Annotated in this window: 55 protein-coding genes, 1 tRNA gene and 1 other annotated feature (2 of these 57 cut by a window edge); of the genes, 33 read left to right on the forward strand and 23 right to left on the reverse strand. The window is 46.0% G+C overall.

From position 1 onward, the window contains the following. From add to dtpA, 9 genes are all read left to right on the forward strand, one after another. Window positions 1–84, forward strand: the 3' end of a protein-coding gene (gene add / locus HH682_RS01720; RefSeq protein ID WP_214235650.1) for an adenosine deaminase. The gene continues 918 nt to the left of window position 1, outside the view; the window shows 84 of its 1,002 coding nt (coding positions 919–1,002); its start codon lies off the left edge, out of view; its stop codon occupies window positions 82–84. 131 nt (window positions 85–215) lie between these two features. Next, a complete protein-coding gene (rsxA, locus tag HH682_RS01725) occupies window positions 216–797 on the forward strand; it encodes an electron transport complex subunit RsxA (RefSeq protein WP_214235652.1) in 582 nt (193 codons plus the stop codon). Continuing rightward, complete coding sequence (gene rsxB / locus HH682_RS01730; RefSeq protein WP_214236029.1) at window positions 797–1,375, forward strand: electron transport complex subunit RsxB; 579 nt, start codon at window positions 797–799, stop codon at window positions 1,373–1,375. Before rsxA ends, rsxB begins: the two co-directional genes overlap by 1 nt. Then, on the forward strand, window positions 1,368–3,659 hold the full coding sequence (gene rsxC, locus HH682_RS01735) for an electron transport complex subunit RsxC (RefSeq protein WP_214235654.1): 2,292 nt from the start codon (window positions 1,368–1,370) through the stop codon (window positions 3,657–3,659). Before rsxB ends, rsxC begins: the two co-directional genes overlap by 8 nt. After that, window positions 3,660–4,718, forward strand: a complete 1,059-nt coding sequence (gene rsxD, locus HH682_RS01740; protein WP_214235656.1) for an electron transport complex subunit RsxD — start codon at window positions 3,660–3,662, stop codon at window positions 4,716–4,718. A 3-nt stretch (window positions 4,719–4,721) separates the two neighbouring features. After that, a complete protein-coding gene (gene rsxG, locus HH682_RS01745) occupies window positions 4,722–5,354 on the forward strand; it encodes an electron transport complex subunit RsxG (RefSeq protein ID WP_214235658.1) in 633 nt (210 codons plus the stop codon). Then, complete coding sequence (locus tag HH682_RS01750) at window positions 5,351–6,055, forward strand: electron transport complex subunit E (RefSeq protein WP_214235659.1); 705 nt, start codon at window positions 5,351–5,353, stop codon at window positions 6,053–6,055. Before rsxG ends, HH682_RS01750 begins: the two co-directional genes overlap by 4 nt. After that, window positions 6,052–6,684, forward strand: a complete 633-nt coding sequence (gene nth / locus HH682_RS01755) for an endonuclease III (RefSeq protein ID WP_214235661.1) — start codon at window positions 6,052–6,054, stop codon at window positions 6,682–6,684. Before HH682_RS01750 ends, nth begins: the two co-directional genes overlap by 4 nt. 238 nt (window positions 6,685–6,922) lie before the next feature. Continuing rightward, window positions 6,923–8,404 (forward strand): dipeptide/tripeptide permease DtpA, encoded by a 1,482-nt coding sequence (gene dtpA, locus HH682_RS01760; protein ID WP_214235663.1) that lies wholly within the window; start codon window positions 6,923–6,925, stop codon window positions 8,402–8,404. Between the two features lie 35 nt (window positions 8,405–8,439). On the opposite strand, the gene uhpT is transcribed toward dtpA, so the two are convergent. From uhpT to anmK, 5 genes are all read right to left on the reverse strand, one after another. Beyond that, on the reverse strand, window positions 8,440–9,825 hold the full coding sequence (gene uhpT, locus HH682_RS01765; protein WP_214235665.1) for a hexose-6-phosphate:phosphate antiporter: 1,386 nt from the start codon (window positions 9,823–9,825) through the stop codon (window positions 8,440–8,442). A 125-nt stretch (window positions 9,826–9,950) separates the two neighbouring features. Then, window positions 9,951–10,820: a pyridoxal kinase PdxY gene (gene pdxY, locus HH682_RS01770; protein ID WP_214235667.1), complete on the reverse strand. Its 870-nt coding sequence runs from the start codon at window positions 10,818–10,820 to the stop codon at window positions 9,951–9,953. Window positions 10,821–10,869: 49 nt separating this feature from the next. After that, window positions 10,870–12,144: a tyrosine--tRNA ligase gene (gene tyrS, locus HH682_RS01775; protein WP_214235669.1), complete on the reverse strand. Its 1,275-nt coding sequence runs from the start codon at window positions 12,142–12,144 to the stop codon at window positions 10,870–10,872. A gap of 129 nt (window positions 12,145–12,273) precedes the next feature. Then, window positions 12,274–12,933 carry a pyridoxamine 5'-phosphate oxidase gene (pdxH, locus tag HH682_RS01780; protein WP_214235671.1) on the reverse strand — a complete coding sequence of 220 codons (660 nt, stop codon included), beginning with the start codon at window positions 12,931–12,933 and terminating at the stop codon, window positions 12,274–12,276. 34 nt (window positions 12,934–12,967) lie between these two features. After that, complete coding sequence (anmK, locus tag HH682_RS01785) at window positions 12,968–14,089, reverse strand: anhydro-N-acetylmuramic acid kinase (protein WP_214235672.1); 1,122 nt, start codon at window positions 14,087–14,089, stop codon at window positions 12,968–12,970. Window positions 14,090–14,300: 211 nt separating this feature from the next. Here anmK and HH682_RS01790 point away from each other — a divergent pair, with 211 nt between their 5' ends. Next, on the forward strand, window positions 14,301–14,780 hold the full coding sequence (locus tag HH682_RS01790; RefSeq protein WP_214235674.1) for an outer membrane lipoprotein: 480 nt from the start codon (window positions 14,301–14,303) through the stop codon (window positions 14,778–14,780). A 119-nt stretch (window positions 14,781–14,899) separates the two neighbouring features. On the opposite strand, the gene slyA is transcribed toward HH682_RS01790, so the two are convergent. Then, on the reverse strand, window positions 14,900–15,343 hold the full coding sequence (gene slyA, locus HH682_RS01795) for a transcriptional regulator SlyA (RefSeq protein ID WP_214235676.1): 444 nt from the start codon (window positions 15,341–15,343) through the stop codon (window positions 14,900–14,902). A 139-nt stretch (window positions 15,344–15,482) separates the two neighbouring features. On the opposite strand from slyA, the gene HH682_RS01800 reads away from it, so the two are divergent. Genes HH682_RS01800 through HH682_RS01810 form a run of 3 tightly spaced genes read left to right on the forward strand, consistent with a single transcriptional unit; the run spans window position 15,483 to window position 18,612 of the window. Next, window positions 15,483–15,713 carry a DUF1656 domain-containing protein gene (locus HH682_RS01800; RefSeq protein WP_214235678.1) on the forward strand — a complete coding sequence of 77 codons (231 nt, stop codon included), beginning with the start codon at window positions 15,483–15,485 and terminating at the stop codon, window positions 15,711–15,713. 17 nt (window positions 15,714–15,730) lie between these two features. After that, the gene (locus tag HH682_RS01805) at window positions 15,731–16,597 is read left to right on the forward strand and encodes an efflux RND transporter periplasmic adaptor subunit (protein ID WP_214235680.1); all 867 of its coding nucleotides are present in this window, start codon (window positions 15,731–15,733) and stop codon (window positions 16,595–16,597) included. Continuing rightward, the gene (locus tag HH682_RS01810) at window positions 16,597–18,612 is read left to right on the forward strand and encodes an FUSC family protein (protein ID WP_214235682.1); all 2,016 of its coding nucleotides are present in this window, start codon (window positions 16,597–16,599) and stop codon (window positions 18,610–18,612) included. The genes HH682_RS01805 and HH682_RS01810 overlap by 1 nt, the downstream gene beginning before the upstream one ends. On the opposite strand, the gene HH682_RS01815 is transcribed toward HH682_RS01810, so the two are convergent. Next, window positions 18,604–18,843 (reverse strand): DUF1289 domain-containing protein, encoded by a 240-nt coding sequence (locus HH682_RS01815; protein ID WP_214235683.1) that lies wholly within the window; start codon window positions 18,841–18,843, stop codon window positions 18,604–18,606. The two genes, HH682_RS01810 and HH682_RS01815, sit on opposite strands and share 9 nt — an antisense overlap. A 132-nt stretch (window positions 18,844–18,975) precedes the next feature. On the opposite strand from HH682_RS01815, the gene nemA reads away from it, so the two are divergent. The 3 genes from nemA to rnt all read left to right on the forward strand — a co-directional run bounded on the left by nemA (window position 18,976) and on the right by rnt (window position 21,297). Next, window positions 18,976–20,088 (forward strand): N-ethylmaleimide reductase, encoded by a 1,113-nt coding sequence (gene nemA, locus HH682_RS01820; protein ID WP_214235685.1) that lies wholly within the window; start codon window positions 18,976–18,978, stop codon window positions 20,086–20,088. Between the two features lie 39 nt (window positions 20,089–20,127). Beyond that, window positions 20,128–20,538: a lactoylglutathione lyase gene (gloA, locus tag HH682_RS01825; RefSeq protein WP_214235687.1), complete on the forward strand. Its 411-nt coding sequence runs from the start codon at window positions 20,128–20,130 to the stop codon at window positions 20,536–20,538. 75 nt (window positions 20,539–20,613) lie between these two features. Then, on the forward strand, window positions 20,614–21,297 hold the full coding sequence (gene rnt / locus HH682_RS01830) for a ribonuclease T (protein WP_214235689.1): 684 nt from the start codon (window positions 20,614–20,616) through the stop codon (window positions 21,295–21,297). A 10-nt stretch (window positions 21,298–21,307) separates the two neighbouring features. Here rnt and HH682_RS01835 read toward each other — a convergent pair whose 3' ends face one another. After that, a complete protein-coding gene (locus tag HH682_RS01835; protein WP_214235691.1) occupies window positions 21,308–21,640 on the reverse strand; it encodes a Grx4 family monothiol glutaredoxin in 333 nt (110 codons plus the stop codon). 348 nt (window positions 21,641–21,988) lie between these two features. Here HH682_RS01835 and HH682_RS01840 point away from each other — a divergent pair, with 348 nt between their 5' ends. Further along, window positions 21,989–22,774, forward strand: coding sequence for a C40 family peptidase (locus HH682_RS01840; protein ID WP_214235693.1), 786 nt, complete (start codon window positions 21,989–21,991; stop codon window positions 22,772–22,774). A 202-nt stretch (window positions 22,775–22,976) separates the two neighbouring features. After that, window positions 22,977–24,002, forward strand: a complete 1,026-nt coding sequence (purR, locus tag HH682_RS01845) for an HTH-type transcriptional repressor PurR (RefSeq protein WP_214235695.1) — start codon at window positions 22,977–22,979, stop codon at window positions 24,000–24,002. Here the strand turns inward: purR and punR are convergent. Then, a complete protein-coding gene (gene punR / locus HH682_RS01850; protein ID WP_214235697.1) occupies window positions 23,999–24,901 on the reverse strand; it encodes a DNA-binding transcriptional activator PunR in 903 nt (300 codons plus the stop codon). The genes purR and punR overlap by 4 nt on opposite strands. A 101-nt stretch (window positions 24,902–25,002) precedes the next feature. On the opposite strand from punR, the gene punC reads away from it, so the two are divergent. Then, window positions 25,003–26,172: a purine nucleoside transporter PunC gene (gene punC, locus HH682_RS01855; RefSeq protein ID WP_214235699.1), complete on the forward strand. Its 1,170-nt coding sequence runs from the start codon at window positions 25,003–25,005 to the stop codon at window positions 26,170–26,172. Between the two features lie 211 nt (window positions 26,173–26,383). Continuing rightward, window positions 26,384–27,532, forward strand: coding sequence for a cyclopropane fatty acyl phospholipid synthase (gene cfa, locus HH682_RS01860; RefSeq protein WP_214235701.1), 1,149 nt, complete (start codon window positions 26,384–26,386; stop codon window positions 27,530–27,532). A 40-nt stretch (window positions 27,533–27,572) separates the two neighbouring features. Here the strand turns inward: cfa and HH682_RS01865 are convergent, their stop codons facing one another. Continuing rightward, a complete protein-coding gene (locus HH682_RS01865; RefSeq protein WP_214236031.1) occupies window positions 27,573–28,181 on the reverse strand; it encodes a riboflavin synthase subunit alpha in 609 nt (202 codons plus the stop codon). A 160-nt stretch (window positions 28,182–28,341) separates the two neighbouring features. Here HH682_RS01865 and HH682_RS01870 point away from each other — a divergent pair, with 160 nt between their 5' ends. The 8 genes from HH682_RS01870 to HH682_RS01905 all read left to right on the forward strand — a co-directional run bounded on the left by HH682_RS01870 (window position 28,342) and on the right by HH682_RS01905 (window position 37,950). Continuing rightward, a complete protein-coding gene (locus HH682_RS01870) occupies window positions 28,342–29,715 on the forward strand; it encodes an MATE family efflux transporter (protein ID WP_214235703.1) in 1,374 nt (457 codons plus the stop codon). A 132-nt stretch (window positions 29,716–29,847) separates the two neighbouring features. Then, window positions 29,848–29,924: transfer RNA gene (locus HH682_RS01875), tRNA-Val, on the forward strand. 351 nt (window positions 29,925–30,275) lie between these two features. After that, window positions 30,276–31,700, forward strand: coding sequence for a PTS trehalose transporter subunit IIBC (gene treB / locus HH682_RS01880; RefSeq protein WP_214235705.1), 1,425 nt, complete (start codon window positions 30,276–30,278; stop codon window positions 31,698–31,700). Between the two features lie 42 nt (window positions 31,701–31,742). Further along, window positions 31,743–33,407: an alpha,alpha-phosphotrehalase gene (locus tag HH682_RS01885; RefSeq protein WP_214235707.1), complete on the forward strand. Its 1,665-nt coding sequence runs from the start codon at window positions 31,743–31,745 to the stop codon at window positions 33,405–33,407. Window positions 33,408–33,513: 106 nt separating this feature from the next. Continuing rightward, window positions 33,514–34,800: a maltoporin gene (locus HH682_RS01890; RefSeq protein ID WP_214235709.1), complete on the forward strand. Its 1,287-nt coding sequence runs from the start codon at window positions 33,514–33,516 to the stop codon at window positions 34,798–34,800. A gap of 434 nt (window positions 34,801–35,234) precedes the next feature. Then, the gene (pykF, locus tag HH682_RS01895) at window positions 35,235–36,647 is read left to right on the forward strand and encodes a pyruvate kinase PykF (RefSeq protein WP_214235711.1); all 1,413 of its coding nucleotides are present in this window, start codon (window positions 35,235–35,237) and stop codon (window positions 36,645–36,647) included. A gap of 525 nt (window positions 36,648–37,172) precedes the next feature. Further along, the gene (locus tag HH682_RS01900; RefSeq protein WP_048912082.1) at window positions 37,173–37,409 is read left to right on the forward strand and encodes a major outer membrane lipoprotein; all 237 of its coding nucleotides are present in this window, start codon (window positions 37,173–37,175) and stop codon (window positions 37,407–37,409) included. Between the two features lie 127 nt (window positions 37,410–37,536). Beyond that, complete coding sequence (locus HH682_RS01905) at window positions 37,537–37,950, forward strand: hypothetical protein (protein ID WP_214235713.1); 414 nt, start codon at window positions 37,537–37,539, stop codon at window positions 37,948–37,950. A gap of 7 nt (window positions 37,951–37,957) precedes the next feature. Here HH682_RS01905 and ydiJ read toward each other — a convergent pair whose 3' ends face one another. Then, window positions 37,958–41,011 carry a D-2-hydroxyglutarate dehydrogenase YdiJ gene (gene ydiJ / locus HH682_RS01910; RefSeq protein WP_214235715.1) on the reverse strand — a complete coding sequence of 1,018 codons (3,054 nt, stop codon included), beginning with the start codon at window positions 41,009–41,011 and terminating at the stop codon, window positions 37,958–37,960. 176 nt (window positions 41,012–41,187) lie between these two features. Between ydiJ and ydiK the strand changes: the two genes are divergently transcribed. Continuing rightward, the gene (gene ydiK, locus HH682_RS01915; RefSeq protein ID WP_214235717.1) at window positions 41,188–42,339 is read left to right on the forward strand and encodes an AI-2E family transporter YdiK; all 1,152 of its coding nucleotides are present in this window, start codon (window positions 41,188–41,190) and stop codon (window positions 42,337–42,339) included. 229 nt (window positions 42,340–42,568) lie between these two features. Continuing rightward, window positions 42,569–43,624 carry a 3-deoxy-7-phosphoheptulonate synthase gene (locus tag HH682_RS01920; RefSeq protein WP_214235718.1) on the forward strand — a complete coding sequence of 352 codons (1,056 nt, stop codon included), beginning with the start codon at window positions 42,569–42,571 and terminating at the stop codon, window positions 43,622–43,624. A gap of 1 nt (window position 43,625) precedes the next feature. Here HH682_RS01920 and HH682_RS01925 read toward each other — a convergent pair whose 3' ends face one another. The 9 genes from HH682_RS01925 to thrS form a co-directional block, all read right to left on the reverse strand. Further along, window positions 43,626–45,068 (reverse strand): protein adenylyltransferase SelO, encoded by a 1,443-nt coding sequence (locus HH682_RS01925; RefSeq protein ID WP_420826172.1) that lies wholly within the window; start codon window positions 45,066–45,068, stop codon window positions 43,626–43,628. Window positions 45,069–45,083: 15 nt separating this feature from the next. Next, window positions 45,084–45,569 (reverse strand): C40 family peptidase, encoded by a 486-nt coding sequence (locus tag HH682_RS01930; protein WP_250318503.1) that lies wholly within the window; start codon window positions 45,567–45,569, stop codon window positions 45,084–45,086. Between the two features lie 94 nt (window positions 45,570–45,663). After that, window positions 45,664–45,963 (reverse strand): integration host factor subunit alpha, encoded by a 300-nt coding sequence (ihfA, locus tag HH682_RS01935; RefSeq protein ID WP_214235722.1) that lies wholly within the window; start codon window positions 45,961–45,963, stop codon window positions 45,664–45,666. Between the two features lie 4 nt (window positions 45,964–45,967). Continuing rightward, window positions 45,968–48,355, reverse strand: a complete 2,388-nt coding sequence (gene pheT, locus HH682_RS01940; RefSeq protein WP_214235724.1) for a phenylalanine--tRNA ligase subunit beta — start codon at window positions 48,353–48,355, stop codon at window positions 45,968–45,970. Between the two features lie 14 nt (window positions 48,356–48,369). Then, complete coding sequence (gene pheS / locus HH682_RS01945) at window positions 48,370–49,353, reverse strand: phenylalanine--tRNA ligase subunit alpha (RefSeq protein ID WP_214235726.1); 984 nt, start codon at window positions 49,351–49,353, stop codon at window positions 48,370–48,372. Window positions 49,354–49,424: 71 nt separating this feature from the next. Then, window positions 49,425–49,550 (reverse strand) — a sequence feature (Phe leader region). Between the two features lie 58 nt (window positions 49,551–49,608). Then, the gene (gene rplT, locus HH682_RS01950; protein ID WP_092673952.1) at window positions 49,609–49,965 is read right to left on the reverse strand and encodes a 50S ribosomal protein L20; all 357 of its coding nucleotides are present in this window, start codon (window positions 49,963–49,965) and stop codon (window positions 49,609–49,611) included. 42 nt (window positions 49,966–50,007) lie between these two features. Then, window positions 50,008–50,205, reverse strand: a complete 198-nt coding sequence (gene rpmI / locus HH682_RS01955; protein ID WP_004157374.1) for a 50S ribosomal protein L35 — start codon at window positions 50,203–50,205, stop codon at window positions 50,008–50,010. Window positions 50,206–50,295: 90 nt separating this feature from the next. Beyond that, window positions 50,296–50,838 carry a translation initiation factor IF-3 gene (infC, locus tag HH682_RS01960; protein ID WP_092673954.1) on the reverse strand — a complete coding sequence of 181 codons (543 nt, stop codon included), beginning with the start codon at window positions 50,836–50,838 and terminating at the stop codon, window positions 50,296–50,298. A 3-nt stretch (window positions 50,839–50,841) separates the two neighbouring features. Then, a complete protein-coding gene (thrS, locus tag HH682_RS01965) occupies window positions 50,842–52,770 on the reverse strand; it encodes a threonine--tRNA ligase (protein ID WP_214235728.1) in 1,929 nt (642 codons plus the stop codon). A 538-nt stretch (window positions 52,771–53,308) separates the two neighbouring features. Here thrS and hmpA point away from each other — a divergent pair. After that, on the forward strand, window positions 53,309–54,535 hold the full coding sequence (hmpA, locus tag HH682_RS01970) for an NO-inducible flavohemoprotein (protein WP_214235730.1): 1,227 nt from the start codon (window positions 53,309–53,311) through the stop codon (window positions 54,533–54,535). Between the two features lie 41 nt (window positions 54,536–54,576). Here the strand turns inward: hmpA and HH682_RS01975 are convergent, their stop codons facing one another. From HH682_RS01975 to HH682_RS01985, 3 genes are all read right to left on the reverse strand, one after another. Beyond that, window positions 54,577–55,095 carry a hypothetical protein gene (locus HH682_RS01975; protein ID WP_214235732.1) on the reverse strand — a complete coding sequence of 173 codons (519 nt, stop codon included), beginning with the start codon at window positions 55,093–55,095 and terminating at the stop codon, window positions 54,577–54,579. A 117-nt stretch (window positions 55,096–55,212) separates the two neighbouring features. Further along, window positions 55,213–55,974, reverse strand: a complete 762-nt coding sequence (locus HH682_RS01980) for a DUF481 domain-containing protein (RefSeq protein ID WP_214235734.1) — start codon at window positions 55,972–55,974, stop codon at window positions 55,213–55,215. A gap of 243 nt (window positions 55,975–56,217) precedes the next feature. Then, window positions 56,218–56,751: a YniB family protein gene (locus HH682_RS01985; protein ID WP_214235736.1), complete on the reverse strand. Its 534-nt coding sequence runs from the start codon at window positions 56,749–56,751 to the stop codon at window positions 56,218–56,220. A gap of 110 nt (window positions 56,752–56,861) precedes the next feature. On the opposite strand from HH682_RS01985, the gene hxpB reads away from it, so the two are divergent. Further along, on the forward strand, window positions 56,862–57,533 hold the full coding sequence (gene hxpB, locus HH682_RS01990) for a hexitol phosphatase HxpB (RefSeq protein ID WP_214235738.1): 672 nt from the start codon (window positions 56,862–56,864) through the stop codon (window positions 57,531–57,533). Between the two features lie 89 nt (window positions 57,534–57,622). Continuing rightward, window positions 57,623–57,671: the 5' end (the start) of a metal-dependent hydrolase gene (locus HH682_RS01995; protein ID WP_214235739.1), read on the forward strand. It continues 536 nt past the right edge of the window; 49 of the gene's 585 nt are visible here — the first part of the coding sequence; its start codon is at window positions 57,623–57,625; its stop codon lies beyond the right edge, outside the window.

The following is a 57,671-nucleotide window of genomic DNA, read 5'->3' on the forward strand; positions in this document are numbered from 1 at the left end:
CAAGCGCAAGAAAATGGATTATATATGGCTTTCCTCTCTGATGATGAGAAACGTGCGTTAAAGGAAAAAGTTGCGCAAAGCTGAGCATGAATTGATTAAATTTTCACCATAAATTTATTACTCAGTGCTTATCCGCAGCTATATTCGCGTTACGACGTTGAGATACTCCCGATATTTTCAGATAATATCGGGAGATTTTATTTAATGGCATACACATGACTGATTATCTTCTCCTCTTTATTGGCACAGTGTTAGTAAATAACTTTGTGTTAGTGAAATTTTTAGGGCTCTGTCCGTTTATGGGCGTGTCTAAAAAACTCGAAACTGCAATCGGTATGGGTATGGCGACCACTTTTGTGATTACGCTTGCGTCAATTTGTGCATGGCTGGTTAATCACCTAATTTTGGTCCCGCTTGATCTCGTCTACCTGCGGACATTGGCTTACATTTTGGTCATTGCGGTAACGGTACAATTTACTGAGATGGTGGTGTGTAAAACCAGTCCTTCTCTTTATCGTTTATTGGGGATTTTTTTACCCTTAATCACGACTAATTGTGCTGTACTCGGAGTACCTTTACTGAGCGTCAATTTGCACCATAGCTTTTTACAAGCGGCAGTCTACGGTTTCAGTGCATCACTTGGCTTTTCATTGGTCATGGTGCTGTTTGCAGGTATTCGTGAACGTCTGGTGTTAGCCAATGTACCTGCGCCGTTTAAAGGCTCGTCCATTGCCTTAGTGACTGCGGGCTTGATGGCACTGGCATTTATGGGCTTTACAGGATTGGTGAAGTTTTGATTACCGCTATTTGTATCGCAATTGTTGCTATTAGTGTATTAGGGTTAAGCTTCGGAGGACTTCTTGGCTATGCCTCTCGGCGGTTTAAAGTTGAAGAAGATCCTATCGTTGAACAAATCGACGAATTACTTCCCCAAAGCCAGTGTGGCCAATGTGGTTATCCTGGCTGTAAACCTTATGCAGAAGCTGTAGGGAACCAGGGGGAGCTAATTAATAAGTGCGCACCTGGCGGTGAGCAGACTATGCTGCGTATTGCTGAGTTATTGAACGTTGATCCTCAGCCCATCGAAGGGGACGCTGTACTCAAGCAACCGGAGAAACAGATCGCTTGGATAGACGAAAGTAACTGTATCGGTTGTACCAAATGTATTCAGGCCTGCCCAGTGGATGCTATCGTCGGGGCAACCCGAGCCATGCATACTGTCATCACCGATTTATGTACAGGTTGCGATCTCTGTGTAGCGCCTTGCCCTACCGATTGTATTGAAATGCGCCCTGTCCCTACTACTCAGGATAATTGGAAGTGGGATCTTAATACTATCCCCGTCCGTGTTATACCGGTTGATCATCATGTTTAATTTTTTCTCACGTTCACGCCCCGAGCCTATTTGGGACTTTAAGGGTGGGATTCATCCGCCTGAAATGAAGTCTCAGTCTTCAGGTACTCCATTGACTGAAGTCCCGCTACCGCAACAGTTTATCTTGCCACTTAAGCAACATATCGGCCATGAAGGGGAAATTTTAGTCTCCGTTGGTGATTACGTCTTGCGGGGTCAGCCCTTGACCTTTGGTAAGGGTAAGATGTTGCCAATTCATGCCCCGAGCTCCGGCACGGTGACAGCTATTGCGCCCCATATCACTGCGCACCCTTCGGGTCTATCCGAGATCGCGGTATTTATCCAGCCTGATGGCCTCGATCAATGGCAGAAAATGCCGATTATCCCTGATTATCAAGCCTGTGAACGCCAAAGTATTATTGAGCGTATCCATCAAGCCGGTGTCGCGGGATTAGGGGGGGCAGGGTTCCCTACCGCGACGAAAGTGTATGGTGGCTTACAGGGTGTTAATACGCTGATTATAAACGCTGCAGAATGTGAACCTTACATCACTGCAGATGATCGTCTGATGCAAGATTATGCGCTAGAGGTTTTAGAGGGGTCACGTATTTTGGGCTGGTTGCTCCGGTCTGAGAAAATTATTATCGGAATTGAAGACAATAAACCCGCAGCGATTCGTGCCTTGACCCAAGCGCTTGGCGATGCCAAGGATATTATCATCCGGGTTATCCCAACTAAATATCCCTCTGGTGGTGCGAAACAGTTAACTAAAATTTTAACTGGTCGGGAAGTCCCTAAGGGCGGACGATCGTCTGACATCGGTGTGCTAATGCAGAACGTGGGTACCGCCTTTGCCGTGAAACGCGCGGTCATTGATGGTGAGCCCTTAACTGAACGCGTCGTGACGCTGACCGGTGAAACCCTGAGCCAGCCGCGTAATGTCTGGGGCCGGTTAGGGACACCGGTTGAACATCTGCTGCACTTTGCGGGTTTTCAACCTCAACCTGATCAGATGGTGATCATGGGGGGGCCACTAATGGGCTTCACCCTTCCTGCGTTAACTGTTCCCATTATTAAGATCTCCAACTGCCTACTCGCCCCTTCACGGCGAGAGATGGGTCAACCCGAAGAGGAACAGAATTGTATTCGCTGTAGTGCCTGTGCGGATGCTTGTCCTGCTGGACTTTTACCTCAGCAGCTCTATTGGTATTGTCAAGGGGGCGATCACGATAAAGCGCGCGCCTACAACCTCAATGACTGTATCGAATGTGGAGCCTGTGCTTATGTCTGCCCAAGTAATATTCCATTGGTTCAGTACTATCGCCAAGAGAAAGCAGAACTATTGGCTATCGATATTGAAACGCAACGGACACAAGAAGCTAAAGCCCGCTTCGAAGCTCGCCAAGCGCGTTTAGAGAAAGAGAAGTTAGCGCGTGAGGCTCGCCACGCTGCCGCAAAAGCGCGTGTAACAAATACCGAGAAAGATCAGGTTAATGCTGCACTAGCTCGTGTTAAAGCCCGACAGGAAACGGCTACCGAATCCGTTACCTCAACTTCTGGCGCAGTGCCTGATAATAGCGCGGTGACCGCTCAACGCGCTGCACGTAAAGCGAAAGCTCGTGCTTATCAAGCAGAACAGCAGGCTGCACATTCTGAGGAAGACTCACGACACGCTGCGGTGGCCGCGGCAGTCGCTCGAGCTAAAGCGAAAAAAGCGCAAAGTCAATCAGATCAAGAAGAAGCCCTAGTCACTGCCGATGATTATGATAGCCAGCTTAACGCTCATCTCGTTGGCATTGAAGCCGTCACAGAACAACCCGGTGCTAGCGAAGATCCTCGTAAAGCGGCGGTCGCCGCAGCCGTTGCGCGCGCCAAAGCAAAGCGTGCGGCACAGGTACAGGCAACAGTTACCGAACCTGAAACGACGTCCGCTGAAACCGACCCGCGTAAAGCGGCGGTCGCCGCGGCCGTTGCGCGGGCTAAAGCGAAGCGTGCGGCACAGGCAGCAGAAACAATTACCGAACCTGAAACGGCTTCCGCTGAAACCGACCCGCGTAAAGCGGCTGTCGCCGCAGCCGTTGCGCGCGCCAAAGCGAAACTTGCGGCACAGGCAGCAGAAACAATTACCGAACCTGAAGCCGCTTCCGCTGAAACCGACCCGCGTAAAGCAGCGGTGGCCGCGGCTATTGCGCGCGCCAAAGCGAAGCGTGCGGCACAGGCAGCAGAAACAATGACCGAACCTGAAGCGGCTTCCGCCCAACGTTCTCACCAGACATCACAGCCTTCATCGGTATCAGAGGATTAAATGGCTTTTCGCATCGCTAGCTCTCCCTACACACATAACCGTCGTAGTACTAATCGTATAATGACGTTGGTCTTGCTTGCAGCCATTCCTGGACTCTTTGCGCAGTGGTATTACTTTGGTTGGGGAAATTTAATCCAAATAGCCATTGCTGCACTGGTTGCCTGGGGGTGTGAAGCGGCAGTTTTGCGTCTTCGTAAAAAACCAGTCCTCTCCACGCTGGCCGACAACTCCGCCCTACTCACTGCGTTGTTGCTTGGGGTGAGTATTCCCTCCTTAGCGCCTTGGTGGGTGATTGTTATCGGCACCGCATTCTGTATGATTTTCGCCAAGCAGCTTTACGGGGGGCTCGGACAAAACCCCTTCAACCCTGCCATGGTAGGTTATGTTGTATTACTGATTTCATTCCCAGTTCAGATGACTGGCTGGTTACCCCCTGAAGCGCTGCAGCATACGCCGTTAACCCTAGCTGAAACCTGGCAGATGATATTTACAGGGCATAATGCATCGGGCTTGACGTTACAGCAGCTTCAAATGGGTGTCGATGGGATTAGCCAAGCCACACCACTGGATAATTTTAAAACAGGTTTGCGAGCCGGGCACTCTGCGCAGGATCTTCTCGCCCAGCCGATCTACCATGGCATCATTGCGGGTCAAGGATGGCAGTGGATTAACATCGGTTTCCTACTCGGAGGCCTTTACTTATTAGCGTCAAAAACTATTCGCTGGCATATACCGGTGAGTTTTCTACTCTCCCTTGCGGTCTGCGCAACCTTAGGATGGGTCTTTTCTCCTAACAGCTTGGTTTCGCCAGTCATACACCTCTTTTCAGGGGCCACAATGTTAGGGGCGTTTTTTATTGCTACGGATCCTATCTCGGCCTCCACCACTGACCGTGGCCGTCTTCTTTACGGTGCTTTAATTGGTGTACTGGTCTGGTTAATCCGCAGCTTTGGTGGCTATCCCGATGGCGTAGCTTTCGCGGTATTGTTAGCCAATATCTGCGTCCCGCTTATTGATTATTACACGCAGCCTGCCGTCTATGGCCATAATAAGGAATAGGAAATGATAGACTCTATCCGTAAAAATGGTGTGATCTTGGCTATCTTTGCTGCGGTAACAACCGGTGTAACAGCATTGGTCAATGAGGTAACGAAACCTACCGTAGCAAAACAGATGGCCATACAAGAGAAAACATTACTCGACCAAGTTGTACCGCCTCATCTTTATAATAACGATTTACAAAAAGAGTGCTATTGGGTGACCAATCCAATATTGGGTGATAATCAACAACATCCGTTTTATATCGCGCGTAAGGACGGCCAACCGGTAGCCGCGGCTATTGAAACTGTCGCACCGGATGGCTACTCTGGTGCGATTAGAATGCTGGTTGGGGCTAATTTCTCAGGGACAGTTCTTGGGGTACGCGTAACGGAGCACCATGAAACGCCAGGTTTAGGCGATAAAATTGAATTGCGGATATCAGATTGGATCACGCACTTTGCGGGAGTTAACATTCATGGTCCGCAAGACAGCCATTTTGCGGTAAAAAAAGATGGGGGTGATTTTGACCAATTCACCGGTGCGACCATTACGCCACGTGCGGTAGTTAATGAGACAAAACGTACCACACTTTTAATTGCTGAATTACGGCAGAAAATTAACACGCTAGAAAAATGTGGGGATAAAGCACCATGAGTGAAGCGAAAGAACTGCTAATTGGCGGGCTGTGGAAGAATAACTCATCCTTAGTACAACTATTGGGTCTTTGCCCGTTACTGGCCGTCACCTCGACTGCTACCAATGCCTTGGGGCTTGGATTAGCCACGACTTTGGTACTGACACTGACTAATAGTGCCATTTCTCTTTCACGTCGTTGGATGCCTTCTGAGATTCGTATTCCAATCTACGTAATGATTATCGCCTCCGTCGTCAGCTGTGTTCAGCAATTGATTAACGCTTATGCCCACGGATTATATCAATCTCTTGGGATCTTCATCCCATTGATCGTCACCAACTGTATTGTCGTTGGCCGTGCTGAAGCTGTCGCCTCGCGCGCAAATGTTGGGCTTTCTGCCTTAGACGGTTTTGCTATTGGTATGGGTGCTACCTGCGCCATGGTAACCTTAGGCTCTATTCGCGAAATTATTGGCAATGGCACCATTTTTAATGGGGCTGACCAGCTATTAGGGTCTTGGGCAAAAGTACTACGTGTTGAAGTATTCCATTTTGATTCACCAATGTTATTAGCGATGTTGCCACCGGGTGCCTTTATTGGGTTAGGTATGCTACTCGCGGTTAAATATTTGATTGACCAACGGACTAAACAAGCCAGTGCGCGCAAAGCTGCACAACAAGCTCACATCGCAGAGAATAACTCAATAGGGCATGCAGGATGAATAAGCTTAAACGTCGGGAAATTTTAACTCGTCTGCGAGACAACGATCCAAACCCGACCACTGAGCTAGTGTTTAATTCTCCTTTCGAACTCTTGATCGCGGTATTATTATCCGCGCAAGCGACAGATGTCAGTGTAAATAAGGCCACTGTGGGCCTTTTTGCTCAAGCCTCTACCCCACAAGAGATGGTGGATTTAGGTGTGGAGGGGGTTAAGCGCCATATCAAGACCATAGGATTATTTAATACCAAAGCCACTAATGTGATAAAAACCTGCCAGATATTGGTTGAACAGCATCAGGGAGTGGTCCCGGAAAACCGTGAAGCCCTGGAAGCACTGCCTGGTGTGGGGCGAAAAACAGCAAATGTTGTGTTAAATACCGCCTTTGGCTGGCCAACCATTGCCGTAGACACTCATATTTTCCGCGTCGCCAATCGCACTAACTTCGCACCGGGGAAGAATGTGGATCTTGTCGAACAGCATCTTCTAAAAGTGGTTCCCGCTGAGTTTAAGGTTGATTGTCATCACTGGTTCATCTTGCATGGGCGCTATACCTGTATCGCTCGTAAACCTCGCTGCGGTTCATGTTTAATCGAAGACCTTTGCGAATACCGCGACAAAACCGACTAAAATATTTTCTGCTAGTGAATTTTATTAAAGCCTATTTACTATCGTGTGTAAGCTTTATCACATTTCTTATCACTATCAGATTACTATTTAACCATATAAGAAAAATCTCTTGCTCTGACCGTAATAATCGGACACATTACCGACTTGTCACTTTTTTACATCAATAATCTTCGTGGTTTACCCCGCGGATCACAGCAATTCCTAGCATTGTTTTAGGATTGGCAATACCGAGGTTTATGTGTCTACTGCAAACAAACAACATCATAATAACGAAGAGGTGAGTTTGAATGTTTTCAAACAGCCTAAAGCTTTCTATCTCATTTTTTCAATTGAACTCTGGGAACGTTTTGGATTCTATGGCCTACAAGCCATTATGGCGGTTTATCTCGTTAAACAGCTGGGAATGTCGGAAGCAGACTCCATCACCCTATTCTCATCCTTCAGTGCTTTGGTTTACGGTATGGTTGCCATTGGTGGCTGGTTAGGCGACAAAGTTCTTGGTACGAAACGCGTCTTAACGCTGGGTGTTATCGTATTAGCCTTAGGCTATAGTCTGATTGCCTTTTCCGGCCATCAAATTGCGCTGGTTTATATTGGGATGGCCACTATCGCCGTCGGAAGTGGTTTATTCAAAGCGAACCCTTCTTCCCTACTGTCGACCTGCTATGAGAAAGACGATCCCCGTATTGATGGTGCCTTCACCATGTTTTACATGTCGATCAATATCGGTTCCCTTGTTTCCATGATGTTGACCCCAGTACTGGCAGCGAACTATGGCTGGAGTGCCGCCTTCTCGCTCTCTGTTGTCGGCTTAATCATCACCTTATTAAATTTCCTCTTCTGCCAAGGTATGGTGAAAAATTACGGCTCCAAGCCGGACTTCGCTCCTTTACAGTGGGGCAAACTCTTTATGACCTTAGTCGGTGTGGTTATTTTAATCGCTCTTGCCACGTGGTTATTGCACCATCAAGATATCGCGCGTATGGCACTGGGTGTTATCGCCATTGGAATCGTGCTGGTATTCTTAAAAGAGACCATGCAGCTGAAAGGGGCTGACCGCCGTAAAATGATTGTTGCTTTCATTATGATGGTAGAAGCGATTGTCTTTTTCGTGCTCTATATGCAGATGCCTACGTCGCTTAACTTCTTTGCTATCCATAACGTTGAGCACCAGATTCTAGGCTTTACTTTCCAACCTGAGCAGTTCCAAGCATTAAATCCTTTCTGGATTATGCTCGCTAGTCCGTTATTAGCCATTATCTATAACAAGTTGGGCGACCGCTTACCGATGCCTTACAAGTTTTCCATCGGGATGTTCTTATGTTCTGCCGCCTTCCTCGTCTTACCCCTCGGCGCAAAAATGGCCTCGGAACAAGGTATCGTTTCAGTTAACTGGCTAATTCTCAGCTATGCCCTACAAAGTATTGGTGAGTTGATGATTTCAGGTTTAGGCTTGGCGATGGTCGCACAGCTGGTTCCACAACGCCTAATGGGCTTTATCATGGGGTCGTGGTTCTTGACTACCGCAGGTGCAGCAATGATTGCGGGTAAAGTCGCTAACCGTATGGCTGTTCCCGACAACGTTGTCGATCCACTGCAATCCCTGCAGGTATACAGCAATGTCTTTATGCAAATAGGACAATTTACGCTGGGTATCGCCATAGTGATGCTATTAGTCTCTCCGTTGTTAAAACGTATGACTCGCAACGAAAACGTCTAATGGTTAAACCCGTCCTCGGACGGGTTTTTTCTTTTCTAGCGCTGCATCCCTCTCTTCGCAATACTCCGTATTTTCTTCTCTTCGAGAATCGCCACTACCGCCATAATAATAATACAACCCATTGCCGCGGCATCCAGCGCAGCGAATGTACCCGCCCATCCTGTCATACCAAAAATAGAATGACCGTCGGCAATCATGCCTAGCCCCAATTTAGCAAAACTATCACCCACTAAGTAGGCAAAGGTCCCTTTGATCCCATCTGCTGCACTGATTGCTTTTTTGGGGACGAAGCCGACCGCTGCGACACCGATCAAAAGTTGCGGGCCAAAAACCATAAAGCCTAAGCAGAATAACGAGGTAAGGTAGACCCACTCTTCCGTGGCGTGTTGATAGACACTTAACGTAATGGTGATAAATACGAGCGCAATACAGGCCACCAACGCCCTGCGCCCGCGGGCAAGATCTGAGAGGAATCCCCAGAGTAAGGTCCCCACTAAGGCCCCCGCTTCAAATAGCGTAAATCCTTGTATGGCAACTTCCTTGGACAGTTTTAGCTCATTATAGGCGTAGACAGTTGACCATTGGTCTATTCCAATTCGCACAACGTAGAGGAAAATATTGGCAAAACAGAGTAGCCAAATGACCTTATTTTTCAGCACATAGGTCACAAAAATTTGCCACTTAGTTAGAGTTTCATCATCAGCCTCTTCGTCCTCTTCGCTTTTTGGCTCATCGAATAAGGCTTCAGTGTTCCCCAAGCCATAAGCTTCAGGGGAATCATTACCAAAGCGTAACGCGATTAACCCCACCACCAAAGCGATGATCGATGGAAAAATGAACATTCCTATTACGTGACCATTAAAGAAAAAGTGTGCCCCGAATAAGGCAACACCTGCTGCACCTGCCCCACCAAGATTATGAGAAATATTCCACAATCCTAGGTAGGTGCCGCGTTTTCCCCTTGGCGTCCATTTGGTTATCGTTGAGTAACTACAGGATCCGCCGGTACTTTGGAAAAATCCACTGAGTGAATAGCAGGCAACCATTAGCCACAATGCCACCGATCCAGAACCCATGCTTGCACTAAATCCCAACATACAGAGTGCAGAAAGTATCAGCATTAAAGGGAGGAACTGTTTAGTATTTTTCCCGTCAGCGTAGTAAGAGAGTAAGGTTTTTCCTACACCGTAGGTAATGGAGAACCCCAGCCCTATTAGCCCGAGCTGCGTTAAGCTAAGACCATAAGTAGTGACCATGTCATTTTGCGCAATATTAAAATTCTTGCGGATCAGATACATCGTCATATAACAAATAAAAACAACTAGATAAGATTGTATGAAAGGCTTAAACCACATTTTACGTCGGACACTGGCGGGTAAATCCAGCATAGGAAGGCGTTTTTGTTTCAAGCACTGCAGCATGTACCCAATCATCCATGAACGTTAAGGTGGAGAAGAGTCTAGGAGATATTCGCGGGATAAATAATGATGTTTGTCAAAACTTAAGGGTTGTGACCTTTACTAATGAGGTAAAGGTCACATTTTGGCTAGATTGTAACTTTTGAAATAGCACGAAAATGGTGGCTCGGCGTTGCTATCTCGTCTTGAGCTGCCACCAGCTGCAACTCGTATTCACCCATGCTGTGTGTTTTTAACATTACACCATAGACCGCAGCGGTAATGTGTTCCAGTGCTTGCAGGTGGCTCTTACCTTGTAAGAGATTGACTAACAATAAGCCACTGGTGAGATCACCCACCCCTACCGGCTGTCTTACCCCGAAATCAATCAACGGACGTTGGATATGTAACGCTTCATGTTTCGTAACCAACAACATTTCAAATTGATCACTGCGTAATCCAGCACGTGAAAGGTGTTTAACCAATACGACTTTAGGCCCTTTATCAATTAACGAACGACTTGCCTCAATCGCCTCATCGAGGTCATTAATGGTGCGTCCACTGAGCATTTCAAGTTCTAACAGGTTCGGTGCAACGATATCACTGGCAGGTAACGAGACCTGGCAATGGAACTCTGCTACACCGGGGGCGACAATACAGCCCTTTTCTGGATGTCCCATTACGGGGTCACAGAAATACCATGCATCAGGATTGGCTGCTTTCACTTGCTGCACAATATCCAGGATCTTCTCACCCTGTTCTGCTGAGCCTAAGTAGCCACTCAATACTGCATCACAGGTTTTTAATCGATCAATAGCCGCTATCCCCTGCACAATATCAGTGAGGTGCTCCGCAGGCATGACAGTGCCTGTCCATTGCCCATATTGAGTATGGTTGGAGAATTGAACCGTATTCAATGGCCAGACGTTAGCCCCCATACGACGCATAGGGAACTCAGCTGCGGCATTACCCGCATGACCGTAAACTACATGGGATTGTATTGCTAAGATATTTTTCATGTTTGCATGTCTATTATTATAAAAAAAAGGCCGTTTCCGGCCCCTTTTGCTATGCCCAATCAATCAGGCAATAGTGTTTTTTTCCACGACGCAATAGCGTAAATCGGCCATGTAATTTATCACTGTCTGTGAACCGATACTCAACATCCTCTTGCTTAGCGCCATTCACCGCAACGGCTTTAGAGCTAATCATTGTCCGAGCTTGACCACGAGAAGGTACCAATTCTGCAGCCACCAGAGCTTGTTGTAGATCAGCTTCTGCACTAAGGCTAATCGTTGGCATGCCGTCTTGCGCCAATTGCGCAAAATCGCTCGCCGTCAGATCGCTCAAGGTTCCTGCAAACAGGCTTTGCGTGATGCGTTGCGCTGCTTCTAATCCTGATTCGCCATGCACCATACGAGTGACTTCTTCTGCCAACACGTATTGCGCCCGCGGTGCTTTGCCACTTTGTTGATCTTCAGCTTCCAACGTATTGATCTCTTCAATACTCATAAAGGTGAAAAATTTCAGGAAGCGATAGACATCGGCATCTGCCGTGTTGATCCAAAATTGATAGAATTTATACGGGCTGGTTTTGACAGGATCTAACCAAACAGCGCCCCCTTCGGTTTTACCAAACTTAGTGCCGTCTGATTTCGTGATCAGAGGTACCGTGAGTCCAAAGACTTGCTGTTGATGCATTCTGCGGGTTAAATCAATGCCTGATGTGATATTGCCCCATTGATCTGACCCACCAATTTGCAATGCCACGCCATACTGTTTACTCAGGCAGGCAAAGTCGTAACCTTGAAGTAGGTTGTAAGAGAACTCAGTGTAGGAGATACCTTGGTCTTCACGATTTAGCCGCTGTTTGACGGCTTCTTTATTGATCATTTGGTTAACAGAGAAATGTTTACCAATATCACGTAAGAAGGTTAAAACATTCATACCGCCGAACCAATCGAAGTTGTTGGCTGCTATAGCGCTATTCTCACCGCAATCGAAATCAAGGAAGGGAGAGACTTGATGGCGAATTTTTTCAACCCACTCTTGTACCGTGTCTTCCGTATTTAATTTACGCTCGGCCGCTTTAAAGCTTGGATCACCAATTAACCCCGTGGCACCGCCGACAAGGGCAACCGGTTTATGACCGGCATCTTGAAAACGTTTTAGACAAAGCAGTGGCACCAAATGCCCCAGATGCAAGCTGTCTGCGGTAGGATCGAAGCCACAATACAGTGCAATAGGCCCTTGTGCCAGTCGCTCTGATAACGCCTTTTCATCCGTTACCTGGGCGATCAGCCCTCTTTCTTGCAATTGTTGGATAAGGTTACTACTGGTCATTAATGACTCCAAGTTGAACAGTCTGCACCTAAACTGGTACACAGTTTCCGCCACCGGCGAATAAAGTAAGTCCCATAGAATAATTCGCTACGCACAAAGGTTCCAGCTCTGAACGCATTAATTTGCGAGTTATGGCGCAAGGCGATCGATTTTCCAGCAATCATCCTGTTTTTGATAGATAAATCGGTCGTGGAGACGGTGTTTCCCCCCTTGCCAAAATTCTATCGCTTCAATAGTGACACGATACCCACCCCAAAAACTCGGGAGGGGGACCTCACCCTGCTGGTATTTTTGTTTCATCTGCTTAAAAGCCGTCTCAAGAATATTCCGCCCAGAGATGCGGCTCGACTGTTGAGAAACCCATGCGCCAATTTGACTTTCAAAAGGCCGAGAGTTGAAATAGGTCAGGACTTGTGACACCGGAAGCTTCTCGGCACGACCAATCACCATGACTTGTCGTTCCAAAAAGTACCATGGAAAATGCAGTGAAATACGATTATTCTCTTGCAGATGTTGAGCTTTACGGCTACCCAGATTGGTGTAGAAAGTCATACTATTTTCATCAAGATGTTTGAGTAGCACAATACGTTGATACGGCTGCCCTTGATTATCCACCGTCGCCACACACATTGCAGTGGGATCAGGCAATTGAGCTTCACAAGCCTGTTTTAACCACTGGTTAAATAACGTAATTGGCGTCTCGGGTAAATGCTCACGACGTAACCCCCCTAGCGTATATTCGCGACGTATGTCAGTAAGTTTGGCAAAAGGATCAGTAGATTGGCTCATTATTCGTTCACTCTTTAGCTGATGATTAATCGTATTACCTTACATCCAGAGGGTTTGCGGGGAAAATTGCCCCTAATACCGTAAAATCTTTCGCACCGGTCACTGCTGGAAGGTTACCGGGTAATCCAGACACTGTACGGTAAGCCAACCACGAAAAGGCTAATGCTTCCATATCGTCGCTGCTAATCCCCACTTCATCGGTAAGCGCGACGTGCGTGGAAGGGATTAGCAACGAGATATGTTGCATTAAGGCTTTATTATGTCCCCCACCTCCGCACACCAGCAAACGCTCCCACTCACCCTGTTGTTTAATGAGATCAGTGATACTAATCGCCGTTAATGCCAGTAATGTTGCTTGGACGTTTTCTGCCGCAATCGGACCGAAGGCTGCTAACTTATTTTCGATCCAACCGAAATTAAAATATTCGCGTCCAGTGCTCTTAGGGACCGGACGTTGAAACCAAGGATCAGCCAACATCGCCTCCAGTAGCGCTGAGTCGACCTGTCCAGAGCTTGCCCATTGACCATCTTTATCATAGGGCCGTTGTTGATGGTGCCAAATCCACGCATCCATTAAGATATTGCCTGGACCGGTATCAAAACCTCTTACCACCTCTCCTGGAGAGAGTAATGACACATTCGCTATTCCACCTATATTTAAGATGACTCTTCGTTCGCTAGGGTGAGTTAATAGTGCTCGATGGAAAGCAGGGACCAATGGAGCACCTTGCCCCCCTAATGCCATATCGCGCCGACGAAAATCGCCGACCACCGTGACCCCCGTTCGGGTAGCTATCGTATTATTGTCCCCGAGTTGCATACTGAATGGGGCATCACCCTGTGGCTCATGCCAGACCGTTTGACCGTGACAACCAATGGCGACGATATCTCGTCTTGTCAGCCCTTCACGAGCCATTAGCTGTAAAATAGCCTCACTAAAAAGACGTCCTAAGCGCGTATCCATCTGGCCAATTTGTGACAACGTCACAGATTGGCCTTGATTGATATTGAGAATTTGTTGACGAATTTCCAATGGCATCGGATGGCAATAACTCGCTTGCAATGCCACGATGTTCTGGTCGATGGCCGCAAGTACCACATCGATACCATCTAAGCTCGTCCCTGACATCACGCCAATATAACGTCCTGTTTGCATTTGACTACTCCTCTAAAAGCCGGCTCTCTTTTTGACATGTGACTCATATAAGCAAAATCATTGCAACATATTGAGTTATGGTTAAAGTTGAATAACTAAACTCTAGGCCACATTACTAAGCTAGAATCATCTTTCTAGATTGTACTATACTTAATACGATTTCTAATGCTTGCATAGTTGATAATGCACTCACTATTGAAAGGAGTTTCAAATGTTAAAACGGTTTTCAACTGTTGCCGCAGCAATCGCTGTTGCTATGACCCTAACAGGATGTGTGAATGACAATTCATTGTCTGGGGATGTCTACTCTGCTAACGAGGCTAAGCAAGTCCAAAACGTGACTTACGGTACACTTGTTTCAGTCCGCCCAGTCAAGATCCAAGGTGGTGATGACAGCAATGCAATCGGTGCAATCGGCGGCGCTGTACTCGGTGGATTCTTAGGAAATACTATCGGTGGTGGTGCGGGCAGGAGCTTGGCAACAGCCGGGGGTGCTATTCTTGGTGGCGTAGCCGGTCAAGGTGTACAAGGCGCGGTCAATACTTCAAATGGTGTTGAGCTCGAGATCCGTAAGGATGACGGCAATACTATCATGGTTGTACAAAAACAAGCCGCAACCCGTTATTCACCAGGTCAACGTGTAGCCATCGCAACCAATGGTAGCCAAGTGACGATTTCACCACGTCGTTAAGTCACTCCAATGCTTAATAATGGTATGCCCCTCTTTGGAGGGGTTTTTTTTTATCTATCGATAAATAGGTTCAAAAAGAGAAGGAGTGAGGTTGTCATCATTCATCAAGCGCTTAATTTTTAAGCTTTCAACTCATTTTTTTGAATTTCGACAATATTGACTTCTAAGCGAGCAATTAAACTCTTCAGCTGTTGTCGCTCTTGATCGGATAGCCCCTGCAAAATATCATTACGGCTTTGTACAATGACCGACTCAAGTTCTTCAATAATCGGTGCGGCTTGTTCCGTTAGAGAGATACGCTTTGCACGGCGATCTTCTGCGCAAGCAGAACGAACGATTAACCCTCTATGTTCAAGTTGATCAAGGGTTCTCACTAATGAGGGCTGCTCAATACCAATCGCCTTAGCGAGTTGAATTTGTGATTGATCAGCAGGTAATTCATGTATGTTATGTAATGTGACCCAAAGAGTCTGCGTAAGACCTAATGGCTTTAAGCGATTATCAATAATTGCACGCCATAAGCGTACCAGTCTTGCTAAGTCTGTCCCAAGTGATGATTCCATAACTTTACCTATAATTAGTTTACTAAGTAGTATAGTCAATTTTAGACTATTTTCCGTTTTCCTTTTCGGAATTACATATAAGTATCGGTTAAAAAAGCGATTTGTTTAAGTGTTATATTGTCAGATAAGGGATTTAATAATGCATGTGTCACAATTTCCACTTACTTCAGCGTTAACGGATTTGGTTGTAGGCGATATGTTATTTTTTCCTCCCATTTTTAAATCGGTATTACTCGGCTTCTTTTTTTGGCTAGCCATCCACCCCCTGATCCGTCATAAAATTTATTCTGGCCAAGTTTGGCATCCGACATTACTGGATCTTTCGCTTTTCTTCCTCTGTGTTTCTGCCGCGTTAGCGGTCCTGAGATAGTATTATGGATAACTCAAATGAAATTTAATGCGTTACGGTATTTTTCTACCCTATTCACCTTCGCAATCGCCGTTCTAGCGGCATGGTGGATGTGGAATTATTATATGCAGTCGCCTTGGACTCGTGACGGTAAAGTCCACGCAGAGATGGTTAAGGTAGCCTCTGAAGTGGAGGGACGACTGATTGAACTTCCGGTAATAGATAACCAATTCGTTCATAAAGGAACTTTATTATTATCGTTAGACCCGCGCCCTTACCAAATAGCGTTAGAAAATGCTCAAGCTCAGTTAGCAAAAAGTGAAGCCGATCTACGCAAAGCCGAACATGAGTCGACCCGCCGTGCGCAACTCTCCACTAATATTATTTCTGCAGAAGACCAAGACAGTTATCGACAAGCTGCAAGTGCGATGAAAGCCACTATGCTTGCCGCCAAAGCCAACGTTGACCAAGCTGAGTGGAATCTGTCACAAACGAAAATTTATGCGCCGGTTGACGGTTGGGTGACTAACTTCCACCTGCGTAAAGGGGACTATATCAATACCGGTTCCGCGCTATTTGCCTTAGTGGACAGCCACTCTTTTTATGTCGTCGGTTACTTTGAAGAGACGAAATTACGGCATATCCAAGCGGGTTTAGCTGCCACCTTAACGTTGTACAGTGACAATACTGCCTTGAAGGGACGCGTCGAAAGTATTGGGCGCGCAATCAGCGACCAAAGCGTCGATTCTGATAGCCGTCTTGTGCCTGATGTTAAACCGACCGTTCCATGGGTGCGGCTTGCACAGCGCGTACCGGTGAGGATCCGCTTAACCGAACTCCCCCACCAACAACTATTAGTCGCAGGGACTACTTGTACTATCGTTATTCATCCGGTTTCGCACTAATGTCCTGGCAATGGTTAGCTTGGGAGAATTTACCTTGGATTCGCGCAACGCGAGCGCAGTGGCGCTTTGCGCTACGTAATACATTTGCTATGTGTATTGCCTTGAGCTTTGCTTATAGCCTCGATCTTGACCAACCTTATTGGGCCATGACGTCAGCCGCAGTCGTCAGTTTTCCAACTATTGGCGGAGCAATCAGTAAGAGTTTAGGTCGCATTGTTGGCAGTTTGTTGGGAGCCTTAGCGGCGGTACTTATTGCCGGGAATACGCTGAATGACCCATGGTTATTTACTTTAAGCTTTGCCACATGGTTAGGGTTTTGTACTTGGATCGCAAATTTACATCAAAATAATGTTGCCTATGCATTTTCATTAGCGGGTTATACCGCCGCACTGATTGCCTTCAGTACCGTCAATATTACAGAGTTTAGTCAACTCTGGGATATTGCCCAAGCGAGAGTTTGTGAAGCGATTACGGGTATTTTAAGTGCTGGACTAATTCTGATGTTACTCCCCAGTAATTCCGATGGGGATACCTTGATCGTTACCCTTCAACAGATGCAAGTCAGGTTGTTAGAGCATGCTCGCCTTTTATTAAACAGAGAAACGGCAGATAAGGCTCAAACCGCGCATGAAACAATGATTGGGCAGATACTGACCACTAATTTACTGCGTATTCAAGCTTATTGGAGCCATTACCGATATCGGCGTCAAAATCGGGTATTGAATTACGTTTTACATCAACAATTACGTTTAACCGGCGTGTTGTCGGGCTTACGCCGAATGTTGTTAAATTGGCCAGAAGCCCCACCTGCTCTCTTTAAAGCGATCGAGCTTCTCTTGTCGGAACTAGAGCAGCCCGAGTGCGACAAATATAAATTGGCAAAAATTTTACGCACTATCACCCCAGAGATAAGCCAAGGTGATTATCGACAACTCGCGTTTGTCAGCCGTCTACGCTATTTCTGTTGGGTCTATTTGGATGTACAACGCTGGACGCGTCTGGTGAATAACGCGGATCCTGCGCAACGCTTGACACCTCCCAAAGTCCCCGCCCTCGCTTTAGAATCCGATCGTGCTGAGGCATTGCTGAGTGCAGGGCGGACTTTTTTTGCAATTATACTCGGTTGTAGCTTCCAAATTTATACGCAGTGGGATCAAGGTCCTGCAGCGTTAACCTTAACGGCTATTGCCTGCGTGCTTTACTCTTCGGCCCCTTCGCCTTCCGCTAGTGTCACCTTACTGTTAAAGACATTACTGATCCTCTGTGTAATGAGCTTTGTGATAAAATTCGGCGTGATGATTCAAGTTACGCAACTGTGGCATTTTTTACTTGTACTGTTCCCCATCATCATTACCTTGCAGCTTTTCAAACTGCTGATACCAAAGCGCGCCGCGCTATGGGGACAAATTGTAGTGTTTATGGGATCTTTTATCTCTGTCAGTAACCCGCCAACTTGGGACTATGGTGCGGTATTGAATGGCGATGTCGCAAAGGTTTGTGGCGTAATTTTCGCTTGGCTGGCTTTCGTGCTGATTAGGCCGAGTTCCGACGACCGCAAAAGTTTGCGCCATATAAGAGACATTCGTCGAGGTTTCCTCGATCAACTTCGCCCTAAGCCACATGCCAGCCAAAATCATTATGAATCACGGCTCTATTTTCATATTAACCAATTGAAATCCAGCCAACATGCCCAAGCCAAACTCTGGCTACTACGCTGGGGGGTTGTATTACAAAATAGTGCTCATATCGTTTGGGAATTACGGGCTTGGCACACGAGTTCTGAGCGGCTGAGTGCTCAACGCGACCGATGTTTTCAGATTTTACAGACCATTATTAGCGAACGAGGCGTGTATATTTCGCAACTGAATACGGTATTAGAGGAACTGACGGAACAAAGTGCTGAGCTTGCGCAAACAAAAAATCCTGACGCGATACGTCTAGCAGGCATACTTTGGCGCCTTAACTGCTCGTTAGCCCAACTCGGCTATTCGGTCCCGCCGCAAACATTAAAATAATTCACCTTGATCGGCAATGTTTTCTACCGCTATCACCATAACGCGTTGCGCTGCACGTTGCCTCAGCGTGCAGCGCCGTAACACATTACGTTTTTTGGCATCACTAAATTCTTGCCATCCAAAACGTTCTTCTCGATTGCGAAAGCATCCTAAACAATACCCGCGAGCATTAGCTTGACACAGCCCCCTGCAAGGATTCGGTAGCGAAAACATTTCGAGTTGTTCTGCCATGCTCCTCCCTTCACCTGTATTAATGATCAGCTCAATTTGTTGTTCTGTGCGACGGAGGGCTCCCCCCCTTGTCGGGCGACGTAACAAAAACTAATCTGTTTAAAAACCCTTACATTATAGCAGGAGAGTAATATGTCAGCGTTATCCCTCTTTTCCCCACTTGAAGTCGGCGCTATCACTACTCAAAACCGTATTTTCATGGCTCCTTTGACACGTTTGAGAAGTATCGAACCTGGCGATATCCCAACGGAACTGATGAAAACGTATTATCAACAGCGCGCCTCAGCCGGCTTAATTATTACGGAAGCCACGCAGATCTCTTTTGAGGCCAAGGGTTATGCTGGTGCACCAGGATTACACACTGCAGAGCAGGTTGCCGCTTGGCAAGCTATCACCCACGCAGTCCATGCTGAAAACGGGAAAATTGCCGTACAACTCTGGCATACCGGACGTATTTCACACTCATCATTACAACCTAACAACGCCGCCCCACAAGCGCCTTCCGCCTTACCTTCTGAGACGAAAACCTCATTGAAGAATGAGAAAGGCGAAGTGTATCGCAGTGAAACCACTCTCCCACAAGCAATGAGCGTTGCGCAAATCAAGCAAGTTGTGAAAGATTTCGAACAAGCCGCCGTTAACGCACAACAAGCTGGTTTCGATCTTTTAGAACTGCATGCTGCGCATGGTTACCTCTTGCATGCGTTTTTATCACCAGAATCTAACCAACGGACAGACGAATACGGTGGAAGCCGTGAAAATCGTGCGCGTATAATCTTTGAGATTATCGAAGCGGTGTCACGAGTGTGGGGAGCCGGTCACATTGGGATTCGCCTCTCTCCGGTTGGAACCTTCCAAGCATTGGGCAATGGGCCACACGAAGAAGAAGATGCAATCTGGCTGATTGAACAGCTTAATCGTTTCGGGCTGGCCTATTTACATTTATCTGAACCTGATTGGGCGGGAGGTAACTCTTACACTCCCAAGTTTAGACAGTCGGTACGTGCGGCATTCCAACACACCATCATTGGCGCTGGTGCTTATACACTCGAAAAAGGTGAGTCTTTATTAGCGGACGGGCTGATTGATGCTGTGGCATTCGGTCGGGATTTTATTGCCAACCCAGATTTAGTCGAACGTTTTGCGCAACAGGCTCCCCTCAATGCACAACATCCTGAATCGTTCTATGGGGGGGATGAGCATGGCTACATCGATTACCCATTTTTGCCGCAAACAAAAAACTGATATCCTATCCACTGATAACGAGCACTGTAACGAGGTTTTATGCGTTTTTTACATACAATGATCCGTGTCGGGGATCTTGATCGAGCTGTTGATTTTTATACTCGTGTATTGGGGATGCGTTTATTACGTACCAGCGAAAATACTGAGTATCAGTACACTCTCGCCTTCGTGGGGTATACGGACGAGTCTGAAGGTGCCGTATTGGAGCTCACCTATAACTGGGGCGTCGAGCACTACGATCTAGGTAAAGGGTACGGACATATCGCCTTAGAAGTCGATTCTGCTGCTGAAACCTGTGAACGCATCCGTCAAGCAGGCGGTAACGTCACACGCGAAGCAGGCCCGGTCAAGGGTGGTAAAACCGTCATTGCTTTCGTTGAAGATCCCGATGGTTATAAAATTGAACTTATCGAGAAAAAAGACGCTGGTCTTGGATTAAATAACGATTAATCGCTGTTTAAGGGCTGCGTTGCAGCCCTGTTTTTGTCATACTTGCCGACCATTTTCACAGTTATTGAGAATCAGATGTCAGATACTGCCAACGCCAACCTACTCAAACACCGTTTTCGTGGATTTTACCCCGTCGTTATTGATGTCGAGACAGCAGGTTTTAATGCTGAAACGGATGCATTATTGGAGATTGCGGCAATCACCGTGCGAATGGATGAAAATGGCTGGTTAGTTGAAGATCAAAAAATTCATTTCAATATCACGCCTTTTGAAGGGGCGATTCTCCATCCGGAAGCGTTAGCCTTCACCGGAATTAACCCGAATGATCCTGAGCGTAATGCCGTCAGTGAATATGATGCCCTACATGCTATTTTCAAAATGGTGAGAAAAGGAATGAAAGAGGCTGATTGTTCCAGAGCAGTGATCGTGGCCCATAATGCCCATTTTGATCACAGTTTCACCATGGCTGCTGCACAACGTGCTAGCTTGAAACGTAACCCTTTCCACCCTTTTGCAACCTTTGACACTGCCGCGTTAAGTGGATTGGTGTTGGGTCAAACAGTGCTGGCTAAGGCTTGTATCAGTGCAGGGATGAGTTTTGATAGTGAGCAAGCGCATAGTGCCCTCTATGATACCGAGCAGACCACAGCACTCTTTTGTGAATTAGTGAATAGATGGAAGCGTTTAGGTGGCTGGCCACTGGCCGTGGAAGAAGAACAACAACAAGTGGTGGAGACTCCCCCACCACAGGAAAACTAAGCGGTTCGCGTTATTCCGCTTCGCGATATTTATCTGCAATCTCTTTGATCAGAGGTTGCAGTTCGCCCCGCTGGTACATCTCCATAATAATGTCACATCCACCCACGAGTTCACCGTCAACCCAAAGTTGAGGGAAAGTGGGCCAATTGGCATAGGCTGGAAGCTCAGCACGAATATCTGGGTTTTGCAAAATATCCACATAGGCAAAACGCTCGCCACAGCCCGATAGCGCTTGAACTGCTTGCGCAGAGAAGCCGCAGCTCGGTAGCTTAGGTGAACCTTTCATATAAAGGAGAATCGGGTTTTCAGAGATTTGCGTTTTTATTTTTTCAAGGGTGCTCATTTTACTTCCTCAACAACAGCTTAATTTTTTGTATTGTAGCGTTTATCGAGGTCAGTGTGAAATTCCGTGATGTTTTACTTTTCAGACGTACAATACAGATAAGAATTATCTTATTAACACTCATTAACGTGATGTAGATCACATCAATGTAACCATAATACCCCACTCTAGCCGAAATAATAGATAACTAATGAACGCAATCACGCTTAGTAACAGATTTATTTAAATTCTCGCTTAACTTTTAGAAAAGTTCTGGATTAGAATGGCTTAATGGGACTGACAACATTGTCAGAGGTTATTTTTACTCACTGACTCTTTTTTGAGTACATCACTGACTAAATTATAAATATGCGGCTAATAATTACGCTTTCAATTCTTGCTTTTATGCAATTTTTTTTCAATGTCGCCGAAGCGGCACCTCACCGACATCTTAATGCCACTGCGCATAAATCGGTAAAAAAGGTGGCTGCTGAAGACACTCGCCGTAAGCGTAAACAGGTCAAAACCCCCCCTAAACGTACTAAACAACCTCAAGCCCACAAAGTTAAACAAATCTCAAAAAAAACTCTTTCCGCCCCACACTCAACCACATCGCATAAACTTGCTAAAGCCCGTATTACACGAAAAAAATATTATGCGGGTCAGAAAGTCTTGGCACGTCACAATACGCGCATCGCTTCTTCCCGCTCTGCTGCGATGGTCATGAACGCAACCCATCATCAGAAGTATCAAAAAGCGCGTCAAACAGCGATGAGTAAATTAATGAACCAACTGGGGAAACCTTATCAGTGGGGCGGAACCTCACCCCATACTGGTTTTGATTGCAGCGGTTTAGTTTATTATGCTTATAAAGACTTGGTGAAATTTAAGATCCCCCGTACCGCTAACGAGATGTATCACTTACGCGATGCTGCCCCGGTTAAAAGAAACTCTCTCCAAAAAGGCGATTTAGTCTTCTTCCGTATTCATCGCCATGGCGCAGCTGATCATGTTGGTGTTTACGTTGGCAACGGGAAATTTATCCAGTCGCCACGTACCGGCAAAGATATTCAAATCACCGACTTAACCGGTGAATATTGGCAAAAACATTATATTGGTGCACGTCGCGTCATGACGCCAAGCTCGGTGCGTTAATCACTAACTATCTCAGTTAACTCCCCGCTTAGCCGGGGATTTTTTATTTTTTCAGCGGCTATTTTCACTCACCAACGTAACGATTTGTAAACTCATTCCCTTTGTTGCGCAAAAAGCTCGTTTTACCCCCTCCACCCTGCTAGAATCCACCCCCTTTATTTTTAGTTGCGCAAACGCAAACGCTTTCCTAGGAGAATATCCCATGGCAACCATTAAAGATGTGGCGAAACTCGCCGGGGTTTCCACCACCACCGTTTCTCACGTGATCAATAAAACGCGTTTCGTTGCGGAACAGACTCAACAAACAGTATGGGATGCCATCAACACTCTGCACTATTCACCCAGTGCCGTTGCGCGTAGCCTAAAAGTCAATACCACTAAGACCATCGGTCTGTTATCTACGTCTGTAGAAGCCCCGTATTGGGCAGAGATTATCGAAGCCATAGAGAAAAAATGCTTCCAGCACGGCTATACCCTGTTACTGGCTAATGCACACACTGACTTTGAAAAACAGCGTGCCTATCTCTCGATGATGGCGCAAAAACGTGTGGATGGGTTAATGGTGATGTGTGCCGAATACCCTGATTCATTATTAAAAATACTTGAGGATCATAGCCAACTACCCATGGTCGTTATGGACTGGGGCAGTTCGCATGCCAATTTCACCGATACTGTAGAAGATAATGCTTTCGCAGGGGGCCATTTAGCGGCACGGTATTTGTTGGATCGTGGTCATCGGGATATCGGTTGTATCCCCGGCCAAATGGAGCGACATACCGGTGAAGGTCGCTTAGCCGGTTTTATTAAAGCGTTAAAAGATGCTGGCATTACACCCCGCGAAGAATGGATCGTTCAAGGCGATTTCGAATCTGAATCCGGGTATAACGCCATGCAGCAAATCCTTTCCCAAAAACAACGTCCTACCGCAGTATTCTGTGGCGGAGATGTCATGGCGATGGGCGCGATTTGCGCTGCGAACGAACAAGGACTAAATGTACCTCATGATATTTCGGTGATCGGTTATGATAATATCCGAAACTCTCGCTTTTTCAGCCCGTCTTTAACCACCATTCATCAGCCGAAGATTGAACTGGGCGAAAAGGCGTTGGAGATGCTGCTGGATCGAATCGTCAATAAGCGGGATGAGGCACAACGCCTTGAGATTCATCCGCAACTCATTGAGCGACGTTCAGTAATAGATGGCCCTTATATCGACTACCGCCGCTAATCAAGAGATACCAGCCACTCTTGATTGAGCGTGGCAGTATTGCCTAGATATTCCAAAATCCATTGTAGGGCGGGCGAAAAACTATTCTCCCGCCAACTTAGATAACAGGGACTATCTGGAATACTGATGGGTAACTGGATTAACGTCCCTTGCTGCAGGTAAGGCGTAGCAATATGCGCCGGCACCATCGCAACACATAGCCCGGTTTGAACACAACGCATACCCACCGGCCAATTGGGCACAACAAGACGCCGCTGGTTATCCAATGTCCAGGTGTCACGGCGCGGAAGTACTCGCGAGGTATCTTCTATCACCAAAGATGGCCATTCCCGCAAATGATCCTCATTTATGACCCCTTGACGGTGAAGTGGATGATCGTTTGCCACCACACAGCGCCACGATAATTTTCCCATATCACGCACGCTAAATCGCCCTGATACGGGTACCGCCTGAGTGGCGCCAATGGCCATATCGACACGTCCATCGGCGAGAGCGTCCCAAACCCCATTGAAAACTTCGTCGTTGATATGTAATTCAATATCAGGGAAATGACGATAGAAATCGACGACTAGCTGCTCGACGCGGGACTGTTTGACAATTCGATCAATAGCGATAGAGAAGCGCCCTCTCCAGCCATTAGCCAGCTGCTGGCATTGTTGTCGAGTGCCATTCATTTTTTTGATAACACTACGCGCTTCAGTGAGAAAATGTTCGCCTGAAGGCGTTAATAAGACATCACGATGTCGCCGCTCAAACAGTTCAACTGCCAGCCACTCTTCAACTTGCTTGACTGAATAGCTGATGGCAGATGGCACTCTATGTAATTCCTGAGCAGCGCCAGAGAAACTTCCATTTCTTGCCACGCTGTCAATGACGGTTAAGGTATACTCTGACCACATAGTACTTTCAATTATTTTGAATAGTGTTGACAAATATTACCGTTTTACAAACAAGTCTGCATCCTTTTACACTCACCGGATTATTTTGACTAGGACGCCCCATGCAACATCCGAAACTCTTCTTCGTTTACCTCGCCCTGCTAAGCATGCTGGGTTTTCTGGCAACAGATATGTATCTCCCTGCCTTTACCGCCATGCAAGACTATTTAGGAACCACCGCCAATATGGTCAGTGCTAGCCTCAGTCTATTCTTAGCGGGATTCTGTTGTGCACAGCTATTTTGGGGCCCTCTGTCGGATAAAATTGGCCGCCGAACCGTGTTGGTTTATGGTCTTTCTCTTTTTACCTTGAGTTGTCTAGCCGTCGTATGGGTGACCGATGCTCGGGTGTTATTAGCACTGAGATTTCTTCAAGCCTGTGGTGTCTGCGCCGCTGCAGTATGTTGGCAGTCCTTAGTGCTTGATCACTTTCCCAAAGAAAAAGCCCATAAAATGTTCGCGGCGATCATGCCATTGGTCGCGCTCTCACCCGCACTTGCACCGCTGATTGGTGCCTGGCTGATCACCCATTTTGACTGGCAAGCAATATTTGGCACGTTAACGTTAATCAGTACACTGTTACTGGGCCTCACCTTTTATTTACTTCCAGCACAACAGTTAGTGTCGTCAAAAGCGACCGGGCACCTGCCATATAAAACATTACTCTCGCAGCCGCAATTCACTGGTAATATTCTTATTTATGCAGCCTGTTCTGCAAGTTTCTTCGCTTGGCTAACCGGTTCTCCTTTTATCATGGGACAATTGGGATTGAGTCCGAGCGAAATTGGATTGAGCTATATTCCGCAAACCGTGACTTTTTTAATCGGTGGTTTTGGTTGTCGTGCCTTATTAAACCGTTTTAACGGCGAGCAACTATTACCTTGGTTACTCCTTTTTTATCTGGGTAGTGTCTTGGCTTTACTGGTTAGCGGATTATGGATGACACCTTCGCTCTGGCTTTTGCTTACCCCTTTTAGTGTGATGGCCATGTCTAACGGCGCTATCTACCCGATCGTTGTATCGAAAGCGTTAAAAGCCTTTCCTGAGCACAGCGGTAAAGCCGCTTCAGTACAGAACTTTACACAACTTGGCGTATGTTTTTTGTATAGCCTATGGGTTTCTTCACAAATCGATCACGTGTTGAGTATTACCGTTATCGCCATGGCAACCACTGTCGTCTTGGCACTAATTGGCTATTTTTACCAAGCGTCTACCGAAAGAACGTCTCGCTAACCGGTTTTTCCTTCGCCCTATATTCCCTATTGAACTCTACCGAAGTCAGTCCTATACTGACTTCGGTAGCCGACGTATTACAAAACTTTACGCTACCACCTCATTATAAAAATAATTAGTTGTCACTGATGAATAGCTGTTTACTTTTCTAGGGAAAGTTATGCAACCGCTCCCAAGCGTAGTGTGTTATTTAAACAGGTGATATACGCATATGTCCACGTCATATATAGAAGAAATTAATTTAAAAGAAGATCATTGGTTTCGTATTGCACAGGAGCTACTCGATCGTGCTGATGTTCAGATTAACGGTTCAAGAGCTGGCGATATACGTGTCGTCAATCAGCAATTTTTCAAACGAGTATTACAAGAAGGTTCTTTAGGCTTAGGTGAAAGTTATATGGATGGTTGGTGGGAATGCGACCGTCTCGATATATTCTTCACAAAAGTTCTCCGTCATAAATTGGACCATCAATTACCCCGCCATTTTAAAGATACTTTACGTATTGCGACCGCGAGACTGACGAACCTTCAGTCGAGAAAACGAGCCTGGATTGTTGGAAAAGAACATTACGATTTAGGTAATGACCTTTTTTCTTTAATGCTCGATCCTTATATGCAGTATTCTTGTGCATATTGGCCTACTGCATCGACACTTGAAGCGGCTCAAGAGGCTAAACTCGACCTAATTTGTCGTAAATTGCAACTGCAACCCGGGATGACCTTATTAGATATCGGCTGTGGCTGGGGCGGATTGTCGGAATATGCCGCCAAACATTATCAAGTTAAGGTCAAGGGCGTTACCATCTCTGCCGAACAACAGAAAATGGCTCAGCAACGTTGTGCAGGTTTGGATGTCGAAATATTACTGCAAGATTATCGCGATCTGCATGAGCAATTTGATCGGATCGTGTCTGTCGGGATGTTCGAGCATGTTGGTCCAAAAAATTATGCCACGTATTTTGATGTGGCAGCCAGAAACCTCAAGCCTGATGGACTCTTTGTGCTCCATACCATAGGGTCCAATCATACAGACCTCAATGTTGACCCTTGGATTGATAAATACATTTTCCCCAACGGTTGCTTACCATCAGTCAAACATATTGCAGAATACAGTGAACCGCATTTTGTCATGGAAGATTGGCATAATTTTGGACCGGACTACGATAAAACGTTAATGGCATGGTATGACCGTTTTCTTGCCGCGTGGCCTGAACTTTCACAACGTTATGACCCGCGCTTTAAACGTATGTTTACCTATTATCTTAATGCTTGCGCAGGAGCGTTTCGTTCTCGTGATATTCAGTTATGGCAAGTCGTGTTCAGTCGCGGTCTTGACGGCGGGCTGCGCGTGGCACGCTGAATAAAAAAAGCTCCTTTCACACTCAGGAGCTTTTTTACCGTTACTTTTTATGCAGCATTCTTTCCACTGTATCAACGATGGCCTGAGTCTGTGTATCAATTTCAATATTGACACTGTCACCTAATTTACGATCAGACAATAATGTCCGCTCTAACGTTTCAGGGATAAGATGTACGCAGAAGCGCCGCTCAGTCACATCACCTATGGTCAAACTACAGCCATCAACTCCAATAAAGCCTTTATGCAGCACATACTTCATTAAACTGGGATCATTAATCTCAAACCAGACCTCCCGGTTGTGCTCAGATTGAATAATTTTACTCACTGAGGCTTGTGCCATAATATGGCCGGACATCAAGTGCCCACCGATTTCGTCTGAAAATTTAGCCGCACGCTCAATGTTAACTCGGTCACCGACCGATAACTGTCCCAAATTCGTGACGCGGAGCGTTTCTTTGATCAGGTCAAAACTTACTGTATTGCCCTTTATTTCAGTAACAGTTAGGCAACACCCATTATGCGCCACCGAAGCACCAATTTGTAATGCCTCTAGCCACGCTGGCGGAAACATCACTTTATGCGTGCGAAACAGTGGTTGTTCATCGATTTCAATAATTTCAGCGGTGCCGAGCACAATACCAGTAAACATCTCTTCCCCCTTATTTTGCTTCAGATTATCACATATTGCGGCATGAACATGACTGGCTGGTGCCATAAGAGAAAATAATTATCCTTTTCTTCTTTATGTATGTAGGGAGTTCGGCGATGATAGCCTGAGATTGGGATAATAATTGAGTTAAGGATATCCAGTGCAGAAATATTTTAAAGAAGCTAAACAGTTACTGGTGCTAGCTATCCCTGTCATTTTGTCACAAACCTCGCAAACGGCGATGGGGTTCGTTGATACAACAATGGCTGGTTCTGTTAGTGCTACCGATATGGCGGCGGTTGCGATCGGTACGTCAATATGGTTACCCGTTATTTTGTTCGCATTAGGCGTATTAATGGCAATTACACCCACAATTGCTCATTTAGCTGGCTCGGGACGTAGGAATAAAGTCGGGGATCATGTTCAACAAGGTTTATGGCTTGCTGCATTCCTTTCAATTTTAGTGATTGCCATTATTTGGAATGCCGGAATATTTATTCGAGCAATGTCAGGAATCGATCCCAAAATGGCGGATATTGCCGAGCGTTACCTGCATGCATTGATGTGGGGCGCACCAGGGTTTCTCTTCTTCCAAGTCATTCGCGACCAATGTGATGGCTTATCGAAGACGAAGCCAAGTATGGTCTTTGGTTTTATCGGCTTACTGTGCAATATCCCTATCAACTACATCTTTATTTATGGCCATTTTGGTATGCCTGCACTGGGTGGTGTTGGCTGTGGTGTCGCCACCGCCTCCGTCTATTGGATGATGTTTTTTGGCCTGTGGTTATGGACAAAAAAATCTCGTAGCCTGCAAGATATCCGCCCCACCGCTCGCTGGGCTAAACCAAACTTTACCGTTATAGGTCGGATTATCACGCTTGGATTGCCCATTGCCTCTGCCCTATTTTTTGAAGTGACACTTTTTGCCGTTGTGGCAATATTAGTCTCTCCCCTAGGTGTTGTTGAGGTAGCAGGTCACCAAATTGCGCTGAATTTTAGCTCTTTAATGTTTGTTATCCCGCTATCAATGGGAATCGCTAGCACAATCCGAGTAGGCTACCAGTTGGGCCGTGGTTCAACTCAAGGTGCACAAGTGGCCGCATGGACATCTCAAGCCGTCGGGTTATGTTTTGTCTGCTGTACGGCGATTGTCACAGTAGTGTTCCGCCATGATATTGCTCGGTTATACAATGATGACCCTGCTGTTGTCACACTCGCGGGGCAATTGATGTTTCTCGCTGCTATTTATCAATGCTCAGACAGTGTACAAGTGATTGGGAGCGGAATATTACGAGGCTATAAAGATACTCGTGCTATTTTCTTTATTACTTTTATTGCTTATTGGCTATTGGGATTACCCTGCGGCTATATTCTGGCACTCACGGATATGGTTGTACCGCGAATGGGACCTGCAGGCTTCTGGTGTGGCTTTATCATCGGTTTAACCTCCGCGGCGATAATGATGGTTCTACGTATCATTACTCTGCAGAAAAAACCTACTGATGTGATTTTAACGCGTGCAAGCCGGTAAAAAGTGCTTTAAACGATTAAAATTTCCACTCAGTGATTAGATGTCAACCATTTAGCAGGTATTTATTGTTTTCTGCTTGCCAGTCGCTAAGGATGCCGTTAATATTCGTCCCGCTGTAGCAATGCAGCGTGTGCGTCCGTAGCTCAGTTGGTTAGAGCACCACCTTGACATGGTGGGGGTCGGTGGTTCGAGTCCACTCGGACGCACCATAAATCATCGTCAACTTCATTAATTCCTCATTTTCCTTTTTATATTATATTTATCTTAATAAATAATTATTATTTTGTTGTTGTTGTCATTTACTTTAACAAGTCATTACAATTACCTTCTAAAATTTATTATTAAAGTAATGAGTAACTTTAAATACCCTCCCCTTTGATATCAGCACGTAATAATTCTATTTTAGTGATCTTCATCCCACATAGTTAATTGTTAGCAAGCCTTTTTAGCTTAAGCAGGTTAAATTTTACCTCTCATCTTTAGCGAAATAACTATCAGCCATAATTCTCTGACTTTGGCTGAACTTAAGTCAGCTCTGCTATAAAATTAAAGGATGAATTATGAGTAAGCTGCATCAAAAGGAAATTGATAGCCTCGTGAAGTTACTCGGCGGGCAGGATAATATTAATAGTGTCAGCCATTGTATTACACGTCTACGATTAGTACTTAATGACCCAAGCCTAGCCAAACCTAAAGATATTGAAAAACTCTCGATGGTAAAGGGATGTTTCACCAATGCAGGTCAATTTCAGGTCGTTATTGGACCGCAGGTAAAAGAATATTATCAAGGCTTAATGGATACCCTTGAACTCTCAAGCTCAGATAAATCCTCTATTCGTCAGGCGGCTCGGAAAAATATGTCTTTTTCAGAAGCCGCCTTTTCCCATATTGCTGAAATATTTTTCCCTCTGCTTCCTGCATTAATTAGCGGTGGCCTTATATTAGGGTTTAGGAATATTATTGGCGATATTCCATTCAGTCATGGTCTGACTCTCGCTCAGCAGTATCCCGTTTGGCAAACGATTTATGAATTACTTTGGTTACCCGGCGAAGCTATTTTTATGTTTTTACCGGTCGCTGTATGTTGGTCAACGGTATCTAAAATGAAAGGTACACCAATATTAGGCATTATATTGGGCATTACCTTAGTTTCCCCCCAATTGATGAACTCTTATTCATTAGGTCAGCAAATTCCTGAAATCTGGGATTTTGGCTGGTTTAGTGTGGAGAAAGTGGGTTATCAAGCGCAAGTCATTCCTTCAATACTTGCGGGTATGATGTTAGCCCTGATTGAACGCCAGCTAACCCGTATTGTTCCTCTATCCTTAAATTTGGTGTTAGTGCCAGTGACTTCATTACTGTTGGCTATCCCACTGGCCCATGCTGTGATTGGGCCTTTCGGTCGTTTACTCGGGGAAGGCGTGGCATTTATCGTACAGTATGTCATGACGGGAAGCTTAGCACCAATTGGCGCAGCGCTTTTCGGTTTCCTCTATGCACCCTTAGTAATCACTGGCATCCATCAAACTACCATAGCCATTGATATGCAGATGATTCAAAGCATGGGTGGCACACCGGTATGGCCATTGATTGCGCTATCGAATATCGCTCAGGCCTCAGCGGTGATTGGGACGATCCTTAGGGATAAACGTCGACAACAGCGGGAGGTTGCGATTCCCGCAGCGATAGCGGCTTATCTTGGCGTGACTGAACCTGCAATGTATGGCGTGAACTTGAAGTCCCGATACCCGATGCTTTGCGCAATGATCGGTTCAGCACTCGCCGGTTTGGTTTGTGGCTTCAATCAGGTGCTAGCCAATGGTATTGGTGTCGGTGGTCTGCCCGGCATCCTATCTATTCAACCGCAATTTTGGCTAACATTTTTCTTCGCCATGATTATCGCTATCGCCGTACCGATAATTCTAACCTTGTTGTACGCTAATTACCTGAGCCGTCGGCAACACAATCTGTCTGTCGAGGAGTAAGTCCCTCATCAATCAGGCAGAATATCAAGGAGGCGTTGTACCATGGAACAAAAATGGTCTCAGAATAAAGTGGTTTATCAAATTTACCCTAAGAGTTTTCAAGATACGACCGACAATGGAATTGGCGATTTAGTGGGTATTATTCAACGACTGGATTATTTGCAGTTTCTCGGCGTCGATATTATTTGGTTAACGCCTATCTACCCTTCTCCTCAAGTAGATAATGGGTACGATATTAGTGATTATTATAATATAGACCCCCTTTACGGCTCTATGGCCGATTTTGAAAACCTTGTCCAACAAGCGCACCTAAGAAATATGCTCATTATGATGGATATGGTGTTCAACCATACTTCAACTGAGCATCCTTGGTTTATACAAGCTTGCGATCCCAAGAGTCAATGGCATCCTTTTTATATTTGGCAGGAGGCCTCAGCTGAAGGGCTACCCACTAATTGGGTTTCTAAATTTGGGGGGAGTGCTTGGCAATGGCAAGAAAGAACCGGTAAGTACTATTTACACCTATTCAGCCCACAGCAAGCTGATCTGAATTGGGATCATCCACCGGTGCGTCAAGCCATCAAAGATATCTGTCAATTTTGGGCTGCTAAAGGCGTTGATGCATTTCGATTGGATGTCGTTAATCTTATTTCCAAACCCTCTGAATTTCTTGATGACCCCAGTGGGGATGGTCGAAAATTCTATACCGACGGTCCTAAGGTGCATCAGTACTTGCAGGAAATTAGCCGTGATGTATTTCAGCCTCTAGGCCTGATCACGGTGGGGGAAATGTCTTCCACATCCTTACAGCATTGCCAGCAGTATGCAGCGCTCGATAATCGCGAGCTCACCATGGTCTTTAATTTTCATCATTTAAAGGTAGATTATTCTGAGGGTAATAAGTGGAGTTTAGCCCCCCCTGACTTTTTAGAACTAAAGCAGGTTTTCAGTTACTGGCAACAGGGAATGCATCGACGGGCAAATAGTGCGATTTTTTGGGGTAATCATGATCAGCCCCGCGTTGTTTCACGATTCGGCGAAGATAAAGACTACCGCGTCACCTCAGCGAAAATGCTTGCCATGATACTTTATGGTATGCAAGGCACCCCTTATATTTTTCAAGGCGAAGAGATCGGTATGACCAATGCTGGTTTTACAGATATTTCTCAGTATCGCGATATTGAAAGCCTCTCTATGTATACTGAACACTGTAATCGTGGCATCCCTGCAGCTGAATCACTGGCGATTCTTGCCACTAAATCTCGTGACAATAGCCGAACCCCAATGCAGTGGAACAATGAACTCTACGCCGGGTTTAGTCGTACCGCACCATGGATCTCCCTCAACCCAAATTATCGTCAAATCAATGTCGCTGCCGCAATCGCCGATCCGGATTCTATTCTACATACCTATCGCGCACTTATTCACTTACGCAAGCAGTACCAGATTATTCAGTTAGGTGACTATCTTGATCTACTCCCAGAACATCCAAAAATTTGGTGCTATCGGCGGCGTTGGAATAATCAAATACTGTTGGTCGTCGCCAATCTAACGACCCAATCCGTCGATTGGTCTCCGCCAAACTTCGGTCATCACTCACAGTATCAACTGCTGTGGGCAAATTATCCTACAGTCACTGATGCCCCGACTGCAGGTCCGTTAAAAGCGTATCAAGCCGCATGGTGGCTATGGACAGAGAATAATTAATCCGGTGAGGCAGACTCAGGGCGCATGAAGCCATGCTCTCAACCTCTACGGGTGTATCGCTAGTGCTGGTATTTTAATGTTCTATTGACCTCAGGAGTGACCAATAATGACTCAAGGAAGGGTATCCCACGTTATATTTATCGTAACCGCAGCAATAACTCTACCCGTCTACGCCTTAGATTTTAAAGGGTATGCAAGGTCAGGCATTGGATGGAGCAGTCGCGGCGGTGAACAACAGTGCCAAACTGTCACGGGTGCGGCCAGTAAATATCGCCTCGGCAATGAATGTGAAACCTATGCTGAGCTAAAACTTGGACAACAAGTTTGGAAGCAAGATGACGCGAGTTTTTATTTCGATACCAATTTAGCCTATGCCGTCTCACAACGAGCGGATTTTGAAGCCGTTTCCCCAGCCTTACGTGAAGTGAATATTCAAGCTGATAACCTACTCCCTGCCCTGCCTGGCGCCAAGCTTTGGGCGGGTAAACGTTTTTATCAGCGCCATGATGTGCATATGATCGATTTCTACTATTGGGATATTTCAGGGCCCGGTGCAGGATTAGAAAATATTAACACTGGTTGGAGCTCGCTCTCATTGGCCGTGACACGTAATAGTGAGACGGGGGGTTCACAGGGCTATATCTCACAACAAATAAGAGAAAAAGATGTCATCACTGATACCCTTGATTTTCGTGTCGCCGATCTTAAGGTTAACCCAGGCGGTAGACTTGAAGTTGGCGTTGATTACGGCAGAGCCAATCCAAGCGAAGGTTACTCTCTGTTAAACAATGCGAGTAAACAGGGATGGCTCTTCACTGCGTCTCATCGTCAAACGTTATCAACAGGGTGGAGTACCTCGGTGCTGCAATATGCCACCGATGCCATGACGTCACTGAATAATGGCCGAGCTCAAGGTGCGGCAGTGAATAATCGAGGGAAAATGCTACGACTCATTCAACACGGTACTTATGAGCTCAACGACCGTTGGGGTTTTACCTATGTTGCGATGTATCAAGATATTCAACGTGATGACGATAATGGTACACGCTGGCTTACTGCAGGTGTCCGCCCCATGTATCACTGGACACCAACGATGAGTACCTTGGTCGAGTTGGGGTATGATCAGGTTAAATCGCAACGAACCGAACAGACTAATAGCCAGTACAAAATTACCCTCGCACAACAGTGGCAAGCTGGGCTGGGGAACTTTGCCCGCCCAGCTCTGCGTTTGTACGTCACTTATGCGGACTGGAAAGAAAAATGGGGCTATGCGGTGTCAAATGATCTCGGTAAGATCAAAGGCATGGCCTATTCTGATAACACTGCCCTAAGACTCAGCCGTGGGGCCAGAGATGAATTGAGCTTTGGGGCACAAATGGAAATTTGGTGGTAATGGGTGGGTAGCACTAGTTTAGCAACTGTTTCCTCCCCATCTTACAGTGGGTAGCCTCTCGAGCTGACTCCCAGTGAAAGCATACCGGGAGGCTACAATTCATTGAGAGGTATCATTATTTTATTATTTGTCGTACTGGCCTTAGCGAATTCTGTTTGGTTTCCGGGCACTAAGTGACTATAATATGGATGTTACCCACTGAAAAGGTCTTTACGAATAACGTGATAAGGTCCTTAACGTACAGAGTGTGCTTCACTCAACATTTTTTTAGCCCTATGCGTATAGCCTACTCCTACGCATGCTGCTTCCTTCGTTTTAAAGATCTCTTTTTCAATCCAAAGAATTCGTTCTACTCCGCCCTAGAAGTATTCCCAGCGGGTGCCGTTCGCTTTGCCCCGCACAAGTTCATTCATTTCAACTAATAGACAAATATTATGAAAAAGACAAAAATCGTCTGTACCATCGGTCCTAAAACTGAATCAGAAGAGATGCTAACCAAACTGCTTGATGCAGGAATGAACGTTATGCGTCTGAATTTTTCTCACGGCGATTACGACGAACACGGTCAGCGTATCGCGAATCTGCGTGCAGTAGTGGGTAAAACAGCTCACCATGCGGCGATACTTCTTGATACCAAAGGCCCTGAAATCCGCACCATGAAGCTTGAAAACGGAAACGATGTTTCCCTTCAAGCTGGTCAAACCTTTACCTTTACGACCGATCAATCGATTATTGGTAACCAAGATCGTGTGGCCGTCACCTACTCTGGTTTTGCCGCGGATCTAAGCATTGGTAATACCGTACTGGTCGACGATGGCCTATTAGGTATGGAAGTGATAGAAGTCACCGAAAACACCGTAGTCTGTAAAGTGCTTAACAACGGTGATCTCGGTGAGAATAAAGGGGTTAACCTACCCGGCGTTTCAATCCAGTTACCTGCGCTATCTGAAAAAGATAAACGTGATCTCGTGTTTGGTTGCGAGCAAGGTATCGACTTCGTCGCGGCTTCATTTATCCGTAAACGTTCTGATGTGTTGGAGATACGTGAGCACCTTAAACAACATGGCGGCGAGCATATCCAAATCATCTCTAAAATTGAGAACCAAGAAGGCCTCAATAATTTTGATGAAATTTTAGAAGCGTCAGATGGCATCATGGTAGCACGCGGTGACCTCGGCGTAGAAATCCCTGTTGAAGAAGTTATCTTTGCCCAAAAAATGATGGTGAAGAAATGTAATCAGGCGCGTAAAGTGGTTATCACTGCGACCCAGATGCTTGATTCAATGATCAAGAATCCTCGCCCTACCCGTGCCGAAGCTGGCGACGTGGCCAATGCAATTCTCGATGGTACTGACGCGGTAATGCTGTCAGGTGAAAGTGCGAAAGGAAAATATCCTCTTGAAGCGGTCACCATCATGGCGACTATCTGTCAGCGTACCGATGCCGTAATGAAAAGCCGTATCGACGAGCTCAAAGAAGGTCGTAAACTTCGCATCACTGAAGCGGTATGCCGCGGTGCTGTGGAGACTGCAGAAAAATTAGCGTCAACGTTAATCATTGTGGCGACTAAAGGCGGTAAATCTGCAAAATCTATTCGCAAATATTTCCCATCGGCCACTATCTTAGCCCTAACGGACAATGAGACAACCTGTCGCCAATTACTTCTAACCAAAGGGGTTACGACGCATTTTGTTCCTGAAATCACTTCTACCGATGACTTCTACCGTATCGGTAAAGAGATCGCGGTAGCGGAAGGTTTCGCTCAGAAAGGTGATGTTGTGGTCATGGTATCCGGTGCATTGGTACCAAGCGGTACGACAAATACCGCTTCTGTACACATAGTATAGTCCTTATCAATTTAGTAAAGGTCAGGTTTCCTGGCCTTTTTTTTGCCTACAATATTCCTCAAACAGTACCTGCACTTTAAATTATTATTTTTAATCGATTAGCTAATTAATAAAAGCGAGTATTAATTCGAAAAAATATTTTTTATTCTTAATTCTTTTCTTATTTTATCTGAACTATCTGCTTTCAATTGAGTCGTAGTAGTACGATTCATTATTTCTTCTGAGCCTTTTCACAGAAATCGGTACGACTACTTTCAATATCAATTACTTTTTTCTCTTTATAAGTCACTTATATATCGATAAATAAGATTAGCAAAAGCATTTTTTGCTCACAATTCAAAGGTTAGCCCGATTGAATAGTATTTTTATCTCAAAAAAACTTATCAATAAAAACCGAATGAACACTATTTAAGCGAATAAGCGTTTTTAAGCATCTTCTTATAAAAAATTTATTCTCAACTTAAAAAGCTTTGTGTAATACTTATCTGGCTACATGGATATTAACCTAATAACGAGGGTAAAATAATGAATCGTACTAAACTGGTACTGGGCGCGGTAATTCTTGGTTCAACTCTGCTTGCTGGTTGTTCTAGCAACGCTAAAATTGACCAACTGTCAAGCGACGTTCAAACTCTGAACACCAAAGTTGATCAACTGAGCACCGACCTGAACTCAGTACGTACTGACGTTCAAGCTGCTAAAGATGATGCAGCTCGCGCTAACCAGCGTCTGGACAACCAAGCTCACTCTTACCGTAAGTAAGAGTCTTGGACTAGAAAATGGCATCCTTCGGGGTGCCATTTTTTTATTCAATTCCTAATCAACGCTTGCAAACACATAATAACTCGCTATGATAATGATAATTGTTATCATTAAATAAGGAGCTATTATGCCTATCCCCCATTCATTCTCGCTCTGGATAACCAGTAATCTAGAAGATTATCAGCAAACGCTTGAAGATTTACGCGTTGAGTACTATCTCGCTGAACGTCCACTTTACAACAAACAATGTACTTTAGGACAGCTGCGCCAATTCAACGATTTAAGCCTAAAAATTGCTGATTACTGCTATATACAAGGTGATGACGATAATTACTTCGCCGTCCTCTCTGGTCTCCATCAAAAGCTGATCGAGCAGTTACACAGTAATGTTCAACGAGAGTCACTGTTTAAAGCGCAGACTATCCAATTAGCCCGTCATTCAATGACAGGCCTTTGCCAAGTGTTTATTGCACAGGGTAACTGGCAGAAAGCCAGCGAACTGCAACGTGAATTTTTGCAATACGCTGACTCGATGAGCTAGGAGGGGATTATGATTGTTGTCGAGCCATTTGTAATAATGCTTGGAGTGGGTGCTTGATCTTGTCTCCACCAAAGCGTTTTACTTGGCTTCGACAAGAAAAGCCAGTTGCCAAGCAACGTTCTATAGGTTTATCTGCGAGTTGCGGTTGCCACGATAGCCCAAAGATTTTACGAGAGTTCTCTAAGTTTCGCGCTTCATGCCCATAGGTCCCTGCCATACCGCAACATCCCGCATTTATGGTATGCAATTTCGCACCGTACTTGGCGAAAATGTCTTTCCACTGCTGAGAGGCTGACGGTAGCGCTGTAACTTCGGTACAATGAGAGAAAAGGTACCATTCCTCCTGACTCTTAGGAGTATGCTCGGCAGGTAATGCCACTGTTTTCAGCCACTCGTGGGCTAACAGCACGTTAAATTCGCCACGGTCATTACCCAATACTTTATATTCATCGCGATAACACAACACTAATGCCGGGTCAGTCCCCACCATCGGCAGATTTAATGCTGCCACACGGTTTAAGACATCTGCACTTTTTTTCGCTGTCCGTGCAAAACGTTGTAAGAACCCTTTGACTTGCTGAGGCTTACCGTTCGGCACAAAAGGTAACAGTACGGGCTTATAGCCTAAATGGCTAATCAGTTGCACTAAATCATTAACCAGATTCGCTTCGTAGAAGCTGGTGAAGGGATCCTGCACCACCACGACGTAATTCGCTCGCTGTTCAACGGACATCGTTTGGAGGTCTTCAAGGGTGGTGCTCAAAGCAGAATGCCCTGTAAGCTGACTGCGTAGGGTTGGATGCGACAGTGGCGGGAGATCGACCATACCCACATATCGACGACTTAACTGGTTCACCCAAGGCTTGGCTAAGAAGAAATTGATGGCTTGCGGTGCTTTAGCCATGACAGGCAGCAATGGCTCGATATTCGCAACGATGTGGTCAGCAACAGGCCGCAAATAGCGTGTATGATAAAGCGCTAAGAATCGTGCACGGAAGACGGGTACGTCGATTTTAATCGGGCACTGTGTCGCACAAGCTTTGCAGGCAAGGCAGCCATTCATCGACTCTTTGACTTCGTGAGAAAAGTCGTACTCTGCCCTTTTAGCTCCCCAGCTATTTTTTACTTTCTGACTGAGCGAGCGTAAAGAGAAGCCTGGTGAGCTGTCGAGCGTCTCAGGGTCGATATTCTGCTCAGACAACAAACGTAACCACTCACGGACCAAGGTTGCACGGCCTTTAGGTGAGTGAATTCTGTCTCGGGTGACCTTCATCGACGGACACATCGGGCTGTTCACATCGAAATTAAAGCAAAGGCCATTACCGTTACAATCCATTGCCCCCCGCCAGTTCTCTCGCACCACCACGGGTATTTGTCGGTCAAAAGTCCCACGCGTAGGGCTATCTATGGGTAATAATGCCGTGTCGTTATCCAGTGGCTGGCAAATTTTACCTGGGTTTAAACGGTTATCCGGGTCAAAAGCGGTTTTGATTCGACGTAGTTGATAATAAAGTTCTGGCCCAAAAAAGTCCGCACTGTAAGCGGAACGGTAACCCTTACCATGCTCTCCCCACAACAATCCGCCGTACGAGCGAGTGAGTTCGGCAACTTGGTCCGAAATGCTCAGCATTAATTGATGATGCTCGGGTAAGGTCATATCCAGTGCAGGGCGAACGTGCAGTACCCCCGCGTCGACATGACCAAACATGCCGTAGGAGAGATTGTGGTTATCCAGAATCGCTCTGAACTCTGTGATGTAATCAGCTAGATGTTCGGGTGGGACTGCCGTATCCTCAACAAATGGAATCGGTTTAGCGCGTCCCTTGGTATTACCTAATAGCCCAACCGCTTTTTTACGCATCGCGTAAATTCTTTCGACTTGCTCCAATTGGCGGCAACATTGATAACCTATTACACCAGCTTGCTGAGTCTCACGTAAATAATCGAGTTTCTGGCACAGCGCAGCCACTTGTTGCTCAATCTGTTCAACGTTATCGCCAGCAAATTCAACAAGGTTAATCCCTTGCATCACTTGGCCTTCAACTTCAGTCATTAACTCACTCACCGAGTGCCAAACAATATCTTCGCGAGCAAGGTTTAAAACTGTTGAATCAATGGTCTCAACGGACAGGGCTTTGGCTTCCACCAGAAAAGGAGCATTGCGAAGCGCGGAATCGAAGGAGTCATATTTAATGTTAACCAGCTGGCGAAGCTTAGGTAACGGTAAAATATTAAGTTTAGCCTCAGCGATGAAAGCGAGCGATCCTTCTGCACCACACAGTATTCGTGTCAGATCAAAGTATTCGTCATCTTCAGAAAAAACATGCCGTAAATCGTAACCGGTTAAAAAACGGTTTAGTTTGGGAAATTTCTGCTCAATCAGTGCGCGATTATCTATGCAGCTACTCATTACTTCGCGATAGATTTTCGCTTCTTGAGTCGTACTCTGCCCCTTCATCTCTGCTTGCTGACGCGATAGCGGAACCGTATCGATCACTTCTCCATTCAGTAGTACAGCACGTACGCCCAGAACGTGAGTCGAGGTCTTACCATAAATCAGTGAGCCTTGACCCGACGCATCGGTATTGATCATGCCACCTATCGTGGCGCGGTTACTGGTAGAAAGCTCTGGTGCGAAAAAGAAGCCCTGCGGTTTTAGCCACGTATTTAGCTGATCTTTGACAACACCCGCTTCAACCCGCACCCACCCCTCTTCAGCATTAAATTCGAGGATACCATTCATATGCCGCGAGAGATCTACCACGATGCCGTTGGTGAGAGACTGGCCATTAGTGCCCGTTCCGCCGCCACGCGGTGTAAAAGTTATACTGCGATAACGTTCAGTAGAGGCCAATTGCGTAATGGCCACAATATCCTCTAATGATTTAGGGAATAGAATGGCATCAGGTAAGTTTTGATAAATACTATTGTCGGTTGCCATACTTAGGCGGTCGGCATAGCGCTGTCCAATATCTCCCGCAAATCCATATTGTTTGAGTAGTTGTAAAAATTTACGGGTTACGTCTGTCTGTCCAGGAGAGTGATTTAGTTGTGGAATCATTTGCCCATTGCCAATTTAAAAGTGGTCTTCGATCAACCCCTTTGTTTTAACATATTTTAATGGCGCTGCCTTGTTGGATTACTAAAATTATCGAAAAGAGATGTTGTTCCGTAGTCGAATCAAGCATCATAGGCAATATAAAAAGCTAGGCCTTATGAATACAAGGAACATTGACTATGAGTAGACCGCTTCCACCGGAGCGAAGTATTCCACAACGGTTACTAACATTAATATTTTTCTTGTTAATGATTGTCAGCTGTTTCTGGGTCGTACAGCCCTTTATTTTAGGTTTTGCCTGGGCGGGAATGGTCGTCATTGCCACTTGGGGCATGATGCAGCGCCTTCAACGACTACTGTGGAACCGCCGCACGCTGGCCGTCATTGTGATGACCTTTATTATTCTCTTAGTGTTCATTATTCCTATTGCCTTACTTATTAGTAGTGTGTTGGATAATGCACAACCGGTGCTGCATTGGTTAAGTGCAGGACACCTGGTTATGCCTCAATTAGCCTGGTTAGACAGACTGCCGTTAGTCGGTCATAAAGCGTCTCGTTACTACCATCAAATGATCGCGGGGGGAGGCGCTCAACTACTGGCTACCGTTCAACCTTATATCGGCCGTACGACGAGTTTCTTTGTCGCGCAAGCCGGACATTTTGGTAGGCTGTTAGTACATTTAGCCCTCATGCTGCTCTTTAGCGCCCTGCTCTATTGGCGTGGTGAGCGGGTAGCAATGGGGATTCGACACTTTGCTTTTTGGTTAGCGGGGAGCAGAGGAGATGCCGTAGTCATCCTAGCGAATCAAGCTATTAAAGCCGTTGCTTTGGGGATTGTCGTGACAGCCCTTCTACAAGGTGTTGTCGCGGGCGTAGGATTAGCGTTAGCCGGAATTCCTTATGCCACAATACTCACCGTGTTGATTATACTCTGCTGTTTAATCCAAATCGGACCGTTGCTGGTACTGATCCCAGCCATCATATGGCTCTACTACAGTGGCGACACGACCTGGGGAACCGTTTTGGTAATCTGGAGCGTGGTGGTAGCCTCCATGGATAGTGTGATCCGCCCCATGCTCATTCGTCTAGGGGCCGATCTCCCGATGCTGATTATCCTGACTGGGGTAATTGGCGGATTAATAGCCTTTGGCATGCTTGGGCTGTTTATTGGTCCAGTAGTGTTAGCTGTTTCTTACCGACTGGTACATGTTTGGATGCATGAAGCCCCTTGTCCAGATGCTCCTCCTGAAGAGGTGCTTGAGGAACTCTTTGAAGATACGCGGCACATCGCGGAGAATCAGCGCCAGATCCGCGTACCTAAAGAGGGGTAATCCTCTTCTGGGAGAATTCTTACATATTACCCTATTTTTACAGGGTAATATTTCTCAGACGCGTTTATAGCACCTGTCTTAATTATTGAATTGCTGTGTGTAGTCTTTTCCCGCCAGAAGGCGGGTTTTTTTTGTCTAAAACACAGCGATGTTTTTCCCCCGTATTTTCGTTTATTGTTAATGGATAATTACCGGCGTATTGCCGGTGAGCAGGACTATAGAGTAAACCATGATGTTAACAGACGAACTTAGAACGGTGCCTGTCGGAACCTTAATGACCGCGCACCAACTGAATCAGCAAGTCTCTATCACCGAAAATTGCCAACAGCTCATCCACGCGACACGCCATGCTATCAGTCAAATTTTACAGGGTCATGACCAACGGCTATTAGTAATCATTGGCCCATGCTCTATCCATGACCCTGCTGCGGCCGTCGATTACGCAAAAAGGCTCAAACCTTTGCGTGATAAATATCAAGATCGTCTTGAAATCGTGATGCGCACCTATTTTGAGAAACCACGCACAATCGTCGGTTGGAAAGGGCTGATTAACGATCCACACCTTGATGGTAGCCACGATATCAATCATGGTTTAGTCGTTGCCCGACAGCTACTTTCTGATATTAACGCCCTTGGCGTTCCAACTGCGACAGAGTTTCTTGATATGGTGACGGGACAATATATCGCTGATTTTATCAGCTGGGGAGCCATTGGGGCGCGTACCACGGAAAGTCAGATTCACCGTGAGATGGCCTCTGCTCTCTCTTGTCCAGTCGGCTTTAAAAATGGTACAGATGGTAACTGCAAGATTGCTATTGACGCCGTCCGCGCCGCAAAAGTGCCGCATCTATTCCTTTCGCCAGATAAACATGGACAGATGTCAGTGTATCAAACCTTGGGCAATCCTGACGGCCATATTATTTTACGTGGCGGTAAAGAACCCAATTACCAGGCTGAATATGTGAAGGCCTGCCAAGCGGCCTTGGCGGCTATTTCATTGTCTGATCGCGTGGTGATCGATTGTAGCCATGGCAATTGTTTAAAGCAGCACAAGCGTCAGCTTGAGGTCGTCAAGGATATCGCCCAACAGCTCGGCCAGCCAAACCATGGGATTGCAGGGGTGATGGTCGAGAGCTTTATTGTTGAGGGGCGCCAAGATTGGCAAGGCCAAGGTAATGATTGCTATGGCCAATCTATTACCGATGCGTGTTTGGGCTGGGAAGATACCGAGCAACTGCTGGCAAGCCTAGCAGCGGCATCTCCCCTCAGCCAAAAGAGTGAGTGACTTAACTTGAGCAGCTGATGGTTAGCTGCTTGCCCCACTCCGGTGGTGGCTTAGCGAATGCACTGCCGTCGAGCTGTTGTGCAAAGGGGTTCTGGAGCGCTAAGTGGAGTGCTTCCAGCTCCGTTGTATCCCCTTGTTCTGCCGCGCTGATCGCTTGTTGCGCTAGATAATTACGGAGCACGATAGCAGGGTTTACAGCCAGCATCCTCGCTTGACGCTGTGATTGATCCAGCGACTCTTGACCCACGCGTTGTTGATAACGCAAAAACCAGCTGTCGAAAGCAGCTCTGTCTATAAAATCGTCCCTTAATACACCGCCCCTATCACTGCCTGCTGAATAACTCAGTAGACGGAAAGACCGGGTATAGTCTGCTTTTTCTCGTCCCATTAAGGCAAAGAACTCAATCAATAAATCATTATCTTCTGGTTGTGCTTCATAAAGCCCTAGCTTTGCCCGCATACGTTCGCCCCAGGCCGTCATCAGTGCGGGTTCATATTCTTTAAGTGCTAATTTAAGCTTATCCGCAGGCAGCAGGCCAGAGAGAGCATGCGCTAAGCGATTGAGGTTCCATAATCCAATTGTGGGTTGATTTTCAAACGCATAACGGCCCTGATAATCGCTGTGGTTAGAGATCAATTCAGGGTTGTAATCATCCATAAAGGCATACGGACCATAATCGAGCGTTAAGCCTAGCAACGACATATTGTCGGTATTCATCACACCGTGGGCAAATCCCACACTTTGCCATCTCCCAATCATCGTGCCTGTGCGTCGCACGATATCAGCGAACCAGAGATAATAGCGGTCCGCTTGGTCAATCAATTCAGGCCAAAAATTGTTAATACTGTAGTCCGCTAATTTTTTCAGCTCTTCCGTCTGTTGTCGATAAAACAGGTGCTCAAAATGGCCGAAACGAAGATGACTTTCAGCAGTACGAATAAGCATTGCTCCAGGCTCTGCCACTTCGCGTTGAACTAAGTCTTGGCCTATCGCGATACTCAACGCCCGTGTTGTCTTAATACCTAGACCGTGCATCGCTTCAGATGCCAGAAACTCACGGATCGTTGAGCGTAAGACGGCACGACCATCACCCATTCTCGAATAAGGCGTCTTACCCGCCCCTTTCAAATGCCAATCGACCTTCGTTCCAGTCTCCAGCTGTTGTTCACCGAGTAACACACCACGGCCATCACCTAACTGCCCTGCCCATACCCCAAATTGATGTCCGCTGTAGACCTGGGCAATCGGGCGCATACCACAAAGGAGTTCTCCCCCCCACCATACCGACGATTTTTGTAGTGATTCTGTCGAGGGAAGCGTTAAGTCGTCAGCGAGAGCGCGATTCAAATACAGGAGCCGGCCTTCTTGTAATGGGGTAGGCATTACCTCAGTACAAAGTTCAGGGAGTTCATTACACCATTGATGTTCGAATTTCATTTTCACCTCGGGCCGTAGCAGTTATAAACGACGCGCTTGCCAAAAGACTTTCTGCCAATAGACATTATTTAACGACGAACGCATAACGCCACGACTAGTAGAAGCATGGATAAATTGATTCTGGGTATCGTAGATGCCTACATGCAATCCACCTTCCCCCCAGCCGGTTTTGAAGAAAACAAGATCTCCAGGAAGCAGATCTTTCTTACGAATACGAGTCCCTATATCGCTTTGTTGACGTGTCGTTCTTGGAAGCTGTATCCCAAAGCGTTCGCGGTAAGTGCGGTAGACAAAGCCCGAACAATCAATACCACTTCGGCTCAGGCCACCATATCGGTAAGGTGTTCCGCGCCACTTAACCAGTTGGTCACTCAGTACCTGATGGACCGCTCGGGGATTTGACAGCCGGGCATTTGGTGACGGTGCATGACTGCTACAACCAATCACTAAGAATGTTAAAAGGACTGCAAAAATAGGCACACTGCGTGAGAGTAACTTTTTATACATAAGCCTACACCACTCCTTGTCTTAAACGATAACGCAAGCGATAGAGATAAAAAAAGCTGCCAAGGCAGCTTCTTTTATTATTAGGGTTATTGCATTAGTCTTTTTTTGGCACTGCAGTTTCAACCCGGCTTTTGAGTTTCTGCCCAGGCCGAAAAGTCACTACTCGACGAGCAGTGATAGGGATATCTTCACCGGTCTTAGGATTTCGCCCTGGACGTTGGTTTTTTTCCCTAAGATCAAAGTTACCAAATCCCGATAGCTTGACCTGTTCTCCCTTCTCCAGCGCACTGCGAATCTCTTCGAAGAAAAGTTCCACTAACTCTTTAGAGTCACGTTTGCTAAGACCCAATTTTTCAAACAAATATTCTGACATTTCAGCTTTTGTAAGCGCCATCGGTTCAATCCCTCAAGGTTGCCTGGAATCGCTCTTTTAACGCTGCAACACAGTCAGCTACCGTGGCAGCAATATCCTCTTCTTCAAGTGTACGCGTAGAATCTTGTAGGTGCAGGCTTATTGCAAGGCTCTTAAAACCAGGCTCAACCCCCTTTCCACGGTATACATCGAATAAGTTTACGCCAACCAACTGATTTACGCCAACTTTCTTACACTCAGCGATAATATCTGCTGCATTGACAGATTCTGATACCACCACGGCAATATCACGACGGTTAGCGGGGAACTTAGAAATTGGCTTAGCCTGAGGAATTTCACGCTCAGTCAGTTTATCCCACAGTAGCTCAAAGACGACTGTCCGGCCGTTCAGATCGAGTTTACGTTCCAATTCAGGATGTATAACCCCCATCCAACCAATGACTTCACCAGCAAGAACAATTTCCGCACTTTGCCCAGGGTGTAACGCACTATGCTCGGTACGACGGAAAGTGACCTGCTCAGTTTTACCGGTTAACTCTAGTAGCCCTTCCAAATCGCCTTTTAGATCATAAAAGTCTACGTTTTGACGTTCTATTAACCAATGCTCATCACAACGCGCGCCAGTAATAACACCCGCTAACATCATTTCTTGACGGATCCCTAACGGTGCTTGCATATCGGGGATAAAACGTAATCCGCTTTCGAATAGCCGCACACGACTTTGCTGACGGTTTTGGTTATAAACAACTGCATCAAGCAGACCTGTCCAGAGCGATAAGCGCATTGCGGACATATCAGCAGAAATTGGGCTAGGTAAAATCAGCGCTTCTTGTTGCGGATGCAGAAGTGCTTGGGTTTTCGGATCCACAAAGCTATAGGTGATGGCTTCTTGATACCCTTTATCAACTAATAAAGTTTTAACCCGTTGTAGCGCTAAATTCGCCTCGCGATGCGCGGGCATAATTAAGCTCGCCTTGACGGGAACATCTGGAATATTGTTATACCCATAGACCCGAGCGACTTCTTCAATAAGATCTTCTTCGATCTCCATATCAAAACGCCAGCTCGGTGCAACAACTTGCCATTGTTGCGCAGAGGCAGTGACCTGACAGCCCAATTGGGTCAAGATTTCCGTGACCTGTTCATCGGCAATAACGTGACCGATAATGCGATCTAATTTAGTCCGACGCAAAGTAATGGCCGCAGGTTTTGGTAGATGCTGTTCAGCACTCTTTTCAATAACCGGACCGGCTTGACCACCGCAAATCGCTAACAGGAGTTCTGTGGCGCGTTCCATCGCTGCATGTTGGCCAGCAGGGTCAACGCCACGCTCATAACGGTGTGATGCATCGGTATGAAGACCGAAACGACGAGCACGACCAGTGATCGCGAGCGGAGAGAAGAAAGCACACTCTAACAACACATGCTGGGTTGCAGGGGTAATACCAGACTCTTCACCGCCAAAGATACCGGCCATCGCTAACGCTTTATCATTATCAGCAATAACCAGTACATCTTCGTTAAGCGTGACTTTATTGCCGTCTAACAAGGTTAAGGTTTCACCCTGAGTCGCGTGACGTACCTCAATTTTTCCATTCAACTTGTCTAAGTCGAAGGCGTGCATCGGCTGACCACGTTCAAGCAGAACGTAGTTGGTGATATCAACAATCGCATCAATGGAACGAATACCGCAGCGACGTAGTTTCTCTTGCATCCAAAGTGGCGTGGGTGCATTGATATCAACATTTTCAATCACACGTCCTAAGTAACGTGGACAAGCTTCGCCTGAGGTCAATTCAATAGGGAACTGACGGTCGCTGGTTGGCGTGAGCGGGGCTACCGCTGGCACGTTGAACGGCATACCGTTGGCAACAGCGACGTCACGGGCAATGCCCATAATGCCTAAGCAGTCAGCACGGTTTGGCGTCACGCTAATTTCGATAGTGTTGTCATCGAGCTGTAAATAGGCGCGAATGTCTTGGCCAATTGGCGCGTCAGCAGGGAGTTCAATAATTCCTTCTGACTCCACATCAATGCCCAACTCGGTGAAGGAGCAGAGCATGCCTTCTGACGGCTCGCCACGTAGCTTGGCCGGTTTTATTTTGAAGTCGCCCGGTAAAAGCGCCCCGACAGTTGCCACGGCGACTTTTAACCCTTGACGGCAATTTGGCGCCCCGCAGACTATATCGAGTAAACGATCGCTACCGACGTTAATTTTGGTAACGCGTAATTTATCGGCGTTCGGATGTAGATGACATTCGACGACTTCGCCTACGACCACGCCATTAAATTCGCCAGCGACCGGCTCAACGCCGTCAACTTCTAAACCCGCCATAGTAATTTGGTTAGAGAGTTCATCACTCGTTAGGGCCGGATTTACCCATTCACGTAACCAGAGTTCACTGAATTTCATTGGATAACCTGCCCTTATTTAAACTGTTTGAGGAAACGTAAATCATTTTCAAAGAAAGCACGGAGATCGTTAACGCCATAACGCAACATGGTTAAACGTTCCATTCCCATACCAAATGCAAAGCCTGAGTAAACGTCAGGATCGATACCGACGCTACGTAAGACATTAGGATGCACCATGCCACACCCTAAAACTTCTAACCATTTGCCATTTTTGCCCATCACATCAACTTCTGCTGAAGGCTCGGTAAAAGGGAAGTACGAAGGACGGAAACGTACTTGTAAATCTTCTTCGAAGAAATTACGTAAGAAATCGTGCAAGGTGCCTTTGAGGTTAGTGAAGCTTATATCTTTATCGACGATTAACCCTTCCATTTGATGGAACATCGGCGTATGAGTTTGATCATAATCGTTACGATAGACGCGACCCGGGGCAATGATACGGATCGGTGGTTGTTGTGCCTTCATTGTACGAATCTGTACACCAGAGGTTTGCGTTCTGAGAAGACGATCAGCATCAAACCAGAACGTGTCATGATCCGCACGTGCGGGATGATGCGCAGGAATGTTTAGTGCATCGAAATTGTGATAAGCATCTTCAATTTCTGGGCCTGTTTTGACACTAAAACCGAGTTCACTGAAGAAGCCTTGAATACGATCAATGGTACGCGTCACCGGGTGAAGCCCCCCATTATCGATACGGCGTCCCGGCAAGCTAATATCAATAGTCTCTTCCGCTAAGCGAGCATTAAGCGCGGCATTCTCAAGAGACTCTTTACGCGTATTTAAATGTTCTTGGACCTGGCTTTTCGCTTCGTTAATTACCGCACCCGCCGCTGGGCGTTCTTCCGCAGGTAATTCGCGTAAACGGGTCATCTGTAAAGTAAGGTGACCTTTTTTACCTAAATATTCGACACGCACCGTGTCTAATGTGGCGATATCCGTCGCCTCGTCAATCGCGCCCTTTGCTTGGGACACCAATTCTGCGAGTTGGGACATGTCTTTCCTCTTTTATCCAGTCTATCTGGGAAGTTATGCTATATAAACAGTTAATAACGACAAGTCTTAAAAACAACAAAGCCTCCTTAATGGAGGCTTTTCGCGCGTTTTTTCGTTTCTTATCTCATGCGCTAAAGCCCCACTTGGTCAGAGGCTAAAGAAAATAAAGAAACGAAAAAAAGCCGCATTCATGCTTAGAGTCCAAAATCTAGAGAGTAAAAATAAAAAAGGGAGCAAGCTCCCTTTTCTACTGACTTATGCCAGTGCTGCTTTCGCTTTTTCGACCAACGCAGTAAAGGTTGATTTGTCGAATACAGCGATATCAGCCAAAATCTTACGGTCAATTTCAATAGACGCTTTTTTCAGTCCATTGATGAAACGGCTGTAAGAGATGCCATTCGTACGAGCTGCTGCGTTAATACGCGCGATCCACAGCTGACGGAATTGACGTTTGCGCTGACGACGGTCACGGTAAGCATATTGACCTGCTTTGATGACTGCCTGGAAGGCAACACGGTAAACACGTGAACGTGCTCCGTAGTAACCTTTAGCTTGTTTTAAGATTTTTTTGTGACGAGCACGGGCAACAACACCACGTTTTACACGAGCCATAGTAGCTCTCCTGTTTTATATTCTGAAATTAAAAAAAGTAACTTATGCGTACGGCAGGCAGGCAATAACTAGACCTAAATCGCCTTTTGACACCATGCCTTTCGGACGTAGGTGACGTTTACGCTTAGTTGATTTCTTAGTCAGAATATGACGCAGGTTCGCGTGCTTACGCTTAAAACCACCAGAGGCAGTCTTTTTGAAGCGCTTAGCCGCGCCACGTACAGTTTTAATCTTTGGCATTTTTACAAATATCCACTTCGCATTGTTAATAATATAAAGCAACAGGCGAATACAGCGCCAACCGAGGTTGGCGTAGCATTACTTGATGGCCTACTGCTTCTTCTTCGGCGCAAGCACCATAATCATCTGGCGGCCTTCGATCCTGGATGGGAAGGATTCGACCACTGCCAGTTCAGACAGATCTTCTTTCACGCGGTTAAGCACTTCCATACCAATCTGCTGGTGTGCCATTTCACGACCACGAAAACGTAGCGTGATTTTGGCTTTGTCGCCGTCTTCGAGAAAACGAATCAGGTTGCGTAGTTTTACCTGATAGTCGCCTTCATCAGTGCCAGGACGGAATTTAATTTCCTTAACCTGAACAACTTTCTGCTTTTTCTTCTGTTCCTTAGAAGACTTGCTTTTTTCATAGAGGAATTTGCCGTAATCCATGATTCGACAAACTGGCGGCTCGGCATTCGGGCTAATTTCAACTAAATCAACACCCGACTCCTCGGCTTTCTCTAAAGCTTCACGCAGACTAACGATACCGAGCTGCTCGCCTTCGATCCCCGTCAGACGTACTTCATTTGCGCGAATCTCGCTATTGATGCGGTTCGGACGCGTAGGTTGTACTCTTTTTCCGCCTTTAATACTTTATTCCTCCAACTGATGAATACTTCTGCTGCGAATTTCATTTTGCAGCGTCTCAATCAATACGTCGACATCGAAAACACCTAAGTCTTTTCCGCGGCGGGTACGCACGGCAACTTTGCCTGCCTCGACCTCTTTATCACCACAGACTAACATGTAGGGCACGCGACGTAATGTGTGCTCACGGATTTTAAAGCCAATCTTCTCGTTTCTCAAGTCTGCTTTAGCTCTAATACCCGCATTTTGTAATTTTTTAGTCAATTCGTTGACATATTCTGCTTGGCTATCGGTGATATTCATCACCACGACTTGCAGTGGCGCTAACCACGTTGGGAAAAAGCCTGCAAACTCTTCGGTCAAAATCCCAATAAAGCGCTCAACTGAACCTAGTATAGCACGGTGAATCATAACTGGCGTTTGACGGTCATTATTTTCACCGACATAAGTCGCTTCTAAACGCTCAGGCAGAGAAAAGTCGAGCTGTACTGTACCACATTGCCATGCACGATCCAGACAATCATATAAAGTAAATTCGATTTTCGGACCGTAAAAAGCCCCTTCGCCCGGTTGATATTCAAATTCAATATCATTATTTTTCAGCGCCTGAGCTAGATCCTGTTCTGCTTTATCCCACAGCTCATCGCTACCGATACGCTTTTCAGGACGAGTTGACAGCTTCACCACAATCTTTTCGAAGCCAAAGGTGCTGTACATATCATAGACCATACGGATACAGCTGTTTACTTCATCCAGTATTTGGTCTTCAGTACAGAAGATATGGGCGTCATCTTGAGTAAATCCGCGTACACGCATCAAGCCATGTAAGGCTCCTGATGGCTCGTTACGATGACAGCTACCAAACTCCGCCATCCGTAATGGCAGATCACGATAAGACTTTAACCCTTGGTTGAAGATCTGCACATGACCTGGGCAGTTCATCGGCTTAATGCAGTATTCACGGTTCTCAGAAGACGTGGTGAACATCGCTTCTTTATAGTTTTCCCAGTGCCCGGTTTTTTCCCACAGCACGCGGTCCATCATAAACGGACCTTTAACTTCTTGGTATTGATACTCTTTGAGTTTACTGCGAACAAAGGTTTCCAACTCGCGGAAAATTGTCCAGCCATCATTATGCCAGAAGACCATACCCGGTGCTTCTTCTTGCATATGGTAGAGATCAAGTTGCTTACCAATTTTACGGTGATCACGCTTAGCCGCTTCTTCCAAACGCTTCAAATAAGCCGCAAGCTGCTTTTTATCTGCCCACGCGGTACCGTAAATGCGTTGCAGCATTTTATTATCGCTGTTACCGCGCCAGTAGGCCCCAGCTAACTTCTGTAATGTAAAGTGGTGGCAGAAACGCATATTCGGTACATGCGGACCACGGCACATATCAATATATTCTTCGTGATGATAAAGACCTGGCTCATCATCACGACTAATATTTTGGTCAAGAATTTCGATTTTGTACGTTTCGCCACGCGCTTCAAACGCGTCGCGGGCTTCTTGCCAACTGACTTTTTTCTTGACGACTTCGTAATTTTTTTCGGCCAACTCGTGCATACGTTTTTCGAGTTTTTCGAGGTCTTCCTGAGTCAATGTGTGGTCAAGGTCGACATCATAGTAGAAGCCATTATCGATGACTGGCCCAATCGCCATTTTGGTATTTGGCCACAGTTGCTTAATCGCATGCCCCAATAAGTGCGCACAAGAGTGACGGAGGATCTCGACCCCCTCTTCATCTTTAGCGGTGATAATGGAGACGTTTGCATCGTCGGTAATAGGATCAACGGCATCGACCAGTTCGCCATTCACACGTCCGGCAATACAGGCTTTAGCAAGACCAGGACCAATGTCTTGGGCTATATCCATCACACTAACGGCATGATCAAAACTACGTTGGCTTCCATCAGGAAGAGTAATAACTGGCATTATATATCCTTAATTGCAGTGGTAACCCACACGACAGGCTACATGCTATATTATTTTCTATTTTAAAATCAAAGAATTGCGTCTTGATTTAACCTAACTTTTTGTAATTTGGTACACCATTTGGTACACACTTCGAATTCTTCGTTTCTGAGGGGAACCCAGAAAACATGATATTACAGGTTTAGGAAGACGACTTAAAGGGTACGGCTTCTATTTCATAAACTCTTCACCTTTTAAGCCACCACTTCCAGGGCGATTCAGTGAGGAGAAATAGGCTAAAACTCGCTATCCTACTATCACAATAGTTAACGGGAAGAAGCGCTAGAGAAATTTTATAATTCTCTTTGAAAGGAACACATCTTTATTGATTAACTACGTTAATATCCATTCTAAACAACAATTTAATCAAAATACAAACACCCACTTACTTCTTCCCTGCTAAGCAAGAACATCAGTATTTCGAACTAATTGCTCATTCGTACTTGCCAAGCTTAAAGGTGCATATAAAATACACTTTTAACTTACAAGGGAGATCACGATGTTAACTACAAATCAAAAAGCGCTCGTTCAACAGACCATTCCCGTGCTTAAAGCCAACGGGCAAGCACTGACTGGCTACTTTTATCAACGTATGTTTAGCCAAGTACCTGAGCTGAAGGAGACATTTAACATGGGACATCAGCGAGAGGGACGCCAAGCTAAAGCCCTAGCAAACGCCATACTGGCTTATGCTGAAAATATTGAAGATCCCAGTGTGTTACTCCCTGTTATCGACTTGATCTGCCAAAAACACGTTAGTCTTACTATTCAAGCTCCCGATTATACGGTTGTCGGCAAACATCTCCTCCACTCAATCAGTGAGGTACTTGATATCTCGATGGAAGATGAATTAATCGGTGCTTGGACGGCCGCCTATCACGAATTGGCAACATTGATGATTGATACCGAAAAAAGAATTTACACTAAGCAGGAACGGACAACCGGGAGCTGGGTAGGATGGCGTGACTTTACCCTTGTAAAAAAAGTAGCCGAAACAGCGAACGTCACCTCCTTTTACTTAGCCCCTAATGATCATTTACCTCTGCCTGATTACCTTCCTGGTCAATATATCTCGGTACGCGTTGAGGTTCCGGCCCTCGGTTATAAGCAACCACGTCAATATAGCCTCTCGTGCGCACCTAACGGGCAATTTTTTAGAATAACCGTGAAGGAGGATAATGGGGTCGATCCTGGGTATGCCTCATCAACTTTACACCAGCAGATGCAAGTAGGTAGCCATGTAGAAGTCAGTGCCCCAATCGGTAATTTTACTATTGCAGATGCCACTAAACATAATGTACTAATCAGCGCAGGTATCGGTATTACCCCCATGGTAGCGATGTTGGAGGGACTTACCGAATCCGGTAAATCGTGCGCCACTCATTCAACTCTGCCGCCTTCTGCAATCAGTTTTATCCATGTAGCAAAAGATGCAGATAACTATGCCTTAGGTGAAGAAGTGAACCGCCTCGCGCAAAAGCATTCTCAGGTCACAACCTTTGTTAATTATAGCCGCGGTGTCACCCGCCCTCACCCTGCAGGGGCTTGTGGGCGCTTCATGTTACAATCCGTTCCCTCATCATTACTTTCTAAGGATGCTGACTTTTACCTTTGCGGACCGGTAGCATTTATTCAGTCGATCAATGACGACTTACAACTACGTGGTATCCCCGCAAGCCAAATCTATTTTGAGGTCTTCTCGACAGGAGGTTTAGCCTCTTCATAATGATAAGTCCTACTTATCGTTTGATACAGTCTGAATAGGTTTCACCAAAAATGGAAATAGAGCGTAATGCCACCTAGCACTAGCCACAATAGCGCCAAAAGGATAGTTGACCGTCTTGAGAAGAAAATAGAGTAGCGATGGGCTTTATTCGCATAATACTGTTGAGTAAAAAGCGGACGCTCGTCAAAAGCATGACCAATAACAATATCAGAGCTCAATAGACAATCCTGCTTTTCTTGCCAGTGGTCGAGCGCTCGATAGACTGCGCTGATTTCGATATAGGAGTTCACGCAATTGAACACCCCAAAGATAGTCAGTAATACTGGAATGTAGAGCGTATAGAGGTCACCCCAATGCGGATTGGTATTATTCATTGCCGAGCAATACGCAATGACCATAAAGGATTGCGCGGTAAAAAATGCATTAGTACGCTGAGCGAGAGACGAAATTTCCTGATGAATCTCTTGGCGATAAAACGTTAAGCGTTCGCGAGCCGTCGAGAACAGTGCCAACGATTTGTCGTTAAGATCGGGAGGGGGATTACCTATGGAAGAGTCCACGGCGTTCTCCTGCAGTTAAAGTTAAATGGAACTTAAGCATAGTCCCAAATAACATCGGCAGAAGAACGGTTAAGATTTATCTTAGCCACCCATGTAGTGAACACAGGTGGCTGGTTCTTACAGGGTGTAAGACAGTAAGATTGATGTTTTGGTATCGGTGCGGTCTGGCGCGGATGACGGTGGATTATTGTTCCACGTCACGTTATAGGCGAGCTTCAGCGAGAAGTTTGAGTTGATAGCAACTTGTAGTCCAGTCTCTGAGTTAACCGTTGTATCTTCACCAAACGAGCTTAATACTGAAACACCTTGAATGAATTTGGTGGTGTCCGTCAACTGCCATTGGTAGCTTAACGCACCGTAAGCGAGCGCGGTGGTTTTGTGTCCACCTTCATGATAATCATCATAACGCACGCCTGGACCTAATTCAGCACGCAGTGAGTGCTCAGGACCATTCAAGATTTGGCGACCATAACCGGCTGTAGCCGTATCACGACCATCGTAGCCATTTAAGCGATCGCTAAGCCAAGTCGCTTGACCGAAGAGGTAATCATCAGTATTTAAGTTATGACGAGTACGACCACCAATACTATAAGTTTCCGAAGAGCGTTCATCATTTGAAGAGGTATTCGAGGCGTTACCGAAAAGACTGTAAGCCATGGTATCTTGAAACCACGTCATATTGGTTTGGGCGGTAAAGTTAGAACTTTTCGTGTTACCACTTTGAGCGAGATAACCCGCAGAAGCTGAACCGTCAAAAGGTTTTTTAGCCGTAGCCGGATTGTCCATCGAGGTGAATACGACGTTGTCTGCAAGCGCTTGCTGGCTCAATCCACCCAAGCCCAATAATACTGTGAATGCAACTTTATTAAAAACTTTCATTGAATGACCTGTACTAACGAAATGGGTCCAAAAATGCAGAGTCTCTGCATACCTGAATGTAAATGCATAGCGACAGCCTATCAGCTCCCGTTTCTAATCGTTGGGAGACGGTTTAGCTGGGTGCGTATCATAACGATAGATTTCGAAAATAAAAGAGGGGAAAGTGTAAATCAGAGCAATAACTGTTTCTGAGTGGATAAAAGCACGTCAAACGCCGCTGAGCGCTTAACGTATCAACTTTATTTAGATAAGCGACAGCCAATGCAGCAAAAAATAACCGACCACCACAACCATAATGGGTAAAATGTACAACAGATAGTACTGTCGGAAAGGACTGTGGTTAGTTAAGTTTATACGCTGTATAGCAAGCAGAGCACTGTTTTGATCTCCCAAAGCATTCTCTATAACATGATGATCTTCAATTTGCTCCTTTACATAGCGATATTGCCGCCATTGGCGTGATCCAGCAGCATTTAACGCCATCCCGAAAAACACCAGCATAAAAAATAGCCAAAATAATATATTAGTACTGTTTCCAAAATCGGGGACTGGTGAATGCTGCCAAAAGAGGTTCAAAAAAGCTGTATTAAATCGCACCATATCGATAATTACACGAGTAAAATCCGAAAGCACTGCATTGATACTGGCTAGTTTCTCACGCTGACTACTGAGATAATTGAGCAGTGAAATAGCGGTTGATAACGTACCAATAATAAAAATGAGCCATCCAATACTTTTCTTTAGTATCGCGTTATACCGCGCTTCAGTAAGTGTCATAATGTTGCCTATCAATTAATTTATCTGTTAATAAATAGCATAGCTTATTTGACAAATCGATCGTAGTTGAAACAATAGGTCCAATAACTCACTGACCCGTTGGAGCGATAATGTCCGGTATTCATGCTACTAAAGCCGTAATTTTTGATATGGATGGTATTTTAATTAACTCAGAACCTTATTGGAAAACCGCCGAGCAAACAGTGTTTGCGGCTCACGGTATTGATCCGACGGTTCAGCAGCAACTTCCTGATACCACGGGTCTGCGTATCGACCAGGTCGTAAAGCTGTGGTTGCAGGTGGCAGGAAATAAAAGCGCGAGTGCCACGCTGATTACACAGCAAATTATCGAGTTTGTTATTGATAAAATTAAAACCGAACGTCCACTGCTGCCGGGGGTGAAACATGCATTACAGTTATGCCAACAATCCGGCGTTAAGATTGGATTAGCCTCCGCCTCACCTATTCCGATGATTACTACCGTCGTCAGTCTATTTGAATTAGACCCTTATTTTATCACCCTCTCCTCTGCAGAAAAGTTGCCCTATAGTAAGCCGCACCCACAGGTCTACTTAAATGCGGCCAATGCCCTCGGTGTCGACCCACTGAATTGCTTAGCGATTGAAGATTCCGTTAACGGTATGGTTGCAGCGAAAGCCGCGCGGATGAAAGTTTTCACCGTTCCCGCACAAGAACAGGCTGATTGGTCGGTCTGGGCCTTGGCTGATCGTAAGCTCTCCTCACTTAACGCGTTGACGTTAGAGATGTTGCAAGGTAAATAGCGCGATAACTCTTGTTACAACGTCACTATTCACAAATACTGTATACTTATCTATACTGGACATATTTCCAGATTTAAGTGTATTAACTCATGACCGCCGAAGGCCACTTACTGTTTGCGCTTGCGACCGCCGTCGCAG

The sequence above is a fragment of the Rosenbergiella gaditana genome, assembly GCF_018494065.1.
Classification (GTDB): Bacteria; Pseudomonadota; Gammaproteobacteria; order Enterobacterales; family Enterobacteriaceae; genus Rosenbergiella; species Rosenbergiella gaditana.

Excerpts from the sequence above, each read along its gene's own strand:
- HH682_RS01985 (WP_214235736.1), bottom strand. The coding sequence starts at position 56,751 with ATGACACTTACTGAAGCGCGGTATAACGCGATACTAAAGAAAAGTATT.
- uhpT (WP_214235665.1), bottom strand. The coding sequence starts at position 9,825 with ATGCTGCAGTGCTTGAAACAAAAACGCCTTCCTATGCTGGATTTACCC.
- anmK (WP_214235672.1), bottom strand. The coding sequence starts at position 14,089 with ATGCAAACAGGACGTTATATTGGCGTGATGTCAGGGACGAGCTTAGAT.
- nth (WP_214235661.1), top strand. The coding sequence starts at position 6,052 with ATGAATAAGCTTAAACGTCGGGAAATTTTAACTCGTCTGCGAGACAAC.
- rsxG (WP_214235658.1), top strand. The coding sequence starts at position 4,722 with ATGATAGACTCTATCCGTAAAAATGGTGTGATCTTGGCTATCTTTGCT.
- HH682_RS01905 (WP_214235713.1), top strand. The coding sequence starts at position 37,537 with ATGCCTATCCCCCATTCATTCTCGCTCTGGATAACCAGTAATCTAGAA.
- HH682_RS01890 (WP_214235709.1), top strand. The coding sequence starts at position 33,514 with ATGACTCAAGGAAGGGTATCCCACGTTATATTTATCGTAACCGCAGCA.
- HH682_RS01815 (WP_214235683.1), bottom strand. The coding sequence starts at position 18,843 with ATGGCAGAACAACTCGAAATGTTTTCGCTACCGAATCCTTGCAGGGGG.
- HH682_RS01810 (WP_214235682.1), top strand. The coding sequence starts at position 16,597 with ATGTCCTGGCAATGGTTAGCTTGGGAGAATTTACCTTGGATTCGCGCA.
- rsxD (WP_214235656.1), top strand. The coding sequence starts at position 3,660 with ATGGCTTTTCGCATCGCTAGCTCTCCCTACACACATAACCGTCGTAGT.
- hmpA (WP_214235730.1), top strand. The coding sequence starts at position 53,309 with ATGTTAACTACAAATCAAAAAGCGCTCGTTCAACAGACCATTCCCGTG.
- HH682_RS01835 (WP_214235691.1), bottom strand. The coding sequence starts at position 21,640 with ATGAGCACCCTTGAAAAAATAAAAACGCAAATCTCTGAAAACCCGATT.
- rplT (WP_092673952.1), bottom strand. The coding sequence starts at position 49,965 with ATGGCTCGTGTAAAACGTGGTGTTGTTGCCCGTGCTCGTCACAAAAAA.
- HH682_RS01930 (WP_250318503.1), bottom strand. The coding sequence starts at position 45,569 with ATGTATAAAAAGTTACTCTCACGCAGTGTGCCTATTTTTGCAGTCCTT.
- cfa (WP_214235701.1), top strand. The coding sequence starts at position 26,384 with ATGTCCACGTCATATATAGAAGAAATTAATTTAAAAGAAGATCATTGG.
- thrS (WP_214235728.1), bottom strand. The coding sequence starts at position 52,770 with ATGCCAGTTATTACTCTTCCTGATGGAAGCCAACGTAGTTTTGATCAT.
- rpmI (WP_004157374.1), bottom strand. The coding sequence starts at position 50,205 with ATGCCAAAGATTAAAACTGTACGTGGCGCGGCTAAGCGCTTCAAAAAG.
- ihfA (WP_214235722.1), bottom strand. The coding sequence starts at position 45,963 with ATGGCGCTTACAAAAGCTGAAATGTCAGAATATTTGTTTGAAAAATTG.
- punR (WP_214235697.1), bottom strand. The coding sequence starts at position 24,901 with ATGTGGTCAGAGTATACCTTAACCGTCATTGACAGCGTGGCAAGAAAT.
- purR (WP_214235695.1), top strand. The coding sequence starts at position 22,977 with ATGGCAACCATTAAAGATGTGGCGAAACTCGCCGGGGTTTCCACCACC.
- pdxH (WP_214235671.1), bottom strand. The coding sequence starts at position 12,933 with ATGAGCCAATCTACTGATCCTTTTGCCAAACTTACTGACATACGTCGC.
- HH682_RS01840 (WP_214235693.1), top strand. The coding sequence starts at position 21,989 with ATGCGGCTAATAATTACGCTTTCAATTCTTGCTTTTATGCAATTTTTT.
- hxpB (WP_214235738.1), top strand. The coding sequence starts at position 56,862 with ATGTCCGGTATTCATGCTACTAAAGCCGTAATTTTTGATATGGATGGT.
- pheT (WP_214235724.1), bottom strand. The coding sequence starts at position 48,355 with ATGAAATTCAGTGAACTCTGGTTACGTGAATGGGTAAATCCGGCCCTA.
- ydiK (WP_214235717.1), top strand. The coding sequence starts at position 41,188 with ATGAGTAGACCGCTTCCACCGGAGCGAAGTATTCCACAACGGTTACTA.
- rsxA (WP_214235652.1), top strand. The coding sequence starts at position 216 with ATGACTGATTATCTTCTCCTCTTTATTGGCACAGTGTTAGTAAATAAC.
- tyrS (WP_214235669.1), bottom strand. The coding sequence starts at position 12,144 with ATGACCAGTAGTAACCTTATCCAACAATTGCAAGAAAGAGGGCTGATC.
- treB (WP_214235705.1), top strand. The coding sequence starts at position 30,276 with ATGAGTAAGCTGCATCAAAAGGAAATTGATAGCCTCGTGAAGTTACTC.
- punC (WP_214235699.1), top strand. The coding sequence starts at position 25,003 with ATGCAACATCCGAAACTCTTCTTCGTTTACCTCGCCCTGCTAAGCATG.
- ydiJ (WP_214235715.1), bottom strand. The coding sequence starts at position 41,011 with ATGATTCCACAACTAAATCACTCTCCTGGACAGACAGACGTAACCCGT.
- HH682_RS01750 (WP_214235659.1), top strand. The coding sequence starts at position 5,351 with ATGAGTGAAGCGAAAGAACTGCTAATTGGCGGGCTGTGGAAGAATAAC.
- pheS (WP_214235726.1), bottom strand. The coding sequence starts at position 49,353 with ATGTCCCAACTCGCAGAATTGGTGTCCCAAGCAAAGGGCGCGATTGAC.
- pdxY (WP_214235667.1), bottom strand. The coding sequence starts at position 10,820 with ATGAAAAATATCTTAGCAATACAATCCCATGTAGTTTACGGTCATGCG.
- pykF (WP_214235711.1), top strand. The coding sequence starts at position 35,235 with ATGAAAAAGACAAAAATCGTCTGTACCATCGGTCCTAAAACTGAATCA.
- HH682_RS01980 (WP_214235734.1), bottom strand. The coding sequence starts at position 55,974 with ATGAAAGTTTTTAATAAAGTTGCATTCACAGTATTATTGGGCTTGGGT.
- HH682_RS01865 (WP_214236031.1), bottom strand. The coding sequence starts at position 28,181 with ATGTTTACTGGTATTGTGCTCGGCACCGCTGAAATTATTGAAATCGAT.
- HH682_RS01790 (WP_214235674.1), top strand. The coding sequence starts at position 14,301 with ATGTTAAAACGGTTTTCAACTGTTGCCGCAGCAATCGCTGTTGCTATG.
- HH682_RS01900 (WP_048912082.1), top strand. The coding sequence starts at position 37,173 with ATGAATCGTACTAAACTGGTACTGGGCGCGGTAATTCTTGGTTCAACT.
- HH682_RS01805 (WP_214235680.1), top strand. The coding sequence starts at position 15,731 with ATGAAATTTAATGCGTTACGGTATTTTTCTACCCTATTCACCTTCGCA.
- rnt (WP_214235689.1), top strand. The coding sequence starts at position 20,614 with ATGTCAGATACTGCCAACGCCAACCTACTCAAACACCGTTTTCGTGGA.
- HH682_RS01800 (WP_214235678.1), top strand. The coding sequence starts at position 15,483 with ATGCATGTGTCACAATTTCCACTTACTTCAGCGTTAACGGATTTGGTT.
- gloA (WP_214235687.1), top strand. The coding sequence starts at position 20,128 with ATGCGTTTTTTACATACAATGATCCGTGTCGGGGATCTTGATCGAGCT.
- rsxC (WP_214235654.1), top strand. The coding sequence starts at position 1,368 with ATGTTTAATTTTTTCTCACGTTCACGCCCCGAGCCTATTTGGGACTTT.
- nemA (WP_214235685.1), top strand. The coding sequence starts at position 18,976 with ATGTCAGCGTTATCCCTCTTTTCCCCACTTGAAGTCGGCGCTATCACT.
- slyA (WP_214235676.1), bottom strand. The coding sequence starts at position 15,343 with ATGGAATCATCACTTGGGACAGACTTAGCAAGACTGGTACGCTTATGG.
- HH682_RS01885 (WP_214235707.1), top strand. The coding sequence starts at position 31,743 with ATGGAACAAAAATGGTCTCAGAATAAAGTGGTTTATCAAATTTACCCT.
- HH682_RS01920 (WP_214235718.1), top strand. The coding sequence starts at position 42,569 with ATGATGTTAACAGACGAACTTAGAACGGTGCCTGTCGGAACCTTAATG.